The 57,671-nt window shown below is 68.7% G+C and carries 49 protein-coding genes and 9 pseudogenes (1 of these 58 running past the window's edge); 32 read left to right on the forward strand and 26 right to left on the reverse strand.

Translation table 11 applies throughout. From position 1 onward, the window contains the following. Positions 1-916: 916 nt before the first annotated feature. The 5 genes and pseudogenes from AB0412_RS24195 to AB0412_RS24215 form a co-directional block, all read right to left on the reverse strand. The gene (locus tag AB0412_RS24195) at positions 917-1,351 is read right to left on the reverse strand and encodes a lamin tail domain-containing protein (RefSeq protein WP_366404668.1); all 435 of its coding nucleotides are present in this window, start codon (positions 1,349-1,351) and stop codon (positions 917-919) included. A 637-nt stretch (positions 1,352-1,988) separates the two neighbouring features. Next, positions 1,989-2,615: a restriction endonuclease gene (locus AB0412_RS24200; protein WP_366404669.1), complete on the reverse strand. Its 627-nt coding sequence runs from the start codon at positions 2,613-2,615 to the stop codon at positions 1,989-1,991. A gap of 994 nt (positions 2,616-3,609) precedes the next feature. Beyond that, complete coding sequence (locus AB0412_RS24205) at positions 3,610-4,116, reverse strand: DUF6415 family natural product biosynthesis protein (protein ID WP_366404670.1); 507 nt, start codon at positions 4,114-4,116, stop codon at positions 3,610-3,612. Then, positions 4,113-4,310: a hypothetical protein gene (locus AB0412_RS24210; protein ID WP_366404671.1), complete on the reverse strand. Its 198-nt coding sequence runs from the start codon at positions 4,308-4,310 to the stop codon at positions 4,113-4,115. The genes AB0412_RS24205 and AB0412_RS24210 overlap by 4 nt, the downstream gene beginning before the upstream one ends. Positions 4,311-4,488: 178 nt before the next feature. Next, positions 4,489-5,672, reverse strand: a pseudogene (locus AB0412_RS24215) (helix-turn-helix transcriptional regulator). A 116-nt stretch (positions 5,673-5,788) separates the two neighbouring features. Between AB0412_RS24215 and AB0412_RS24220 the strand changes: the two are divergent. The 3 genes and pseudogenes from AB0412_RS24220 (at position 5,789) to AB0412_RS24230 (ending at position 6,991) form a co-directional block, all read left to right on the forward strand. Next, positions 5,789-6,337 (forward strand): flavoprotein, encoded by a 549-nt coding sequence (locus AB0412_RS24220; RefSeq protein WP_366404672.1) that lies wholly within the window; start codon positions 5,789-5,791, stop codon positions 6,335-6,337. A gap of 317 nt (positions 6,338-6,654) precedes the next feature. Continuing rightward, positions 6,655-6,828 (forward strand): hypothetical protein, encoded by a 174-nt coding sequence (locus AB0412_RS24225; RefSeq protein ID WP_366404794.1) that lies wholly within the window; start codon positions 6,655-6,657, stop codon positions 6,826-6,828. A 23-nt stretch (positions 6,829-6,851) separates the two neighbouring features. Then, positions 6,852-6,991: pseudogene (locus AB0412_RS24230) on the forward strand (DUF6233 domain-containing protein). 1,052 nt (positions 6,992-8,043) lie between these two features. Here the strand turns inward: AB0412_RS24230 and AB0412_RS24235 are convergent. Further along, on the reverse strand, positions 8,044-9,381 hold the full coding sequence (locus AB0412_RS24235) for a PLP-dependent aminotransferase family protein (protein ID WP_366404673.1): 1,338 nt from the start codon (positions 9,379-9,381) through the stop codon (positions 8,044-8,046). A gap of 89 nt (positions 9,382-9,470) precedes the next feature. Here AB0412_RS24235 and AB0412_RS24240 point away from each other — a divergent pair, with 89 nt between their 5' ends. Next, entirely contained in the window at positions 9,471-10,094 is a 624-nt protein-coding gene (locus AB0412_RS24240) for a DJ-1/PfpI family protein (protein ID WP_366404674.1), read from the forward strand. 60 nt (positions 10,095-10,154) lie between these two features. On the opposite strand, the pseudogene AB0412_RS24245 reads toward AB0412_RS24240, so the two are convergent. Both AB0412_RS24245 and AB0412_RS24250 read right to left on the reverse strand, forming a co-directional pair. Next, positions 10,155-10,846 (reverse strand): annotated as a pseudogene (locus AB0412_RS24245) (transposase family protein). 509 nt (positions 10,847-11,355) lie between these two features. Further along, a complete protein-coding gene (locus AB0412_RS24250; protein ID WP_366404675.1) occupies positions 11,356-12,015 on the reverse strand; it encodes an HNH endonuclease family protein in 660 nt (219 codons plus the stop codon). A gap of 189 nt (positions 12,016-12,204) precedes the next feature. Here AB0412_RS24250 and AB0412_RS24255 point away from each other — a divergent pair, with 189 nt between their 5' ends. Continuing rightward, complete coding sequence (locus tag AB0412_RS24255; protein WP_366404676.1) at positions 12,205-12,336, forward strand: hypothetical protein; 132 nt, start codon at positions 12,205-12,207, stop codon at positions 12,334-12,336. A gap of 4 nt (positions 12,337-12,340) precedes the next feature. Here AB0412_RS24255 and AB0412_RS24260 read toward each other — a convergent pair whose 3' ends face one another. Beyond that, on the reverse strand, positions 12,341-13,192 hold the full coding sequence (locus tag AB0412_RS24260) for an LLM class flavin-dependent oxidoreductase (protein WP_366404677.1): 852 nt from the start codon (positions 13,190-13,192) through the stop codon (positions 12,341-12,343). 71 nt (positions 13,193-13,263) lie between these two features. Here AB0412_RS24260 and AB0412_RS24265 point away from each other — a divergent pair, with 71 nt between their 5' ends. Continuing rightward, positions 13,264-14,043, forward strand: a complete 780-nt coding sequence (locus AB0412_RS24265) for a helix-turn-helix transcriptional regulator (RefSeq protein WP_366404678.1) — start codon at positions 13,264-13,266, stop codon at positions 14,041-14,043. Here AB0412_RS24265 and AB0412_RS24270 read toward each other — a convergent pair. Further along, entirely contained in the window at positions 14,022-14,444 is a 423-nt protein-coding gene (locus tag AB0412_RS24270) for a hypothetical protein (protein ID WP_366404679.1), read from the reverse strand. The two genes, AB0412_RS24265 and AB0412_RS24270, sit on opposite strands and share 22 nt — an antisense overlap. A gap of 140 nt (positions 14,445-14,584) precedes the next feature. Between AB0412_RS24270 and AB0412_RS24275 the strand changes: the two are divergent. Next, positions 14,585-14,752: pseudogene (locus AB0412_RS24275) on the forward strand (IS5/IS1182 family transposase); the annotation flags it as partial. 297 nt (positions 14,753-15,049) lie between these two features. On the opposite strand, the gene AB0412_RS24280 reads toward AB0412_RS24275, so the two are convergent. Next, positions 15,050-16,444, reverse strand: coding sequence for a DUF2637 domain-containing protein (locus AB0412_RS24280; protein ID WP_366404680.1), 1,395 nt, complete (start codon positions 16,442-16,444; stop codon positions 15,050-15,052). Positions 16,445-16,718: 274 nt separating this feature from the next. Between AB0412_RS24280 and AB0412_RS24285 the strand changes: the two are divergent. Continuing rightward, positions 16,719-17,538, forward strand: a pseudogene (locus AB0412_RS24285) (IS5 family transposase). A 13-nt stretch (positions 17,539-17,551) separates the two neighbouring features. Here the strand turns inward: AB0412_RS24285 and AB0412_RS24290 are convergent. Both AB0412_RS24290 and AB0412_RS24295 read right to left on the reverse strand, forming a co-directional pair. Continuing rightward, a complete protein-coding gene (locus AB0412_RS24290) occupies positions 17,552-17,842 on the reverse strand; it encodes a hypothetical protein (RefSeq protein ID WP_366404681.1) in 291 nt (96 codons plus the stop codon). A gap of 225 nt (positions 17,843-18,067) precedes the next feature. Further along, on the reverse strand, positions 18,068-18,520 hold the full coding sequence (locus AB0412_RS24295) for an excalibur calcium-binding domain-containing protein (protein WP_366404682.1): 453 nt from the start codon (positions 18,518-18,520) through the stop codon (positions 18,068-18,070). Positions 18,521-18,993: 473 nt separating this feature from the next. Here AB0412_RS24295 and AB0412_RS24300 point away from each other — a divergent pair, with 473 nt between their 5' ends. Further along, complete coding sequence (locus AB0412_RS24300; protein ID WP_366404683.1) at positions 18,994-19,314, forward strand: NAD(P)H-binding protein; 321 nt, start codon at positions 18,994-18,996, stop codon at positions 19,312-19,314. A gap of 431 nt (positions 19,315-19,745) precedes the next feature. Here AB0412_RS24300 and AB0412_RS24305 read toward each other — a convergent pair whose 3' ends face one another. After that, positions 19,746-20,231: a MerR family transcriptional regulator gene (locus AB0412_RS24305; RefSeq protein WP_366404788.1), complete on the reverse strand. Its 486-nt coding sequence runs from the start codon at positions 20,229-20,231 to the stop codon at positions 19,746-19,748. A gap of 7 nt (positions 20,232-20,238) precedes the next feature. On the opposite strand from AB0412_RS24305, the gene AB0412_RS24310 reads away from it, so the two are divergent. Then, the gene (locus AB0412_RS24310; RefSeq protein ID WP_366404789.1) at positions 20,239-21,024 is read left to right on the forward strand and encodes a methyltransferase domain-containing protein; all 786 of its coding nucleotides are present in this window, start codon (positions 20,239-20,241) and stop codon (positions 21,022-21,024) included. A 190-nt stretch (positions 21,025-21,214) separates the two neighbouring features. Then, positions 21,215-21,982, forward strand: a complete 768-nt coding sequence (locus AB0412_RS24315) for a hypothetical protein (RefSeq protein WP_366404790.1) — start codon at positions 21,215-21,217, stop codon at positions 21,980-21,982. Positions 21,983-22,319: 337 nt separating this feature from the next. Here the strand turns inward: AB0412_RS24315 and AB0412_RS24320 are convergent, their stop codons facing one another. Then, complete coding sequence (locus tag AB0412_RS24320; protein WP_366404684.1) at positions 22,320-23,648, reverse strand: APC family permease; 1,329 nt, start codon at positions 23,646-23,648, stop codon at positions 22,320-22,322. Continuing rightward, the gene (locus AB0412_RS24325; RefSeq protein WP_366404685.1) at positions 23,641-23,898 is read right to left on the reverse strand and encodes a hypothetical protein; all 258 of its coding nucleotides are present in this window, start codon (positions 23,896-23,898) and stop codon (positions 23,641-23,643) included. Before AB0412_RS24325 ends, AB0412_RS24320 begins: the two co-directional genes overlap by 8 nt. A gap of 215 nt (positions 23,899-24,113) precedes the next feature. On the opposite strand from AB0412_RS24325, the gene AB0412_RS24330 reads away from it, so the two are divergent. Beyond that, on the forward strand, positions 24,114-24,776 hold the full coding sequence (locus AB0412_RS24330; protein WP_366404686.1) for a class I SAM-dependent methyltransferase: 663 nt from the start codon (positions 24,114-24,116) through the stop codon (positions 24,774-24,776). Here the strand turns inward: AB0412_RS24330 and AB0412_RS24335 are convergent. Beyond that, the gene (locus AB0412_RS24335; RefSeq protein WP_366404687.1) at positions 24,754-25,101 is read right to left on the reverse strand and encodes a hypothetical protein; all 348 of its coding nucleotides are present in this window, start codon (positions 25,099-25,101) and stop codon (positions 24,754-24,756) included. The two genes, AB0412_RS24330 and AB0412_RS24335, sit on opposite strands and share 23 nt — an antisense overlap. A 65-nt stretch (positions 25,102-25,166) precedes the next feature. Between AB0412_RS24335 and AB0412_RS24340 the strand changes: the two genes are divergently transcribed. The 3 genes from AB0412_RS24340 (at position 25,167) to AB0412_RS24350 (ending at position 26,954) form a co-directional block, all read left to right on the forward strand. After that, entirely contained in the window at positions 25,167-25,841 is a 675-nt protein-coding gene (locus AB0412_RS24340) for a hypothetical protein (RefSeq protein ID WP_366404688.1), read from the forward strand. 669 nt (positions 25,842-26,510) lie between these two features. Continuing rightward, the gene (locus AB0412_RS24345; protein ID WP_366404689.1) at positions 26,511-26,642 is read left to right on the forward strand and encodes a hypothetical protein; all 132 of its coding nucleotides are present in this window, start codon (positions 26,511-26,513) and stop codon (positions 26,640-26,642) included. 117 nt (positions 26,643-26,759) lie between these two features. Continuing rightward, entirely contained in the window at positions 26,760-26,954 is a 195-nt protein-coding gene (locus tag AB0412_RS24350) for a hypothetical protein (protein ID WP_366404690.1), read from the forward strand. An 87-nt stretch (positions 26,955-27,041) separates the two neighbouring features. On the opposite strand, the pseudogene AB0412_RS24355 reads toward AB0412_RS24350, so the two are convergent. Then, positions 27,042-27,322, reverse strand: a pseudogene (locus AB0412_RS24355) (transposase family protein). 688 nt (positions 27,323-28,010) lie between these two features. Between AB0412_RS24355 and AB0412_RS24360 the strand changes: the two are divergent. The 3 genes from AB0412_RS24360 to AB0412_RS24370 all read left to right on the forward strand — a co-directional run bounded on the left by AB0412_RS24360 (position 28,011) and on the right by AB0412_RS24370 (position 30,275). Continuing rightward, entirely contained in the window at positions 28,011-28,634 is a 624-nt protein-coding gene (locus tag AB0412_RS24360; RefSeq protein ID WP_366404691.1) for a hypothetical protein, read from the forward strand. Positions 28,635-28,784: 150 nt separating this feature from the next. Further along, positions 28,785-29,240, forward strand: a complete 456-nt coding sequence (locus AB0412_RS24365; protein ID WP_366404692.1) for a carboxypeptidase regulatory-like domain-containing protein — start codon at positions 28,785-28,787, stop codon at positions 29,238-29,240. A 174-nt stretch (positions 29,241-29,414) separates the two neighbouring features. Then, positions 29,415-30,275, forward strand: a complete 861-nt coding sequence (locus AB0412_RS24370; protein WP_366404693.1) for a thermonuclease family protein — start codon at positions 29,415-29,417, stop codon at positions 30,273-30,275. Between the two features lie 4 nt (positions 30,276-30,279). On the opposite strand, the gene AB0412_RS24375 is transcribed toward AB0412_RS24370, so the two are convergent. Both AB0412_RS24375 and AB0412_RS24380 read right to left on the reverse strand, forming a co-directional pair. Beyond that, a complete protein-coding gene (locus tag AB0412_RS24375; RefSeq protein WP_366404694.1) occupies positions 30,280-31,032 on the reverse strand; it encodes a hypothetical protein in 753 nt (250 codons plus the stop codon). A 523-nt stretch (positions 31,033-31,555) separates the two neighbouring features. Then, complete coding sequence (locus AB0412_RS24380) at positions 31,556-33,286, reverse strand: S8 family serine peptidase (RefSeq protein ID WP_366404695.1); 1,731 nt, start codon at positions 33,284-33,286, stop codon at positions 31,556-31,558. A 458-nt stretch (positions 33,287-33,744) separates the two neighbouring features. On the opposite strand from AB0412_RS24380, the gene AB0412_RS24385 reads away from it, so the two are divergent. From AB0412_RS24385 to AB0412_RS24410, 6 genes are all read left to right on the forward strand, one after another. Continuing rightward, entirely contained in the window at positions 33,745-33,924 is a 180-nt protein-coding gene (locus AB0412_RS24385) for a hypothetical protein (protein ID WP_366404696.1), read from the forward strand. Between the two features lie 943 nt (positions 33,925-34,867). Continuing rightward, the gene (locus tag AB0412_RS24390; protein ID WP_366404697.1) at positions 34,868-35,317 is read left to right on the forward strand and encodes a hypothetical protein; all 450 of its coding nucleotides are present in this window, start codon (positions 34,868-34,870) and stop codon (positions 35,315-35,317) included. Next, on the forward strand, positions 35,314-35,745 hold the full coding sequence (locus AB0412_RS24395; RefSeq protein ID WP_366404698.1) for a hypothetical protein: 432 nt from the start codon (positions 35,314-35,316) through the stop codon (positions 35,743-35,745). Before AB0412_RS24390 ends, AB0412_RS24395 begins: the two co-directional genes overlap by 4 nt. A 1,344-nt stretch (positions 35,746-37,089) precedes the next feature. After that, positions 37,090-39,114 carry a LodA/GoxA family CTQ-dependent oxidase gene (locus tag AB0412_RS24400; RefSeq protein ID WP_366404699.1) on the forward strand — a complete coding sequence of 675 codons (2,025 nt, stop codon included), beginning with the start codon at positions 37,090-37,092 and terminating at the stop codon, positions 39,112-39,114. Further along, positions 39,111-40,259, forward strand: coding sequence for an FAD-dependent monooxygenase (locus AB0412_RS24405; RefSeq protein WP_366404700.1), 1,149 nt, complete (start codon positions 39,111-39,113; stop codon positions 40,257-40,259). Before AB0412_RS24400 ends, AB0412_RS24405 begins: the two co-directional genes overlap by 4 nt. Positions 40,260-40,564: 305 nt before the next feature. Beyond that, positions 40,565-40,855, forward strand: a complete 291-nt coding sequence (locus tag AB0412_RS24410; RefSeq protein WP_366404701.1) for a transposase — start codon at positions 40,565-40,567, stop codon at positions 40,853-40,855. Between the two features lie 249 nt (positions 40,856-41,104). On the opposite strand, the gene AB0412_RS24415 is transcribed toward AB0412_RS24410, so the two are convergent. Beyond that, positions 41,105-43,690: an AMP-binding protein gene (locus AB0412_RS24415; RefSeq protein ID WP_366404702.1), complete on the reverse strand. Its 2,586-nt coding sequence runs from the start codon at positions 43,688-43,690 to the stop codon at positions 41,105-41,107. Between the two features lie 257 nt (positions 43,691-43,947). On the opposite strand from AB0412_RS24415, the gene AB0412_RS24420 reads away from it, so the two are divergent. Genes AB0412_RS24420 through AB0412_RS24430 form a run of 3 tightly spaced genes read left to right on the forward strand, consistent with a single transcriptional unit; the run spans position 43,948 to position 47,599 of the window. Continuing rightward, positions 43,948-44,967, forward strand: a complete 1,020-nt coding sequence (locus AB0412_RS24420; RefSeq protein ID WP_366404703.1) for an iron ABC transporter substrate-binding protein — start codon at positions 43,948-43,950, stop codon at positions 44,965-44,967. 14 nt (positions 44,968-44,981) lie between these two features. After that, the gene (locus AB0412_RS24425) at positions 44,982-46,550 is read left to right on the forward strand and encodes an iron ABC transporter permease (RefSeq protein WP_366404704.1); all 1,569 of its coding nucleotides are present in this window, start codon (positions 44,982-44,984) and stop codon (positions 46,548-46,550) included. After that, on the forward strand, positions 46,547-47,599 hold the full coding sequence (locus AB0412_RS24430; protein ID WP_366404705.1) for an ABC transporter ATP-binding protein: 1,053 nt from the start codon (positions 46,547-46,549) through the stop codon (positions 47,597-47,599). Before AB0412_RS24425 ends, AB0412_RS24430 begins: the two co-directional genes overlap by 4 nt. 256 nt (positions 47,600-47,855) lie before the next feature. Here AB0412_RS24430 and AB0412_RS24435 read toward each other — a convergent pair. Together AB0412_RS24435 and AB0412_RS24440 are read right to left on the reverse strand one after the other, a co-directional pair. Next, a pseudogene (locus AB0412_RS24435) lies at positions 47,856-49,073 on the reverse strand (MFS transporter); the annotation flags it as partial. Positions 49,074-49,100: 27 nt separating this feature from the next. Then, positions 49,101-50,168, reverse strand: a pseudogene (locus AB0412_RS24440) (PLP-dependent cysteine synthase family protein); the annotation flags it as partial. A 205-nt stretch (positions 50,169-50,373) separates the two neighbouring features. Here AB0412_RS24440 and AB0412_RS24445 point away from each other — a divergent pair. The 3 genes from AB0412_RS24445 to AB0412_RS24455 all read left to right on the forward strand — a co-directional run bounded on the left by AB0412_RS24445 (position 50,374) and on the right by AB0412_RS24455 (position 54,430). Next, positions 50,374-50,577, forward strand: coding sequence for a hypothetical protein (locus tag AB0412_RS24445; RefSeq protein WP_366404706.1), 204 nt, complete (start codon positions 50,374-50,376; stop codon positions 50,575-50,577). A 343-nt stretch (positions 50,578-50,920) separates the two neighbouring features. Further along, complete coding sequence (locus AB0412_RS24450) at positions 50,921-51,226, forward strand: hypothetical protein (RefSeq protein ID WP_366404707.1); 306 nt, start codon at positions 50,921-50,923, stop codon at positions 51,224-51,226. Positions 51,227-51,682: 456 nt separating this feature from the next. Further along, on the forward strand, positions 51,683-54,430 hold the full coding sequence (locus AB0412_RS24455; protein WP_366404708.1) for a tetratricopeptide repeat protein: 2,748 nt from the start codon (positions 51,683-51,685) through the stop codon (positions 54,428-54,430). Between the two features lie 54 nt (positions 54,431-54,484). Here AB0412_RS24455 and AB0412_RS24460 read toward each other — a convergent pair whose 3' ends face one another. Together AB0412_RS24460 and AB0412_RS24465 are read right to left on the reverse strand one after the other, a co-directional pair. Further along, a complete protein-coding gene (locus tag AB0412_RS24460; RefSeq protein ID WP_366404709.1) occupies positions 54,485-54,970 on the reverse strand; it encodes a hypothetical protein in 486 nt (161 codons plus the stop codon). Between the two features lie 75 nt (positions 54,971-55,045). After that, on the reverse strand, positions 55,046-55,447 hold the full coding sequence (locus AB0412_RS24465; RefSeq protein ID WP_366404710.1) for a hypothetical protein: 402 nt from the start codon (positions 55,445-55,447) through the stop codon (positions 55,046-55,048). 666 nt (positions 55,448-56,113) lie between these two features. Here AB0412_RS24465 and AB0412_RS24470 point away from each other — a divergent pair. Further along, positions 56,114-56,641, forward strand: a complete 528-nt coding sequence (locus AB0412_RS24470; RefSeq protein WP_366404711.1) for a hypothetical protein — start codon at positions 56,114-56,116, stop codon at positions 56,639-56,641. A 769-nt stretch (positions 56,642-57,410) separates the two neighbouring features. Next, positions 57,411-57,515 (forward strand): annotated as a pseudogene (locus AB0412_RS24475) (IS5/IS1182 family transposase); the annotation flags it as partial. Positions 57,516-57,536: 21 nt separating this feature from the next. Here the strand turns inward: AB0412_RS24475 and AB0412_RS24480 are convergent. Continuing rightward, a protein-coding gene (locus tag AB0412_RS24480; protein ID WP_366404712.1) for a hypothetical protein crosses the window boundary here: on the reverse strand, positions 57,537-57,671 show its end. It continues 3,210 nt past the right edge of the window; the window shows 135 of its 3,345 coding nt (coding positions 3,211-3,345); its start codon lies beyond the right edge, outside the window; the stop codon is at positions 57,537-57,539.

The raw sequence follows: 57,671 nt of genomic DNA on the forward strand, positions 1-57,671 counted from the left end.
CTGCACCATGTCCTCACAGAGCGATCCGCTCTCCAAAGTGAGCAAGGCCCAGCTCAGAGAACCTTGCCCTGCTCACCTTCAAGCGAGCCGCAACATGATCACCCGCGTCCAACAGGTCAACCAGGCGTTGGACTGCTCACTCGAATCCGAAACCGAGCACCTCATCAACGAACTCCTCAACAGGCCAAACACAGCCGTGCCAAGGTCCCAGTAACGGCACCGGGTTCAAGGGGCGCTTTTTCAACCGTCGCGCCACGGCGCCAAACGCAGCTCACCGGTCCAGCCAGCTGACCAAAGGCGACGCTCATCCACCGCTGATGCACGGGGAGCAGACCGGTGCCGGTGTCCCTGGCCTTGGAGAGACGCCGCTGGCAGCCCGAAGTCATGGCCCGGCCGCACCGCGAGCGCAAGTACCGCGTCCGGGTCTGCTTCTTCGCGCGCAATGCACTCCACCCGGTTCTTCCCTTTGCTTTCCACCAACATGCCCGGTGACCGCCTTCGATGGCCGGCCCCAGCCCCGCTCTGTAGCACGGCCGGCCTTCGGACAGTCGTGGCAAGGCGCTGCGCCCGCCCTTCTCTTCGCAGGTCACCGCGTCGCGAAGCCGGACGTTGATCCGGTTGGATGTCGAGGAAGGGGCAGCGAGTGAGCCTTTTCCAATCTCAATCCCGGTGACGATGTAGGGCGGTGATGGACTCGATGCGTTCTTGGCAGAGCTGGCGAAAGCTCTTCGTGGGTGAACCGTGCCCGAACCATATTCTTTTGCCATTGCTCCTTATGAAGAGCGGATATTCGGCGGCCGGCTCGCACGGCAGCGGAAGCACGGGCCCCACAGGCGTGCCCGCCCCTGGAGGCGGGCACGCCGTGCTTCAACTGTGTGGGTGGCCGGTCAGGTGCCGCCCATACGGGTGGCGCGTATCAGTGGTGGTCGCCCCAGGAGACCTCGTCGACAAAGCGGCCTCGGTGATTGTGCAGGGTGGCGGTGTCGGAGTGGTTGTCCCACATGTAGCGGCGGCGGTCCTGGTAGAGGTCGGTGCGGGCGTCACGGCCGACGCCGGTGTGGATACGGACCGTGGAACGGCCGTTGAGGTGGAAGCGGTCGAAGGTGTAGGTGCGGCCGTCTTCGTCCTGAAGAGTCCAGCCGTCCAGGTTGATGCGCTGCCGACTGGTGTTGGTGATCTCCACCCATTCCCGGTTCAGGGAGCGGTTGGAGTAGTCGTCGCGGCCGGGGGAGTTGTACTGCACGTCGGAGATCTCCACGCGGGTGCGGTCGGGACGCCCATGGTCGCCCGCGGACGCCGGCAGCGCGGTGGCGGTGAGCACGGCACCGGCCGTGAGCACGGCGGCGGCCACGCGACGGACAGTGATACAAGCGGACACAGAGTCCTCCTTGGAGATGCGGGCACCCTCCTTCGGCCGGGCCGGGGGAAGGTGCGGGTTGATGGGCGGCGGCCTCACTGGCCGCGCACCCGCACTATGTCCGCCGTGTGAACCGTGCAGGCAGAAATCGGTGCCTGTGTTACTGATTGCCCATATTTCTGTGACTCTTGGATGCAACCTCCATGTATGTCGAATGGTGTGCAATGTGGACGCCTGTGCCGAGGCATCGCTGCTGCTTCGGCTGCATCACAGCCTCTGTCCGCCACCCCAACGCCACCCCGATGCGCTTGGCCTGTCACCCGAAAGTGAGCAACAGCCTGCACTGCCCGCCAGCCCGGCCTGACCCATCCCTGCCACCGCCCGGCCTTGACCCCGTGCTCTGGGTGCCGCACAGCAGCCGACCCCTCAGCCCCCGACAGACGTCAACGGGCCTTGCCAGCGTTCCCGGGCCACCGGGCCACCCACCGGCCCGGGCAGCACCGCTCGCGCTACTGGCGGGGAGACCGGCATCGCGCCCACGCGGTGCGCCGGCACCACCGTCTAGCCACCGCGCTCGGGGGCTGTCTCTGGCACAGCGAGCGGGGCCCGGCCCGCGGGCAGCAGACCCCGATCACGAGGAGGGCATCGGGTTTCGCGTCCGGCGAGCCGGGATGCGCAGCAAGTAATGCAGGGGCAGGCCCTCGCCGGCCCACTGGTGCAGCCGGTCGCGGTCGATCCAGTGGATGTCGTGCCGTTCACCCCACGTTCTGGCGTCGCGGGTGAGGTGGCCGTTGGTGACGACGACGGCCGTGCGTGCGTGGTGGACGGGGCCGGCGGTTCCCTTGACCTGGTACATCACCGCTGAGCCGACTTTGGCGCGAACGGTGGTGTGCTTTGCCTGCACCACCAGTCGGCCGAGTCGGGCGTGGTCGGCGATGATGTCGGCGCCCTGGTCGCCCGCCTGACCGACTCGGCGTGCCCGCCAGCCGTCCCGGATCAGCAATTGGGTCAGGGCGTTCTCGAATTGCCGGTCGTCCATGGCATCGAACTCGGACAAGGTGATCCTCAGCCGGGCTGCCATCTGCGCCGCCAGGCGGCGGGTACGCACCGCGCGCCGTATCCTCCACACGCCGTGGAAGCCGGCTGCTGCCAGCCCTGCGAGCACAAGCGGCCACCAGCGCAGCGTCGCCCGTCCCACCGCGTTGGCCGCGATGACGAACATCCAGCCGGCCGCGGCCAGCACCGCGACGGCGGCCAACTGCTCGCTGCGGCCCCGCGGAGCAGGCAGCCCCCACCAAGTCCGGTGCGGGCGGCCGGGCATCAACGCCCCGCAGATGCCGACACCGACGGCTGCGGCGCTGGCGGATGCTGATCCGACGTGGAGGATGCGGAGTCGAACCCGAAAAGCTGGCCCCATAACCACACCCCCGCCACCAGCCCGGCGATCGTCCAGCCGCTGAGTTTTTTCGCCCCCGGCCGCGGATTGCGCCTCAGATGCGCTCGCACTATGTGATATCCCTCAGGAGCCTTCGCCATCTCATCCCTCCACCGGTCAATGGCAGGCCGCCGATGCGTTGCCTGCCTCTGGGGAGTTGGTCTAGCAGCGGCCACTGACATCGCCCGGTCGATCGACCGGCCGGGGCGCCTCGGTGGGTGCCAATTACGCCGCCGCCGCGCCAGCAGCCGATGTCTCGTTTGCACAATCCCGGGAACGACCGGTGTGAGCTGCGGCGATGTCCCGCACGAAGCGTCTCGGCTAGGTCCTCTCCCGAGGTAGGGGCAGCAGCACTCGCCTCCCTGCAGGCTGGGCGCGCCCCGTCCTCCCCGTGTGAATTGGCCAAAAATACAACAGTGCTCGATGCTCCCGGGCGGGATCTCGATCATCCAGGGCTTGTTGGCCGGAGCGCGCTAGCTGCGCATCCCGCCATGAACGGCTCCTTGCCCCACGGGAGGGCGGGTTTGTCCCAGTGCCCGTGGTTGGTGGTCCTGGGACACGCCGTCTGTGGTGACACGGAGGCAGGGGTCGAGCAACTGCGCGCTTGCGGGCCAGGTCTCCCTCAAGGAGAGCCGACTCTGCTGGCCTGCCCCTGTGCCTGATTCTCGCAAGCATCTGACCAGCATTCTCTCGAAGTTGGCCGTCGACCCGTCCCGCTGCTGGCTTGCGGTCCGGCAACGGGACAGGCGTTATGGGGGTTGCGACCCTGACCCTGCGGTCGCCATGGGGCCCCTTGCACCGGGGCAGGGCGCGGCCGTCAGCGGCCGGTGTGACGCACCTCGTTGCGGCACGTGGCGTGCACGCGGCCGGTGCGCAGCCCGCCGCCGGAGGGGCGAATCTGGTCGTACGGCGTCCACTTTTCGCCCGGCTCGATCCCGTGGCCGCAGGCGAGGCACTTGCTGGCGCCAGTGAGTGCGTCGTGGTGGTCACACAGGGTGACGACCGAGCGGGCGAGCCGCTTCACGCGGGCCACCTCCCCGGCCAGGCCCGCGGCCTCCGGCTCGCACAGCCGCCTACGGGCCTCTTCGACCGCGGCGAGCGCCGTCTTCGCGGGCACGTCGTCGGCGTCCCGCCGCGCGGCCAGCTGCTCGATGAGCGGCATCAGCAGCGCCAGGTGGTCGCGGAAGCCCTTCGCGAACAGCATGGCCTCGCCGTGGCGGGGCAGGGTGGACCGGTCGATGAACCAGGTGGCGGCCGACCGGATCGAGCCAACGCCCTCCGGTGGGGCCTGAACCGTCTCGGGGTTCGGCTGGGTGGTATTCACGCCCTCACCACCCGGGCGGCCCGGTGGCGCGGACAGGCACAGGGCGGCCAGGCGCAGGTGGCCGGCACCTTCTCCTTGCCGCTGCGGACGGCGACCACGGTGCCCCAGTCCTCGATCACGTGGCCGTGCCGGTGCACGGTGAACACCTCGATGGTCATCTTGACGCTGCGCCTTCTGCGGGCTGTAGCGTTCATGGTGTTGGCGCTCCTCAGTAGCGTTGGCCGGCCCCGGAGTCGTTCGCGCGGCTGCCGGCGCGCACCGCGCCAAACAGTCGCTGGGGCTGCCCCCTGCGTCACTCTGACCCGATGTGAGTACAGCGTGACCCTCTGAGAAGGGCGGAACGCTCACAGTTTTGTGAGCGTTGTGAGCCTGCTACAGGCCGATCCAGGCGGCCATGTGACTGAGTGTGTCCGGCGTGCGGCGCGCCATGTGTACGAGCCCGGTGATCGTCTCCCGGGCCGTCGGGTGGTACCGAGTCTGCTCCGGCGCCACGCGGCGCGCCTCCATCAGCGTTTTCAACGCGGCTTTGGTGTGCCCCGTCTCCATCTCGGTGCGCGCCTTGTCGATCAGGAAGTGCGCGCGTCGGGAAACCGCCAGCTGGTGCGGCACCTTGATCTTCCGGGCCTGCTTGAGCGCGTCGTCGTACTGGCGCATCTCCACTGCGGCGGACATCTTGTGCAGCACCACGTTCGTCGGCCCGAAGGACAGCCAGTGAACGTCGGAGGCATCACCGATCCGCTTGGCGATCTTTCGCGCCTCCTCGATGTGGACGGCCACCCCGCAGGGTCTTCCGCCCGCGCCGCGATAACCGACGCTCCGAGATGGAGCTGGCCCGCAACAGCCAGTGCCTCCCGGTTTGGCTCGGCTTGGTCGACCTCGCTGCGTCCGGCTGCGATCAGGCGCTGCCCGATCCGGTACTCGCCCTCCCGGAAGTACACCAGGGCTCGCATGTACTGACGGACGGCGGCCAGGCACGGGTCGGAGGCCCGCTGCGCCGCCCAATCCATGCGGTCCAACGCGACCGCCGACAGGTCGTAGTAGCCGAGCTTCACGCTGATGTCGTGCGCGGTGCGGTACGCCGACGCGAGGGCTTGCCACACCTCGGTCGACGGCTCCGACCACGCGGTGTGCGTCAGCTCGGCAATCACGCCCGGCAGCGCGCGGGCCGCGTTACGCAGGTGCGTGGCACGCACCTCGGCACACAGGTGGTCGGCCGCGGCAATGAGCTGATCCGCTGGCCTCACGCTGATGTCCGGGCTGGGGCCAAGGTCGTACAGGTCCAAGGACTCCCGGATCGGCCTGACGAGTTCAGCGAGCCGGTCCCGCTGCAATTCGGTCACATACGGCTGACCGGTCAGCACTGTCACGTCGACGTTCAGGGCTTTCGCGCAGGCGGCCACGAAGGCGGCTGTGGCCGGGCGGGCCCCGCACTCCACCTGGTTGAGGTAGCTGTACGAGTACGGCAACAGGGCGGCCATCTGGCGCTGCGTCAGCCTGGCCAGTCTGCGTTGTTCCTTGATGCGCGCGCCCGTGTGGTCGTCGTCCAGCGTTGGCATACTGGTCTCCGTTCTAAGCACCCACTTGGAACGGTACCCGCGGCCGACGGCCTGGGTGCACCCTTCCGCCCCCGACTCCGCCGTGAGCGGGGGCGGTTGTGTGATCGACTAGCCGCATGACCACAACTGACCGTGTGCTGTACCTGTTCGGGTCGGCTGCGCCGCCCGTGTTCGACCTCGCTCAGGTGATCCGAGACGCTCAGGCCCGCGGATTCGACGTGTGCCTGGGGCTGACCCCGACCGCCGCCCGATGGCTCGCCCCGCAGCAGACCGAGCTCGAACTGCTCACCGGTCACCCAGTCCGCTCCGACTACAAGATGCCGGGCGAGCCCGACGTCTGGCCGAAGGCGGACGTCATCGCCGTCGCACCCGCCACCTTCAACACAATCAACGCCTGGGCTCTGGGCATCACCCGCGACTTCATCGTCGGGGTGGTGGCCGAGGGCATCGGCAAGGGCATCCCGCTCGTGACGATGCCGTGCGTCAATGCGGCCTACGCGCAGCACCGGCAGTTCGAGCGGAGCGTGACAGAGTTGCGCGACATGGGCGTGCGCGTCCTGTACGGCGCGACCGGATTCGTGCCGAACCAACCGGGCCAGGGCCGACCGAACGAGTACCCGTGGCACGTGGTGCTCGATGCCGTGGAGGATGCCGTCGCCAGGTAGTCAGGCGGGCACCCAGACGGAGCGCCGCGAGTCTGACTAACCGTGCTCGTCTTCACGTGGTGCGCCGTGTGTCACCAAGCCGTCTGCTCTCTCGTGTCGACAGCCGGTACTCGCCGACGGGTCCCCGCGCCGAGGCCGGGGCAGGGGCGGCCGGGAGCTCGTTGTGATGCCGGCGCATGATCTGCCGCAGCGCGCGGGCACGGGACGGGAACGGGCGGACGCTCATGCGCCCACCCTGCCAGACGATCACCCGCCCTACGGGGTCGCTGTTACCCCCGAGGGTGACGTTCGATTCCGCCCGGCCTAGAATCGAACGTGTGAACGACTTGCCGCCTGACCTGCCCCGACTCCGCATTCTGGAGACGTGGCTGGCCTACACCCTCGCCAGGGTGCGGCGACAGATCGAGGAAGCCGAACAGCGCGAGGGGAACGGCAGCGCGGCATCGCCGCCCGGCCAGCCCCACCGGACTGGCTGCTGGAGCGCGGCCTGAACCGAGACGTCCCGCCGGTCGCGGTGCACGTCGGCGGCTGCTGGGACGCGGGGAACGATCGAGGGGGATCACGCGAGGCGAGGCGCTGCGGGCCCTGGCCGACGGCGTGAAGCCGTGTACCCAGTGCCGCCCGGACACGGAGCTCGGGATCCTCGATGGGTGAGCCCGCCGTGCGGACAGCGGCGGCCACGCGCACGCTGGGGGCATGGCCAGCAACCGCCCCGTCGTCGCGCACCCGCCCACCGAGCCGGGCGGCCGACTGGTGCGTCGACGGGACGATCCTGGGCTGGGCGTACGACGTGCATGATGCGGCTCGGTTCAGCGCTGGATGCGGGGCTCTCCATAGCTGGACGAGATGGACATCATCCGAACTCTGCTGATCGACTGGCGAGGCGGAGGGCCAGAGGTGTGGGCGCCCTGACGCTTCTCTCGCCTTTCCGCACCGTTACTGTCCCACCCATGGATTGGGGAGATGTGCCCGCATGGGCAGCCTTTGCACTGTCCGCCGGAGCCCTTTGGATCGCCTTCAAGGCGCGCGGTGACGGCAAGAAGTCGGCTGATGCGTCGGCGCAGCGTTGGGAATGATGGTCCTGAGGGTGCCATTCCCGCCGCAGGTGCAAATCCTGGGTATGCCAGTTGCCGCCCTGATCGGCGCGGCCATGCTGGGCATATTCCATGAGCCAGTGAATCGCACCACTGCACGCATCAGGTGCTGGCTCCTGGGCTCGCCTCTGCGGGAGCTCTCGGATGGGCTCCTGACCATCGCAGTCCTGCTCGCAGGGCGACCTCGTGCACACCTCGCCGACGATTGGCGTGCGGTCGTCGCCGGCCCTCCAGAAGAAGGCATGACGGTCTCTACTTGGGAAAGTCTGCACCATTCTTGCGGCTTCATCGTCGCGAGCCTACGAATGCGCATCCAAGATGTCGGTGCGCCGCTGTGGCGCCCCATCGACTGGCTCCTGAAGACTGAGCTCTTTCAGCGTTGCCGCTCCAGAGTGAGGACGGCTGCAGCAATTGACGGCATTCGATTTTTGACTGCATCCGGTCTTGCGGAAGATCCGCCAGGACTTCGGACGGGCCACACCCCGCTCCGTCGCGCGTACGAGGCCGCCCAGGAAGTCTCGGGTCCCAGGCCGACCGGCCCCCACACTCCAGAGCCGACGGCTTCTCGTCCGCAGAGGCCGGCGCGGCGGGAATCAGCTGGTTGAGTGGAGTTCAGGCGTAGCCGTCCTCGATAGCGACTCGTCGCACTGTGCGCAGCGTCGACTGGAGACTGTCCAGATCGGTCGAGCCGAGTGCGAGGCGGAGCGCCTGTGGTGTGCGCTTCGAGGTGGTGAAAGGCTCCGCCGTGCTTACCGAGATGTGCTGACGCGCGAGGGTAGCGGTCAGGCGATCGGCGCGTGCGTCGTCGGGCAGCGGCAGCCAGGTGAAGTAGGACGAGGGGTGGCTGATGAGTGGTAGGCCCGCCAGTTCTTGTCTGGCAAGTGCTTGGCGGGCCTTGGCGTCGTCTCGTTTCTGCGCTTCCAAGTGGTCCACCGTGCCGTCCTCGAGCCAGCGGCAGGCGATCGCGGTGGTGAGGGCCGGGGTGTTCCAGGTGGTCGCCCGAATCGCGCGTTCGAGCGACGGCACCCTAGACGGCGGGGCGACGACGAAGCCGACCCGGAGGCCGGTGGCGACGCTCTTGGACAGTCCCGAGACGTAGACGGTGATGTCCGGTGCATTTGCAGCCAGAGGCGGTGGAGGGTCCTCGGCCAGGTAGGCGTATGCGGCGTCTTCGATGATGAGCGGACCGTGCTGCCGAGCGATCTCGATCAGACGGGTGCGGTCAGTTGCCGGCATGACCCACCCCAGAGGGTTTTGCAAGGTTGGCATGGTGTAGATCGCGCGCACAGGGCGGGTCGCGCACAGCTTCTCGAGGGCATCGAGATCCGGCCCGTCGGTGGTTGTGGGTATGGGCTCCAGGTCAAGATGAAAGGCATGCGCGAGCACCTTGAAACCCGGGTAGGTGAGTGCGTCAACCGCGACGACGTCGCCGGCGTTGAGCGCGGCCATGACGGTGATGGCAAGGCCCTGCTGCGCACCGTTGACGATGAGGATCTGATCCGCGTCAGGAGTGATTCCTCGACGCCTCAGGTGCCGTGCGATCGAGGCTCTGTCCTGGGGACGCCCTCGATGTGGTTGGTAGCGCAGCAGCGAGTCGAGTTCACCAGAGGTGGCCACCTCTCGCAGAGCCTGCCGTAGGAGATCGGCTTGACCGGGCAGCGACGGATAGTTGAAGTTGAGGTCGACCGCATCCGTGGCGACGACTTGCTGATCGATGCCGTGACCGGCGGGAACCGCGATGTCGCGCACGAATGTGCCGCGGCCCTGTTCCCGGCTCACCAGGCCCATCGCTTCCAGCTCGGCGTACACCCGGGTCGCGGTCACCACGGCGATGCCCTCGCGGGCGGCGAGCCCGCGGTGTGTCGGCAGCCGCACGCCTGCGGCGAGTCGGCCTGTCCGTATGTCGGATGCGAGCGCGTCGACCAGGATTTTGTACCGCGAGGCTGCCATGCATCGAATTGTACCCATGACAATTCTTTGACTGTCCTGTTCGCGGCTCCTTACCGTCAAGACCCCACTCATCCGGAAGGGCAGCCGCCGTGCACATCGCCATCCTCACCTTCGAGGGCTACAACGAGCTCGACTCCTTGATCGCGCTCGGTGTGCTCAACCGCATCAAGACCGATGACTGGCGTGTCACCATCGCCACCCCCAGCCCCAAGGTCACGTCGATGAACGGCGTGACCATCGAACAGATGTCCCCTCTTGAGGAGGCGTGTGCCGCTGACGCCGTCATCGTCGGCAGTGGCATCGCTACCCGCGAGGTCATCGAAGACCAGGCGATCATGAGAGTTCTGCGCGGCCTGGACCCCTCGCGTCAACTCATCGCCGCGCAGTGCTCCGGCGCGCTCGTGCTGGCCAAGCTCGGCCTGCTCAACGACATCCCCGCCTGCACCGACCTGACCACAAAGCCCTGGGTCATCGCCGCCGGCGTCGAGGTGCTCAACCAGCCCTTCTACGCCAAGGACAACATCGCCACCGCCGGCGGCTGCCTCGCCTCGCACTACCTCGCTGCCTGGATCATCGCCCGCCTCGAGGGCAACGACGCCGCCGAAGGCGCACTGCACTATGTCGCCCCGGTCGGCGAGAAGGAGGAATACATCGAGCGGGCGTGGCACAACATCACCCCCTACCTGCCCGCTCCCACACCGGCGCTCGTCTGAACAACCAGTCGCAAGCAGTGACCGGCCAGGAAGTTTCTGCCCTATGGCCCAGTGAGCTTTTCAGCGTTGCCTCTCCAGCGTGAGGATCGCGGCTGCGATTGACGTCATCCGGTTGGGGCTGCAGCGTGACCTGCGGAAGATCCGCCAGGACTTCAGCCGTGCCATCGCCCGCTCGACGGGTGCCCGGGCCTGGGCAAGTGCTCGGTTGACCGTTCGCCGGGTCGGGCTGAGTTCACCGCCGGGCGGGCGTTTGAGTCCGGTGGTCCCCCAGGCTCCGGCGCCTTGGTAGGCACGGTCGGCGAGTACGGGAACGCCCTGGCGTTCGCAGATCCGGATGATGCGGTGGGTGCGGGCTGCGGCCAAATCGTGGGTCCGGCCCGGGAGGGCTGGCGAGATCCACAGCACACACCCGGCCGGGTCGGTGACGACCTGGATGTTCACGCCGTGCCGGCGGTACTTGTGGGAGTAGTCGGCACGTCCGTCGCCTAGTCGGTCGCACTCGGCGAGGGTGCCGTCCAGAAACACATAGTCCGGAGTGCTCTCGCGCAGGACTTTGAGCAGGCCCGGTGCTCGGGCTGCGAGCAGGTGGATCACCGTCGCGGTGTAGGCATGGGCGGTGCCGACCGAGATCCCGAAACCCTCCGCGACCTGGGCTAGGGTGTCGTGCTTGGGCAGGTACACCAGGGCGACCAGGGCACGCTGGTGCGGTGGAGCTTGCAGCGGCGGTCACCCTCGCGGGTGACGATGAGCATGGTGACCTACTCGACCAGGGCGTGAGGCAGGTCGAGTGCGGCAGATTACGGGACCAACGCGGCTCCTGTGCCTGTGGGTGAGACGTCGAACCCCAACGGCGCGGGAGCCTCGTGCGTTGCGGGCGTCGAACCGTCACCCGATCAGTGGCCACGCTGAAGGAGCTCATTGATCGACGCACTAACAACTGGATCGTCGTCGTGGTCGCGGGGCAGGCTGGCTACATCGTCAGTAATGGCGGCTTGAGCACACTGGCTAGGAGATCTGGGAACCGTGCGGGATCGCGGGCACAGCGTTGTACACCCTGTCGAGGTGGCTGCGTCGTTTGCGCGGGATCGAACTCACCGCAGCAGAGCGCGAGTCCACTGACGAGTTGCGCCAAGCCGCCCGCTTCCCCCGATGCGGGCGGCTCGTGCCTGAATGCACAGAGATCGAAGCGGCGACGACATTGGTGTCCTTGACCGCTAGACGACACCGGCCGTCCCCGCCAGGAGCCATGCGGGTTCGCCACCTACGCGGCGAGCTCGTAGGTGACCGTCTGGTCCGGGCATTCGCCAGCGATGTCATGCAGCGCTGCCAACTCGGGGCCATCGGCGCTCAGGGCCCAGCGGAGTTTCGTGCCCACCCACTCGGCTGCGTACCGGCAGTGCACCTCAGCGGCGGGCGGCAGCCACTCCGAAGGGTCCTGGTCCGCCTTGCTCCTGTTCGAGCGGGCCGTGACCGCCACGAGCGAGGCTTCGGCCCCCTGGTCGTTGGCGTACTGCTCGCGGCGCTGCGCCGTCCACGCTGACGCGCCGCTGTCCCAACTCTCCGCCAGCGGGACCATGTGGTCGATGTCGAGGGCGCGGGCTGACGTCACGGTGGTCGCGTCGTAGTACGACCACCAGGTCCCACCGGTGAGGCGGCAGCCGGGCCCGATCGTGGGTGGCTCCACCGCTTCGTGGATCAACACCTCGTTCCGGGTGTTGCAGCCGTCAGCGGGGTCGTCGCCAGTGTTCCAGTGCCGGAACTTGTCACGGTCGTAGCCGTCGCGGGATTCGGTGGCCAGGGGCAGGGCAGCGACGGCTTCTGTGAGGGTGAGGGTTTCTGCGGCAAGGGCGGGAGACGGTGCGGCGAGGGGCAGGACAGCGAGGGTGGCGGCAGCCAGGCCGCGCAACACAGCGTTCAGCATGTGCCGTTGATAGCCGCTGGTCAGGGGCGCACTGTACGCGAATGGCTCGTGCGCCCCCTGGGTGGGTGGATAGGTCGTACCGGAGAAACGAAACTGCCTCCACGGCCAGTCGCCGCAGCCTAAGAGCTGTCCCGTAATTGTCGCTTCGTGTCGACTGGGCCAGGCTCAGGAGCTTTGCGAGGTGGAAGCGTGATCCGCTGCCGCTTGGACGGCGGGGATCAGGTCTGCGATCCGTTCGAGCTGGTCGTGCTGGGAGTGCAGGTCCAGGGCACCGAGGCGGGCGACGATGTGCCGAGCACCGGCGGCGACGTACCGTCCTAGGTGCTCAAGCACCTCGTCCTAGGTGCTCAAGCACCTGGTCCGCGGAGCCGGTGACAGCTGCCTGGATCTTTTCCAGCTCCTCAAGTGGCATGCCGTATGTGGCCCGCGCGTAGTCGTCCAGTGCCCGACGGCCGCTCTCGATGTCGTTGTCGATCCGTACCGAGGCGAATAGTGCGGGGGTGATGTCCTCGGTCTCGCGTCCCGCTTCGGTCGCCGCTTTATGGACGTTGCGGAGGCCGGACGCGTAGTCGGCGGGGTCAGGCGGGTAGGGCAGCCATCCGTCGTACTGTCGGCCAGTGCGGGCCAGTGCTGCGGGGGTCGCGCCGCCGAGCCAGATGGGCGGGCCACCGTCTCGGGGCGGCCTGGTCGTGGGCGGGATGTCATCGAACCGAAGGATCTCGCCGTGGAAGGCGTCGGCGCCGTCCCACAGGGCCCGCCACAGCGCGACAGTCTCGTCCAGGCGGGCCAAGCGCCTTTCCCACGGCAGCTCGGACAGTGTGTAGAGGGGCCGCCCGAAGCGGCCAGGGAAGCCGACGCCGACGGTCACGGTGAGCCGGCCACCGGACAGCAGGTCGATCGACGCAAGTGCCTGCGCGGCCTGGATCGGCCGACGGAGGAACGGCATCAGTGCAGCTGTGCCCAGTGTCACGGTCTCGGTCACCGGGGCGAGTGCGGCCAGCATCGTCAGCGCCTCGATGCGCGGGCTGATCAGAGAATCGTTGACGAAGAGCGAGGAGAACGTCAAGCGTTCGGCGTAGCGGCCGAAGGCAACCAGCTCGCGAGGGTCGTCGGCAGGTCCCCACTCGGCGGTTCCGGTCGGAAGCAGTACACCGATGTCCGTGTCGGCAATGTTCACGACCGGTACGAGTGGCGACAATTCCCTGCGGGGAATGGCCTGGGACCCTCCGCCGCCGTTACAACAGGCCCGTGGACTTCCCTCGTAGGCTTCGTGAACATCGTACCCGCCGTCATGTCAGCCAGCTCGACCTGGCGCTGCGAGCGGGCACCACCCAGCGCCACCTCAGCTTCATTGAATCTGGCAGGTCAGTCCCGGGCCGGAACATGGTCGTACGCCTGGCCGAGTCGCTGGAGCTGCCGCTGCGTGAGCGCAACGAGCTGCTGCTGGCCGCCGGGTACGCGCCCGCCTACCCGGAGAGTTCACTGGACGATCCGGTGTTGGCCCCCGTGCGCACGGCGATCGACCACATCCTCCGCGGGCATCTGCCGTATCCGGCGCTGGTTGTGGACCGAGGCGGTGACCTGATCGCCGCGAACACCGCATTCGACCTGATCACCGAGGGCGCGGCTGACGAGCTGGTGGGTCCGGGCACGAATATTTACCGCCTGGCGCTGCATCCCGACGGACTGGCTCCCCGCATCCTCAACCTCGCCGAGTGGGCGCGCCACATCCTGGTGCGCCTTGGCCATCTGGAGGAGTTGCGCGCCGAGCTCACCGGGTACGTTCCCGAACTGGAGCCGTCCGCCGGGCAACTCGGTTTCGCGGTGCCACTCCGCCTGCGGTCCTCATACGGTGAGCTCCGCCTGATGACGACTGTGACGACCTTCGCGACCGCCGTCGACGTGACGCTTGCCGAGCTGAAGCTGGAGGCCTTCCTGCCAGCCGACCCGACGACGGCCGAGGCTCTCTCAGCAGCCGCCGGGGCAATGGCTTGTGCTGCCGCCGCTCAGGAGCCCGGGAACATGTAATCGGCCTCGATGCGGCCGTTGTCGTCAAGTACGAGGATGTCCGAACCACCACCCACCACGTCACCGGTTGCGGTGTACACCACCTCCCAGCCGATCCTGACCACGCCATTGAGACGTATCGCCCCGGGGCGCGCCCGGAACGCGAATCCCTGTTTCTCGACGAACCGCTCGTAGCTTCGCGCCACTCGGGTCTCGATGGCGTCGTATCCCTGTGCCTCCAGAGTCGGGTGGTCGAAGCCGAGTTCCGCGGCGGTCTCCCGTATCTCCGCAGGCGGGTGAAGGATGTGGGTGCCGTCCTCGGCCCAGAGTCGCTCGATGGCCGCGCGGCGCTCTGCCGCATCGGGCACATTCCATTGAGCCACGTAGCAGTCGGCCAGCTGCTGCGGATCGATCTCGATCATCTTCGTCCCCTTGCCCGGGCAGGTCCATTCGGACCAGATCCTGCGGGGCGCGGTGAAGACCGACAATTCCCTGTAGGGAATGGGACTTTCAAGTCAGAGACGACAGCGGTCATGCGTAGTCTCAGTGGAGTGATCACTACGTGAGTGGTGTGATGACGACGTCGGAACCGTCCTGGATAGCTCCGTTCACTGGGCTGAGCCCGTCGGCTTTCGGCAAGCTGGTGGCGCAGCTGCGAGGCGAGGGCGCCGACGCGTCCAGCCGGGGACGACCGTGGAAACTGTCGCTGGAGGACCGAGTGCTGCTCGTGACGATGTCGGACAGTCCGGTGTTGATCTCCCCTCGGAGGTTCGCCAGCTCCACCGCCAAGTTCGTCGTCGGGTCCGGGCCAGCAGGGGTGCGGTCATGCCCCGTCCTTCGGCTCCCGGTTCGGACTGCCAAGGTGACGCCCATGGTGCCGAGGACGGCCAGGGCGACGGTGACACCTCAGCCGACGTGACGGTGCCGTCCTGGTCGGCTGTGCCAGCGCCGCCGACCTGGCTGCCGCAGCAGCGAACACGGCCTTCCACATCGTCGAGGTCCTGTACGTGCGTGCGCCGAGGCCGGGCTATGGCCGCCGCTGGGCGTGGCAGGTCAGGGCCTGCCAGCGGCGCTCGAACTCTTCGCTGGCGTCGGCGACGTAGGTGGGAGTGATGGGCCGGTTGTACTGGGCAGTTATCCCCCGGGCCGCGCACACCCGGGCCACCTCCACGGGCGATGGCGCGTCCCCGTGCTCACGCTGCTCGGCCCAGACGTCGTACACCCGCCACCGCACGAAATGCCGACGCACATTGGAGGGGCTGACCGGCCTTCCGCCGCGGCCGTGCAGGCCCTTGCGCGCAAGGTAGGCCGAGAACTCCTCGCCATTAGGTTCTTCGCCGTGCTCCCTGTGGTACCCCGTCCAGGCGAGGTAGTAGCGGTCAACGGTGGTGAGCGCTACAACCTTTTCGGGCGCCGTGTCCTCCCGGGGCGGGTGGTCGATGGCGGCTCTAACCCGAGCAGGCCCCTTCCTCCCGGCGGGGTGCGCGCCCGAGCCGACCGGCATCTGGTCGAACTGCCCACCGCCCCCCGCATGTTCCATAGCAGCAGACGGGCTGGGATCAGGGGCGTCTTGCTCGGTTGCGGATTCGCCTGCGTCGACGCCGCGTCGCCGGACTGTCGCAGCGACGTCCTCCAGACCCTGGTCGGTGGAGCCCCGCTCGGGGCTGTGCGCTCCTGCGGCATCCCTGGTTCGCTCGCAGGTGAACGGGATCGGCGGCTGCTCAATACCGGCGGCGGCCAGCCCCGCCGCGGCCGTCTCGGCCAGCGGGACTCCGTAGCGGGCCAGACGCAGCGGAATCAACGCCTCCACCGGCGCCTTACGACGCCAGGCCCGCCCGAAACGGGAACGCAGACTGGCCCGATAGACCAGGCGCTCCCGCTCCAGCCGGATAACCTGCTCGTAAGAGCGCAGCTCCCACAGCTTCATCCGCCGCCACAGCAGGAAGGTGGAGACCGGTGCGAGCAGCCAGCGCGCCCGCCGGACGGCCTCCATGTGCCGGCCCGCGGTGACCGCGGCGATCCGGCCAATCGCATGCCGGGCCGCCTCAACCGCCACCACGAACAGCACCGGGATCACCGCGTGCATGCTCACACCCAGCAGATCCGGCCACGCAGCAGCGCCGTTGAAGGCGATGGTGGCCAATGTCAGCAACCACGCAGTCTGCCGCAGCAACGACAACGGCATCCGCAACCAGGTCAGCAGCAGATCCAGCGCCAGCAGGACGCAAATGCCCGCATCGATACCGACCGGGAAGAGATACGAGAAGCCGCCGAAGCCCTTGTCGTGTGCCAGTTCGCGGACCGCCACATACGAACCGACAAACCCGACACCAGCAATCACCGCGACACCGAAAGTGACCACAGCGAGGAGAACCCGGTGGGCCCGCACAAGCCGCGGTAAACCCTCCTCCCCCGCAACCACTCCCCTGGCCTCCCCTCCCTAGCTCACCCCGACACCCAGGAATCACCTTTCCACACCGCTGCTTGCCATCGCAACGAACTCACGCTCAACACGGTCAGCCACGTGCACAAAACCAGTCACCCCAGCAAACACCCCACCCGGGCCGCACCCACAAGCCCTTCTCCTCCTCGCCACGCTCGACGGCGGGAGTCCAGCGGGAAACTGGCGCGTCGACGGGAGGACACATCCGTGGACGGTAACCGGCACGTCTAGAGCGTTTCTTTCCGATCACCGGATCGTTGGTCTGCCCGTGCCGTTGGCTGACGCGCAGTGGGCGCGGATAGAGCCGCTGTCGCCTGATCGGACGCCGAGGCGGGGCGGGGCGGGCGGCAGCGTGATCATGGACAGGTGATCGATGCGGTCGCCTGGAAGTTCCAGACCGGGTCCCAATGGGTGAACCTGCCCGCCGCGTGCCTCTCACGGAGGGGCGTCTATACGCAGCTGAGGAACTGGGCCATCGATGGCCCTTGGGAACGTGTGCACCGCGCTTCTCGCCCAGGCCGATGCCGACAGCGACCTGGACTGGGTGGTTGCGGCTGACTCCACCATCGTGCGCGTTCACCAGCACACTGCCGGCGCTCGCAAAAAAGGCCCCGACCTGGGAGCCAGGCGACCATGCCATGGGTCGCTCCCGCGGCGGGCTGACCACGAACCTCGCCGCCGATAGCAGCTGTCGGCCGCTGGCCTTCGTGCGTCGCCGCCGGCCAGGCCGGTGACGCACCCCCTTTCGTAGAGGTGATGGGCCGCCCGGGTGTCCCGCGTCGGCGCGGACGACCTCGCACAGTCCGGATGTGGTCCTGGCCGACAAGGCGTACTCCTCAGCGCCTTTCGTAACCACATGAGCAAGCGCAGCATCCGCGCGGTGATTCCGGTTCCGGCAGACCAGCGGGGCCACCGCCTTCGACCGTGACGCGTACAAGCACCGCAATACGGTTGAGCGGCGCATCAACCGGCTGAAGCAGCGGCACGGCATCGCCACCCGTTACGAGAAGACCGCCACGGTCTACCGCGCAGACCTCCTCATCGCGTGCATTTCCCTCTGGTCTACCCGCTGAACGAACAAGCAGATCAGGTCCGGATGCATTCTCCCTGCAGAGGGAAGCAGACGAGTCCGTCCTCACGAGCCAGCGTGGCGGCGTACTCGGACGCCTCCTGCGCCTTGCCATGGGACATGAGCAAGTACACGATCGGGCCCGATGCCTCCTCGATGATCGGCGAGGACGCCCATACGACACTGCGATCGACCTCGTCCGGATATCGCGCGACGAGAGCTTCCACATACGCCACGATGCGTGGCGCAGGAGGCACGACGACATCGTCCGACTCCAGGTAGCGCTCATAGAGCTCGTCGTAGGTCAAGCCCGCTGGGCGGTCGTCGAGTGGACGGTCACCGTCCCACACCGCAAGGTCATAACTCACAAGCGCATCGCCGCATGCAACGGCCCCGCCAGTGCCAGCGAGCCGGAGATCGAACCCCCGGCCAACTGATCCGTATGAGAGCTCCCAGGGCTGTAGCGCTCCGCCTCGTGCCACACTGGCCGCGGGCCCGCCACGCATCCCCCGTCGTGGAGGGCTCACTTGTTGTCAGCCCCAGTCGCAGCCGGTGCCGTCGCCGTCCCGGTCGAGATGGCGGCCGTAGCCGGGTTCGCCGGCGTGGACGGGTGCAGCACCGGCGGCGCGGGCTGCGGCGCAGTTCTCGTAGTAGATGCTGCCCCCGCCGCTGCTGTCGTCGTCGCCACCGGTGTCCACGGCGGGCTCGGCGGTGACGGTCTTCGTGACCTCCGCCTTGACCGTCTCCGTCACGGTCGGCGCCGGCTCAGGCCTCGCGGTCGGCGTGGCGGTTACGGTTTCGGTGACCGTGGTCGTCGGCCTAGCGGACAGCGGCTTCGTATCGTCCTTCGGCTGGCTGTCGCTGGCGCCGGCGCCGATGCCGAGGAAGAAGGCGAGACCGAGCGCGGGCAGGACGTAGCGTTTTCGGGCCCACTTCGGTGCGGGCCGTCCTGGTATCGGCGGCGGTGGCATGTACGAGCTGGTCATGGTTCGCCCCCCTTGGCGCTGATCACTGCCCCCAACGGTAGTGGGTACGTGAAGCTCTCGTGTGCATTTGGTGAACGGGTCATCAGATCGTGACGGAAGGCTCGGCCCGTTTTGTGCGCGATGCCAGGTCACCAAGGTGACGTAGTGGCACTACGGCCCTTCAACTGCGCAGCTCCGCTGCCATGCGCAACTCCACCGCTCCACGGACCGCAGCCTGCTCTGCCTGCCTCGTGCTGACTTCTCGGAGGTGTCGAATGGCGGTCTGGTGGCGTCCTGCTTGTCGGGGTGCTGGCACAGTCCGGCGGCTGCTTCGTCCACCTCGGCGTGGGGGAAGACGGCTTCCGGGGTCCTCCACAACCCCACTGACGCACGTCGGCGCCATGCTCATCGCGGCGGCACTCATCGCTCTTTCGGCCGGTCTCGTCCGCGCCGCATGCCAGCCATGATGTCGTGGAGAGGAACGACATGATTTGGTGACCGGCGCGACCGGCAACATGGGATCGGAACTGGTCAGCGCGCTGGCCGAGGCCGGCGAGCCAGTACGCGCGCTCACGAGTGACCCCTCGGCCGTCACCTTGCCGCCCGGCGCCGAGACAGTGGGAGGTGACCTGAACCGGCCACAGCCCCTGACCGACGCACTGGAAGGTGTCAGCGGCATCTTTCTGCTGCCCGGCTACCAGGACATGCCGGGTCTGCTTGCGCAAGCGCGGACGGCCGGAGTGGAGCGGGTCGTGCTGCTGTCCGGTGCTCGGCCGCGCTCGCCGACCTCGACAACGCCGTATCCCGGTACATGACCCTCGCCGAACGCGCCGTACGCGAGTCAGGGCTGGCGTGGACCTTCCTGCGGCCCAGGGCGTTCATCTCCTCGGCCGCCGGGCGCTGGCAGGTTCACACCGAGCGGCCAGCCGATGGGATGACCGATTCACCTCCTGATCGCCACCGAGTCGCGGCGTGCGTGCGCTCACCGCGCGCCGGACTTCGTAGGGACCCGCCGCGAGGCGGTCAAGGCGGGTTCCATGGGCTGGCCGAGGGGCGGTCCGCGTTTCGCCGGGGGTGGCCTCCGCCGCACGGCACGTCACCTTTCCGTGAGCACCAACGAGCATGCTGAGCGGTTCACGAGCGTCTCCCGGAGTTCGAACGGTGGAGTCGCGGGCTGGAGGGCACGTCTCCAGTCTCCAGCTCGACGTATCCGGTACGGCGAGCCGGCATCCGTGCGTGTGTCGTCTCATGATGTTGGTGCCACGGCTTCGCTCCATGGCTGCTCGACCGGATTCCGCGGGCCAGCCCGCTCAGCGATGAGCCGCCGGTAGTTGGGGCACTGGGTGACGTTCTCGTACTCGCAGTTCAGGCCGCCCTCGATGAGGTCCAGTGCCGCTTGGGCCGCTGCGATGGTCGACCGGAGCTCCTCGGCGACAGGATGCAGAATCTCGCGCCGGGTGGCGCGGTCGACGGTTGTGGACAGACTCCTGATGCTGCTCAGACTGAGGCCGGCTTCCTTCATGATGAGAATCGTCGCCACGTGGGTCAGGTCGTTTGCGCCGTAGCGGCGGCGTCCGCCGCCGTCCCGATCGGGGTGCAGCAGGCCCATCGCCTCCCAATGTCGCAGCACGTGCGTGGCCAGGCCAAACCGTCCCGCCAGCTCACCGATGCTCAACGTGCCGACGCCGCCGTCGTCTTCGCTTGACTTCATGTCGACATTAAGTCGCAGCATGACGTCCATGTCCAAGAATCAGGAAGCGGCGGAAGAGCACCGCGATACCGAAGCCTTGCTGGCCGTCCTCGACGCTGCGGACCAGATGCCGAGCGCCACCCGGCTGCGGGCCCGTTCCTACGAACTGCTGTCTCTCGTCCCTGGCGCGACCGTCGTGGATGTCGGCTGCGGCACCGGACGAGCGGTCGCCGAACTGGCCGAACGCGGCGCCGACGCGGTGGGTGTAGACCCCAACCCGTGGATGCTCGCGGTGGCCCGGGAGCGGTGGCCCAAGGCCGACTTCCGGGAGGCCGGGGCGGAAAATCTGCCGTTCACCGACGCGAGCGTGCGCGGCTACCGTGCCGACAAGGTCTTCCACATGCTTCAGGAGCCGGCGCGTGCAGTGGCAGAAGCACGGCGAGTCCTCTGCCCGAGCGGCAGGATCGTCCTAGTTGGTCAGGACTGGGACGCCATCATGATCGACTCGGATGATGCGGCACTCACCCGCACGATCGTGCACTCCCGCGCCGACCTTCTGGGCACGCCCCGCGCCGGCCGCCAATACCGCAGCATGCTCCTGGACGGCGGCTTCGACGACGTCACGGTCGAAGTGCACACCATGGCGTTCACCGACCCCGAGACGCTGCCGCTGCTCGCGAGGCTCGCCGAGCCGGCCTGCACCAGCGGCGCCGTCGGCCGTGACCAGGCGGACGGGTGGCTCGCCGAACAGCGCCGACGCGCCGAGGACGGCCGCCTCCTCGTCGCCATTCCGTTCTTTGTGGCCTCCGCCTCCGCCTCCGCCTCCGCCAACTAACGTGCGCAGACGCCGCGTGAACCTAGTCAGGGTGGTGCCGTGGTGATCAAATTGTTGCCGAACGGGGTACAACCGCGTACCGCCCTCCTCTGTCCCACAGGCAGCTGCTGAGAACGATCACTCTGGCCGGTGCGCCCGTGCGCTCGGTCCAGGCTGCTGGGAGAGGACGGGCTTGTCCGTGGGGAAGACGATGTGGAGCGCGGTGGTAGCCGGTGGAGCGGCCCTGGTGGTCACAGGTGTGACGGCGGTGCCGGCCGGTGCGGCGGAGGGTGGGGTCTCCTTCTCCCGGGTCGCGGTGAACGGCGGGAAGCCGATCGTGATCGGGGTCAAGGAGGAGGTCGAGGTGCCCGCGGTCTTCCGGATGACGACCACGCTCAAGTACGACTTCGGACCGACGGTGTTCCCCTACCGGGGCAAGCCCGACGCGGGAGACACGTTGCACAGTTCCGTGATCACCAGCGACTGCAAGGTCGTGGACAGGGCGAAGGGGATCTGCGACTTCAAGGAATGGCTCTACATCGACCCCCGGGACTATGACTTCGGGAACGAGGACGCCGGCACCTGGCAGACCGCCGCGCGGGTCTTTCTCGCCGGTGACGCCCACGACACTGACGATCTGAACCTCCCGTTGCAGGTCAAGCGGGCCACTCGCGTGACCGCCAACGCGTCGCCCGAGCCGGTCACGGCAGGGAAGACGATCACCGTGACCGGGCGGGTCACACGGGCGAACTGGGACACCCACACGTACCAGGGGTACACGGGCCGCACGGTGAGTCTGCAGTTCAAGGCGGCGGGTGCCTCCTCGTACACGACGGTCAAGAAGGTGACGTCGAGCAGTACGGGGGCGCTCAGGACCACGGTGAAGGCCACCGGGTCAGGGACTTGGCGGTGGGCGTACTACGGGAACTCCACCTCCGGGGCGAAGTCGTCGAGCGGGGACTACGTCGCCGTCAGGTAAGCGACGCCGTGGGGGTCGGAACTCTTGTAGTTCAAGCAAAGTCCGATCCCCGCACCTGTTCGGAGCGGCAGCAATGGTCCAGAAGGCGGTTCTGCAGGACGAGCGAGGTATTTGGGGCGGGTGAGGTGCGGGTGTGTAGGTCATCGTCAGCGCGCTGACGGGAGTTGGTGCGTGACCCAGTACTCGACGGCGATGATCACGGGCGATCCAGGCACGAACGTCGATGATGTGCTGGGCCAGATCACGAAGGCCCCCCAATCCCCGTCGGCGTCCAAGGTGAGGTGCCGGACATGGTGACTGCGATGCGGTGGTGTGGTGTCGCTGGGTGGCTGAAGCATCACCGGTTCTCGAGCGCCAGCTCAGGGGTGGGGCGCTGGAATCCGCGGGTGAGCCAGAGCAGGTAGGTGACTCCGGCCGCGAGCCAGGTGAGTCCGATGGTGAGGGCGTCCGAACTCAGCTGGGTGATCAGGTAGACGGTGACGCAGGAACCGAGCGCCGGCGCGATGACGTAGCCGAGGACGCTGCCGCCACTGATGTCGCGGTTGCGGAGGTAGAAGACCAGGACGCAGACGTTGACCACGGTGAACGCGGAGAACGCGCCGAAGTTGATGAAGGATGTCGCGGTCTGGAGACCGATGTCCAGACCGGTCAGGCACATGGCCCCCGTGAGGAGGAGGCTGAGGACCGGCGTCTGCGTCCGGGGGTGCAGCGCCCCGAAGAATCGGCGTGGCAGGACGCCGTCCCGGCCCATGCTGTACAGCAGTCGGCTGGAGCTGAGCTGCACGGCGAGGCCCGACGCGAAGCCGCCGACGATGGCGGCCAGGTTCGTCCAGTCGGCGAAGGTCTGGCCACCGACCTGTACGGACATCGTGTACCCGGCGATGTCCGGGTCGGCGAACTGGCCGCCCGGGTGCAGGAGTTGCATGATGTAGGCGACTGCGGCGAACAGCAGACCGCCGATCGCGACGACGAGGACGACGGCGCGGGGGATGGTCCGTTGTGCGTTCCGGGTTTCCTCGGAGAGCGTGGTGACGGCATCGAACCCGAGGTATGAGTAGGCGGCGACGGCAGCCGCGGCCGAGATGCCGGTCAGTCCGCTGTCCGCGTTCCACAGTGGTGCCGTGTACGACTGCGGTGCCCGGTCCGCGAGGTGGATCAGGCAGTAGGCGACGAAGAGCAGTACGAGGAACACCGCGAGCGCGGTGAGGAGTTTGTTGACGCGGTCGGCCAGCGAGATGCCGATGATGTTGACCAGCGTGGTCAGGCCGGCGTTGAGGAGCATCCACGCCCAGACCGGGATGCCTGGGAACTGTGCGTTGAGGTAGATGGACTGGACGAGCCAGGCGACCATCGGCAGGAACAGGTAGTCCAGCAGGACGAGCCAGCCGACGAGGAACCCGGCTCGCCCGCCCAGCACCTTGCGGGCATAGCCGTACGCCGATCCGGACACCGGGAAGTGACGGGCCATCATGGCGTAACTGAGAGCGGTGAGGCACATCGCCGCGGTGGCGATGAGGAACGCCGTCGGCGCGGTCCCCGCGCTGGCCGCGGCGATCACACCGAACAGCACCATCACGAGGCTGGGCGCCATGTAGGCGAGCCCGAAGGTCACCACGGACGGCAGTGACAGCTTGGGGGCGAGCCCCACGGAGGTCGTCTCATTCATCGCCGGCGCCGCCCTCCAGGACAGTCCCAGCGCCGCTGCGGGCGGCAGGGCGCAGTGGGGCGGGCGTTTCCGGAGGAACGACCGGACGCCAGGTGGCGGGGTCGATGTGGCCGTTGTACAGCGGGAGCTCCAGGCGACTGTCGCCTTCCCGGAAGTGCTCCCAGGGCCAGGAGTCACCGCTCGTACCGAAGGCGCGGGCGGCTGCGACCCGGTCGAAGTCGACGATGCCGACAAGGGTGGCGTCCTCCATTCCCGCGGCCGGGATCTGGAAGTGTCCCTCGGGGTCGACGAGCAGGCTTCTGCCGTGGACGGTGGGGGACGCGCCGTTGACGCTGGCCGCCCGCTTCCATCGGCGCCCTGGTCTGCCTCGCCGGAATGGCCGTGATCATGTACGTCCCCCGCAGCCACTGACCGTGCCCCGGCACGTCTAGGCTGCCCCCGGACACAGCCGAAGGGGAAGACATCGTGGCGGACGAGCAGGAGCTGGCCGAGATCCAGCGGCGGCACTGGCAGGACACCTACGCCGCCCATCCGGGCATGTACGGCGAGGAGCCGTCGGATCCCGCGGTCCATGCCGCCGCCGTGTTCCGTGCTGCGGGGGCCCGCAATGTTCTGGAGCTGGGGGCCGGGCACGGCCGCGACGCGCTGTTCTTCGCCCGTGAGGGCTTCACCGTGCAGGCGACCGACTTCAGCCCCGTCGGGCTGGAGCAATTGCGTGACGTGGCTCGCTCCCAGGGAGTCGAGGAGCGAGTGGCCACCGCGGTGCACGACGTGCGCGAACCGCTGGCCCTGCCGGACGACTCGGTGGACGCGGTCTTCGCGCACATGCTGCTGTGCATGGCGCTGTCGACGAAGGAACTCCACGCCCTGGTCGGCGAGGTCCGCCGTGTCCTGCGGCCTAGCGGGGTGTTCGTCTACACCGTGCGGCACACCGGCGACGCCCACTACGGTGCCGGGACCGAGCACGGCGACGACATCTTCGAGCACGGCGGCTTCGCGGTCCACTTCTTCGGCCGCGACCTGGTCGACACCCTCGCCGAGGGCTGGACCCTGAACGAGGTCCACGCCTTCGAGGAAGGCGACCTGCCCCGCCGCCTGTGGCGGGTCACCCAGACCCTGCCCCGATGACTGAGACCCCGCGCCGCCGGCAGACACCACCGTCGACGGCACCGTCGATGTCCTGGCCAGCGGCTCCGAGCGCAATCTGCGCGTCTGATGCCCTTTTAGCTTCGCCCGTCCCATCGAAGTCTGGGGTGACGATGTCGCCGCGTTCGGCCATCACGTCGAGCTGAGCCTCGAGTTTCTCCGGCGCGGCCCCGACGGCGGCGATCTGTGCGAAGAGGGCGGAGGCAGCGAAGGCGACGTGCCGGGGGGCCCGGCCCGGGACGCCGAGCTGGCCCGCGCCCGACGCCTGAAAGACTCCCTGCCCGCACCGTTCGACAGCGCGGTCCACCGGTGGATCGACGTCCTCCGCGGCCAGGGCTCCCGCCCCCAAGTCCCGCCCTGGCCAACGCGACCATGTACGTCTACGTCTTCAACACCGCCCCGGTCCTGAACATCTGGGCAGCCGAGGGGGTCACCGACCTCTGGGAGATCACCAGCAGCCACATTGCTGCTGTCCTCGAAGAGAGCGAAGCCGCGCGCCGGCATTCGATCCACCCCCCACTCCGGTCGCTCTTCCGCGCACTGCGCGGCGAACGCAAGATCTTCCGCGACCCCGCCCGCCACATCACCCTGACCACCGCTCCACGGCTGCCGGCCCCGCTGCCGAGCGACACGCTCAAGGACCTCCTGAACCGCGTCGGGGACGCCCGGAGCCAGCTGATCATCGCTCTCGTGGCCATCCACGCCCTCAGGCACGAAGACCTGCCGCGTCTGCTCTTGGACGACCTCGATCGGGCGCGGGGACGGCTGCGCGTCCGCCGCCGCGGATGCGCCGACCACTACGTGTACCTCGAGGAGATCACCGCCGTCCTGGCCACTGCCTGGCTGCGGCAGCGCCACCGCAGCTGGCCACGGACCACGAACCCTCACCTCCTCGTGAGCCGGATCTCCGCCACCGACCCCACCGGCCCGATGCTCAGCACCGAGGTCACCAAGACCGTGTTCGAACGGGCTGGACTCCCTGCGCGCCGACTGCGGAGGACCGCATCTACGACGAAGCCCGCCACACGGCGGACCCGGTCCAGCTGATACGGCTGTTCGGCCTGGGCAAGGCCACGGCCATGAAGTACGTCACGGCCGCCCACCCACTTCCTTGCTCTGTCCAGCGAAACGGAATCCACTGCTCAATGGAAACATGTGTTTGATTTAAATGCGGCAAGGGCGCCCCTACCTGCACCAAGTGTCTTGTGTGCCAGAGCGCGATAGCTGTCACCTGGGCTCGGTATCTGTCACCGACGCGGCCGCCAGCGAACGGCGGTGGGGCGCTGTGCTCTCTGGGGGGCCTCGATGCTCTGGCGGGCTGACGAACCCTGGCCGTGTGCACCGCCGTCCACTCCAAGGCGACGGGCATCTGCTCGCCGACGTCCGCCGCGCGCGCCGCATCCGCGCCGCCTCGGAGGGACGGAACAAGACCGACGAGGAGATCGCGCTCCTCGCCACCTTCGAGGCCCGCCCCCAGGGCGTCCCGATCGGCGATGCGGACCCCGTCCCCATGCTGGCCGTCGTCCAACTGTGGGCACGTGGCATCCCCGACCTCACCGGACCCGAAGGCCATGGCCTCCTCCAGGTCTTCTGGTGCCCCTTCGAAGCCCACGGTCCCGAGCAGAGTGTCGACGCCGTCCTCAAGTGGCGCCGCAGCGACGAAATCGGCACCGTTTTCGGTGACCAGCCCGAGCCGATCGTGGTCGACTCACCCGAGTGCGTGCCCCAGCCTTCGAGGTCCACCCCGAGCAGATCACCGAGCGCGAATACCTGGGTCTGCTCCCGGAAGACCTCCAGGAAGCCATCGAGACCTGGGAGGAAGAGCTCCTCGACGAGGACGAGGAATAGGCGGAGGCGGACTTCCCCACCGACCTGTCCCGCGCACCCGGCTGGAAGGTCGGCGGCTTCGCCTCCTAGCACCTCACCGACCCCCGCCCCGTCGACTGCACCGTCTGCGGTACCTCCATGCCCCCGCTGCTGACCGCGCACTACGTCGAATGGGACCCCGCGTCGGCGAGCTGGGCTCCTAGGGAAGACGCCCGTCCCGACCTGTTCAGGCACGTCATCACTCCCACCGGCGTGTACCTGGGGCGCGGCTACATACGCATCCACACCTGCCCCGCAGACCCCTTCCACCTCCACCGGCTCAGCCTCCAGTAACGGCCTCTCGGGGGAAGAACGGGAAGAGGACGGCATTGATCCGCTCCTGGCACACGGCGCAGAACGGCTCGCCTACACGGAGCCTTTTCAGCGTTGCTTCTCCAGGGTGAGGACGGCTTGGCGATGACGGTCATGCGGTTGGGGCTTACGCGGGACCGGCGGAAGATGCGCCAGGACTTCAGTCGTGCCATCCCGCGCTCGACGGGTGCCCGGAATTGGGCCAGTGCTCGGTTGATCGTGCGCTGGGTCGGGGACAGTTCGCCGCCGATAGGCCGTTTACGGCGGTCACCCTCGCGGGTGACGATGAGCATCGTGACCCACTCGACCAGGGCATGCGGAAGGTCGAGTGCGACAGGATAGGGAACCAACGAGGCTCCTGTGCCGGTGGGTTGAGACTTCGAATACCTCCCTCAATGGCACGGGAGCCTCGTGCATTGTGGTGCCCGCCCACCCCGCCGCAGTCACCCGATCGGTGCCCACGCTGCAAACCTCACTGGAACAGCTGGGCAGACTACTGCAGGCGGCAGGATTTCTCCCTACAGTCCGATCCCAGGCAGCGGGTGGTGCAGGACGTATAGCCGCCGATGCTTCTGTCGGCTACGCCGAACATTCGCCTGCCGACTGGATTGAGCTAGGCGGCTCACGCTTTGCCATGTTCGTCAAGATGCCTGTTGAGTGCAGGCGTTGTATGGTGAAGGAGAGGGACGTCGCAGCCCTCTCAGTAGGTGAAGGGCGTGACGCCAACGGTTGCCACTTCGGGTCCTTTCATCGGCGTGGAACGAGAGTTCCGTCCAGGAGCATGGTCGGTGAACCGGGATTCATGAGTCAGTAATGCGGCCTGGCCCCGACCACGGTCGACCGCTACGACCGTCTGCTGCGCCTGCACATCCTGCTAGGTGTCACCTACGGGGCGCTTGGCTGACTGCAACCCACGAGATATTCAAGGGCAGCACTGCACCAAGTGACCACGGCTGCGCCCAGTCCCGTGCCCGCCGACTCTCCCTGGCATAACGACAGTCAGTGGTTCTACGACGGATGCACGAATCGGAGAACAATATGGCTGCGGAATTCGATAAGATCGCAATATGGTTCGTTGCATTCATCCCGATGCCCGTTGTCCAGGTGCTGGATGACTGCTTTCACGGCGACGACCGGGACTTCAGTTCGGATCCCAACGAGCAGCGTTTCCGTGTGCCGTCAGACATTGTCGTGTCCGGATTCGTGGCGGATGACCCACAGGAGACGGACTTCCATCAGTGCGGAGAAACGCTGAAACTGGACTGTGCGACAGCTGAGGTCCTGGCCACGGCGACTGCCGGCACCGACGGGATGTCGTTGAATCACTTCAACATCGGAAACACCTTCCCCGACCCCGAGGGCGGAGTGGTCGACAACCCGAACGAGTTCTGTGTCAACTTCCTCTACGACCGTGCTGCCTCCAATCCCCTGGCCGGGGCGGTATCACCCGACTTGGACATGAATGCCTTCGTCACGATCGATCCGATCAGCCGTACAGTGTCTCTTAGAGGGGCGACCAACGCATTCCCCGACTACGAGGCGTACGCGAGCGTCGACGACGGCGCACCTGTAGTGCTCTTTCGGCAGAAGCACACGCTCGACCCAGTTTTCGGGCTCCCCGGTGGCGCCGACCAAGCCGTCAGCGCCATGGTTACCGTCTAAAGACTCGCCGACGAGATAGGCGCATTCCCGTGTCCCAATTTTGCACTTCAATCGAGGTTGCGTTCATTTCCCTCAGGCGTGCATCCGTCGCATTCGGCCGCGCCCGCACATCGTTGACGAGAATCCAGCCCCGTCCGAGAGGAGGCTGAGATGCGCGGGCATGTGCGCTCCGTCACCGGGGACGAGCCGATCTTCATGATCAAGGTTAGCGTTCACCGCTCCGACCTCACCCTCATCGACCGCGCCTACACCGACGAAGACGGCGCGTACAGCGTCGACGTACCCGCCGGTGAGACGGTCACCGTACGATTCGACACCCATTACTCGCTCACCAACGCAGACGAATGGCAGCCCTCGCTGGTCACGAATGTGGTCTCCGACGGCAGCGTCCCGCTCGACCGCCGCCTGGTCCCGGTGGGCCACTTCGCGGACACGGCGCGCGGCATCGACATCCTCGCCGCCTTCCTCGTGGCTTCGGCCGTGGAAGAACCCGAGTACGCCGCCCACGCCGCTACCCGGCTGACCCAGCTCAAGCAGAACAACCTGTTCCTCCAGCACATCCAGCAGGCCCTCCTCCAGCACTTCACGGAGCAGGACAACGCCTGACGGTGCCGCACCCGACCCGGCCGGTGGCCATCGTGTCGCATCCCCACCTCGCCCGATCCACGGCACTTTCGTTCAGCAGTACCGGACAGATCCTCGCAACGTCGTGCAGCGCGGATCATCGCACCCTTGTCGAGGGTGCCCCCGAGGGAACGTAAGCACTGCTGAGGAGTCACCATGCCCATGCTGCTCATCAAAGGCTTCTACGACATCAAGGGGTCCCAGCCGGACGGGGACACGGTTCATTTCACGGCCGCCGACCCGGCCGAGTGGAGCCTCGTCGGTGGAGGCGGCGGTCGTGCCGTCGAGCACAGCGCGGTGGGGCGCGCGAAGCTGCGCCTCGACGCGGTCGACGCGCTCGAGACCCATTACGGCCCGTCCCGTGACCACCAGCCCCTCCAGTTCGCCCACGCCGCACGCGACGAACTGCTGAAGTCGCTCGGCTTCGTCGACGTTCAGCGGCAACCGGACGAGACCGTGACCGCCACCACCCCGGAAACGGTTCCCGGCTTCGTCCTCACACGCGGTGCCGACGTCCACGGCCGCTGCATCGCCCTGGCTGGCGCCGGTAGCCCGCCCGGCACCAGCGGTCTGGAGATCGACGTGGACGTCGCCGTGCTGCGGACGACGGTCAATCACCATCTGCTCGTCGAGGGGCTGGCCTACCCGACGTTCTACCGGAGCCTGTTCACCAGTCTTCGTGTGGAAATGGCCGCCGTGGCCGTGCAGGCACGCGAGGCCCGCCGAGGCCTGTGGGCCAGCGATGTGACCACCACCGGAGCGAAGATCACGGGGCTGGCCTCACTGACCGACGACCTGGTGATCCTCCCCAAGCTGTTCCGCCGCACCGTCGACTACCTGCGCTTGGCCATGCCGCTGTCGTGCTACCCCGGCTTCCTGGCCGGTGTCCAGGACCGGTACTCCGTCCTGTCCACGGGCGAACGCCGCGCTGGCCTGCACCACATCGTCGAGGTGACGAACGGCCACACGGTGAGGATGACGCACCAGCCCGAGGACTTGGTCTTCGAGGACGCCTGACGCTTCAACCCTGGGCGGCGGCCACGAGAGCGGTGAGCACCCGGTGGGTCTTGCTGTCGGGGAGCCCGGACAGCATCACCCCTCGTTCGAGCACCGCCTCTTCGAGCTTGCGCAGCTGGCGCTCGGCCCGTTCCTTGAACTTCTCCTCGTCGTCGCCGGCCTTGGGCTTCACACGGATCGAAGCCTCCAGGAAGTTCAGGCCGGCGGCCGACCACGCGTCCAGGTCGACCTTCAGGTCCTCGAGCGGAACATCGTCCGCCTTCGTCGCGGAGATCGGCCCCAGAGCGACAAGCCCGTCGAACTGGACGTCGTGAGCGCAGGCATCCAGGAACTGGTCCTGCACCTCGTCGAACAGCGTGGCGGGATCGGACCCCTGGGTCACCGCGGCCGGCAATGCCCCCGGTGGGTGACTGCGCACCAGGGAGGCCGCCAGAACGCGGCCGTTCCTCGACCAGTCCTCCTCGATCCTGTACGTGAGCGGATCCACCGTGAACGGGGCGGAGAACCGGCCGACCAGCTGTTCCCGGGTACAGGGACGCAACTTGACGACCGAGTCATCCTGACCGCCACCGATCCTGAGGCGTACGATCACTCCACCGTCCAGGAGCAGTAGCTTCCCCTGCGCGACACCGACCCGGTCCTCGGCAAACCAGATCCGACGCGTCATCAGCGCGCCCTGCGAAGCGCCGAGAGCCGACATCGCTCCCGCCACGTCGCCCTCGACATTGAGCTTGATTTCCACCGGCAGTAGGTCCATGACATCGCTCCTGCACGCGTATGGAGAGCTCATGAAACCTAAGCGGTCGCCTGCCCTTCACGGACTTTCCGAAATCATCAGTCTCGAGCCGCACGTGCCTGTTCCGCTCGTCCACGGCCGCCTGACGGCGCTCGCGCAACTCCTCCTCTGCCTCGCGCGTGGACAGCCGCGAGGGAAGACGTAGGGCGTCAGGCAGGCGCAGCGAACGACGTCGCCACCGGCGCAGCGCGTCCGCGCTGGAGGGGAAGGTGTCGTCGGCCGCGACCCGGGCGATGAGGCCGCGCGTGCAGCTCCTGGAGGACCTTGATCGCTATGACGCTGTCATGTAGCCGGGCGAGCGTTATCTGGAGCGTCGTCGGCAACTATCGCCTCCGGCGGCGTTTCGAACGCCGACCGGACGGCCTCGGCCACCGCGTCCCGGGTAACTATGACGCCGGTTTCTGAGACACCCGCCTCCGTGTCCCGTGATACCGACGAGCGACTCAGACCGTTGTCGTGTCGCGTGTCCGTGCTTCGTCGCCAGCTAGGAAAAGTCGATCAGGCCACGCCCCCAGGTGTCCGCGTTGGGCTTCTGCTTGTAGGCGAAGGTCGACAGCGCTTTTGCCGGGTCGAGGGTCTTGTTGCGGGACAGCAGGAGCGCGACCGCACCGGCCACGAAGGGCGCTGCCATGCTCGTGCCCTGCATCGCCACATGGTTCTGGTCGATCATCCAGCGGCGGCTGTTCCTAGAGTCGCGGGACTGCGCGGAGACGATCACGGCGCCGGGCGCGGCGAGATCAGGCTTGGCTTTGCCGTCACGTCGCGGCCCCACGCTACTGAAAGGCGCGATGTCGTCCGGCTTCAGCCAGCTCGCCTCGCGGCTCGTGCCATCGATGTCTGCCCAGCGAGTCCTGGTCGTGTAAGCAGCCACCGTGATCGCGCTGGTCGCGGTACCCGGAGATCCGATCGTCATGGAATTCCTGGCATGCGGACCGGAAAATCTGCCATCGCCGAGAGCCCAGACGTCCACCCGCGCCGTTTGCTGGGCCGCCTTCTTCCCTCGGACCAGTAGGGTCCAGGTGCGCGAGCCCGCGGCGTTGATAGGGGGCATCAGGCGCACGGTGAACTGGTGGTCCTGGTTCCTGCTGTCGAGCCCAGGGGTGCCGATCTGCACCGTCCAGTGACCCAGCCGGTATACCTTGTTCGGGTTGCCCTGCGGGCCGTTCGGCAGAACGCCCTGGAACGGTGTGGTCAGGCCTTCCGGCGCGGCTACCGCCACCTCGACGTCGTCGCCGCCCGCGTACCAGCCGTTGAACCACAGATCCTGGACGACACCGTCGGGGTCGGGACTGTGCAGACAGGGCACCCTCAGCGTCTCCCCTGGTTTCGGGTTGAGTTGGGCATGGATGTTGTCTTCTCCCTCGTTCCCCGCCGCACAGCAGACGATCCTGCCGGGACCGGACTCATCGTCGATCGCCTTGGCCAGGGCGTCCGTTCCGTCATGGGGGTCACTGTGGCCGCCGAGGCTCAGGTTGACCACGGCTGCTTTGCCGAGCTCCCGGGCGAGGCGGAACACGTACTGGATGCCGTCGATGATGCCCACGTCCGTCATGTTCGTCTTGACCACGACGACGTCCGCTTCCGGCGCCACACCCTGGAACTTTCTGTCCGAGCCGGCGGCGATTCCGGCGACGTGTGTGCCGTGCCCGTGGTCGTCCTTGGACTTGACCAGGTCGGCCGCGTTGGCGTACTCGATGCCGTACCCACCTTCGGGCACACCTGTTCCGCCACGCGCCTCCTGGTCCCATATCCGCAGGATGCGGCCGGCGAATGCCGAGTGCCGCGCGTCGATCCCACTATCGACGACACCGATGATGACGCCCTTGCCGGTGAGCTGGTTTTCCGTCCGGAAGGCGGGGAGCCCCACCTTGCCCTGGGCTACGTCCATCAGAGGATGGACCCTCTGTGCCGGGGCGACGCGCTCGACTCCCGGATACTGGGTCAGGGCCGGCAGGTCGTCGAGCGGGACGATGGCCGTGCGTACCCTCTCTCCACCGGCGTTGATCTCGATTCCGGTAGTGCCCTCCAGGTCTCTGAAGTCAGCGCCCGGAGAACACTCCAGTGTGACCACGACCCGAGCGGGCTTGGCGAAGTCCCGTGGGGCCACAAAACCCGGCATCTGGTCTTCCTGCACGTGGTCAGCGAGTGCTTGGCGCCCCTCGACGTACTCGTCGTAGGCCATCGCGAGAGACGGAGCGAGTTTGCTGTAGTCCATGAGCGTTCTCCCTGCATCAAGGCGATCGGGGCCACTGCATCACTCGTGACGCCGTTACGCGGCCAGTGGGCAGACGAGTTGTCGCGGAACGTGGCAGAGTCTGCGCCGAAATCGAGCGCCCTGCCAGCGACCGATGTCGCAGGGGAGAGTTGGTCCAGCGCACAGGGCCCTCGCCGCCGGCTATTCCCTGGCATGCAAAGAACACAACCAGGTTCCCTCCAGCCCAAGACCGCGGCAACTCGATCAGTTGTGTGTTGATCTCCCTGAGGGCGCTACGGCGCCAGGAGCCCGGTGTCCGGCTTGGCGGAGGGCATCCATTGTTTCCCGTCGCGGACCGTACGGGAGAACACCCGACACACCGGTGTCGGCGGACCGCTGCGGCACGCCGTGCCCACGGTCGAGCTGATCTCCGGCCGGTCCCGCAAGCACCCCGCCGACCGCGGTCCCGGAGTACGCCGATGCCGCGCACGATGGTGCAGGTCAGGAACGCGGTGCCTTGTGGGGCGTGCGACGGCGGCCGCCTGTCGCGGGACTGGTACATGGAGATGAGCGGGGTCCTCGTCGTGGGCTCCGAGTGCTGGCGGCACGTGATCGTCCTGAAGCTGCCGCCGTTCCTGCGGGCAGGGGCCGAGTCATGAGCGCCCTGGCTGTCGAGGCCCTGGCCGCCCCACCCGAGTGGGACGGCCGCCTGGTGGTGCGCGCCGCGGGTCGCCCCCTCCTGCACATCGGCGCCCAGGGCGTCACGCGCCCGCGGTGCCGGTGTTCACCGTGGCGCTGGAGTGCGCACTGGACGCCGAACAGGCGCCAGGCGTCCGGCCGTGGGATGGCCCGGTCACCGAGGCACGCATCTGAGGCCCCGGCGCCCGGCCTGCCTGCGCTCCCTTCGCGGAGAGAGCCGGAGCCCGAGGGGCCCGCCTTGTTCCCGCCGGCGTCGCCAAGGTCCTTCCCGAGCCGGAGCCTGAGCCGGACCGCCGAGGCGGCCACCTTCGGGCCGTCCCGGACCTCCCGACATACGTCGAGGCGCCCCTGCCCGCCGAGCACGCCGGGCGCCCGATCACCTGGTCCCGCTGGACGAAGTCCCCGCTCCTCTCCCACTACGACCCGTCATGCGAGTGGTGCGGGGACCAGGGCCCCGGCGAGGAGGGCTGGCGGCCGCCAGGGCAACCCGATGTCGCGGACCGATCCCCTGCGCCGCTACGTCGCCTACCGCTGCACGGCCTGCCAGTTGATGACCGCGTAGGAGCGGGTCGGCAGCGAACTGAAGACCATCGCACACCACAAGTCTCGCGCTCCAAAGGACTGCAACCGATGACCGCGGTTGCCGAAGCTCCCAGCCTCGCCGAACTCGAGGAGCGCCTGGCCCTGACCGCGGGCGGGGAGAACCCCCGGCCCGACAAGACGCAGGGCTGCGACTCCTGCCGTAAGAAGGGCTCCACCCTGTCCGTTCTTAATCGCCTCTACCGGGGCAGCCGACGCCCTCGCCGCGGCGATATGCGGCACCGGGGATCGCCGCGTCAGCACGTGCGATCCGTGTAGGGAGAAGGCCGTCGGGATGATCCGCATCTACAACTGGGAGAGCGTGTGACCATCGCAATCGCCCCGCCGGCCGTCGCCTTCGACCTCGAGGGCGGTCTTATCAACGTCTCGATGATTCACCACCTGGCGAAAGACTTCTCCGTGTTCCATGCCGCGATGCTCGAATGCCCGGCCAACCGCAACGTCGTGGCCGAGGTCCGGCGCGCGCATGAGAGCGGGAAGACCGTCCTCGTCATGACTGGCGAGCAGCGCCGCCTGGAACAACACGTCATCGCGTGGCTCGCCCGGAACCGCGTACCGGCGACCCTGGTCCTGATGCGCGGCCGCGGAGACTACCGGCCCAGCGCCGTGGTGAAGCGGGAGCGGCTTCGCGCCGCCCACCGTCAGTTCGGCGGCTTCACCTTGTGGAGCACCGACCCGAGCGTGAACCGCCTGTCGGAGCAGGAGGGCATCGACGTCATACCGCAGCCCGGTTACTGGGGAGATGTCTCGTGAACGGCTCGTTCAACGTCGGAGAGTCCCGCAGCCTCGTCGGTGTGCCGGTGACCGGCCTCACCATGCCCACCGCGGCGAAGCCGATCACCTCATACACGATCCGAATCCCCGGCGCCAACAACCGGCCCTTGGTGACGATCCACCCCGACGGGCGCCTCGAGTTCGGAGAGAACTACGAACCGGATGTGGCTGCCCGAGCGTTCCGGGACGCCGTGAAGCGCTTTGCCCCATCCCCCCAAGTACGGCTGTTCGGGGCGCCGCTCGCGGCCCGGATCAACGAGGCGTTGGCCCGCAGGCAGGAGGCGGAGTCCCTTCTGCACTCCGCGCTGGTGCAGTACGAGGCCGTGACCTGCGGACAGGTCGACGGGACCACTATCGGGGAGCTGGCCGCGAAGACCCGCGCCTTCCTGAACACGGGGCGGTCGTGACACGCCCCGGGAACCAGGAGTTCGCCGCCGACGAGCTGACCGAGCTCATGGGGGCGAACTGCCTCCTACGCCGCCGCTCGAGGGCTGGCGCACGGTGACCCTGCACTGCCAGGTCGACGCGATCGGCCCGTCCGACCGGCACCCGGAATTGGTCAGGCTGGAAGTGTCGTTCCCTCCGGGGGGCGGCGTCTGCCCCGCCGGGGTCCTGGCCCGCGTCGTTGACGGTGCGGAGCAACTCCTGCAGGCGTCGGCGGTCGTCGGCCAGATGCCGCAGCCGGTAGGAGTTCTTCGCGAAGAAGATGCCTTGCATCGGCTCAAAGAGGGCCTGCACACGGCGAGCCGTTCCACCAGCGGCAGTCCGGCCAACCACACCCCCCGCGCAGCCACTACCGCTCCGGTCAGCAACTGCTGCAGGTCCAACGTTTAGCCATCAGCCGTTTCACACTCAGCCGGTCCCGCTGCTGGACCTCCTCGGCTGACCTCGGTTCCAGTCACCCGGGCTGGTCACATCCGCTGGAGGTCGTCTGCCGGCGCAAGGGCATCGTGGCCGAGGCCGAATTTCTACGCAGGCGTCTCGCAGTCGATCGAGAGCGGCGAGATTCCACATGCCCTCACGATGTGCTCGACACCTTCGAGCAGAGCCTGCATGCGGTGCGGGACGTATCCGGAACTCGAGGCGTCCTGGAACAGTTGCCCGAGTACGTCGGCAGGGTGGGGCCCTCATGGGAAACCGCGACCGCCTCGAGTGCGGCGAGTCATCTCGCAGACCGTCCGGTCGCGGCTTCCCGAGGGGTCGGCACTCGTCGAGTCCCTGTGCGTTCCGGCGCTTGACGCGTCGGCCGTCGTGGCCGAAGGCGGGTCTCGTGGGGCCCGACCGGCACTACGCCTCCGTCGCCACGCCCGATCGCGACGACAACGTCCGCGGTGATCGACCTGGATAGGGCGACAGCGTCGACGCGACGATCGTCCTGCTGCGCCGCGACGTCACCCGCGGCGGCCCGGGCGCGCGGCATCGACCCGCAGAAGGCGCGTGCGGACGACGTAGCGCGGGCGACCCGGCTGTCGAACGCATGACTCTCCGGTCTGCTGGCGCCGCCCGTCTCCCCGCTCCACCCCACCAGCCGCCGAACGTCCAACGCGAACCGGGCCTGGCACCAGTCGCAGCGGCCCACCGGCCCGGCTCGCGCTGCCGGGTGAGGGGACATGGCCCGCAGGGAGCCGGTCGGGGCCGGGTCGCCGTCCCTACGCTGTTCGGCCGTCCCTCCAACGGCCCCCCGCGACCTGCGTGGACACCCGCACCCATGCCTAAGTTCGGATTCGGTGTGTCTGACCGAAAGGCTCCTCATGGACCAGCAGATCGTGCAGGTGAAGATCCATCCGGCGATCGGCATCGCCCGGGTCGGCAACAGTTCCGCGGACCCGTTCATAGGCCCCGAGTCACCGCACCAGAAGCCGCTCCCGCCCGGTTCCTACAAGGACGCGTCCGGGGCGATCATCAAGCAGGCGGCCCGCTTTCGAGTCTACGGATACAACCGGGCGGGCGAGGTCGTCAGGGAGCTGAAGCTGGGCCAGGACGGCGTGAGTGAGATTCGCTGGTCGGTGCACCTGGCCAACAAGAAGGCCGCCTGGTACCAATTTCACATTCCGCTCGACATCCCCGAAGCGGCCTCCCTGGCGCCGGATCGGCGAGGCAGACGCAACGCCGCCGTGATCGGCGCGGAGCGACGGAAACTCGTCATCGACCCCGGAATCCGCACCGTCCGCGCCTCCCTGCACGAGGTGGGCACTTTCGACACCGGCACCATCATGGGCCGCAAGGTCTCGCTGGGCGGGATCTCCACCGAGCCCACCGGACGCCTGCTCGTCGTCGGGGGCGACGGGAAGTCGGCCTCCTACGCCACCCCGGAGAAGCCGATCAGCGGTGTCACCAACAACGACACCTGGTACGACGACGTCTCCGACGGCCCCGTGACCGCCGAGGTCACGATCGGCGGGCAGACCCGGACGGCGACACCGTCCTGGGTCGTGGTGGCCCCTCCGCACTACGCACCCGGTGTGAAGACCGTCCGCACCCTCTACGACGTGCTCCAGGACGTCTTCATCACCGAGGGAACCCTGCCGCGCGAGGACGTCGTCTCCTATGCCGATCACATCGAACCGATCCTCAGCAGGTTCTGCGGACTCCAGTGGACCAACCACGGCTTCGCCACCCAGTTCGGCTGGAAGGGCCCGCACCACTTCCTCGACCCCGCACTACGGGCCCGCCTCGCCGACCCGGGCGCCGGCAGCCAGGAACTGCGTCGCCAGATATACGTCCAGATGCGGGACTGGGACCGTGACGGAGTCTCACCGCTGCCGTGGCCCTGGTTGTACGGCGACGCGATGGCCGGCGGCCGGGGCACGTCGGTACGGCAGCACATCACGCTCTCCCCCACGCAGGACCGGCTGCTCGCCCAGTGGGCCGTGGGCCGCTTCCAGCCCGGCCCGCTCCACGAGCACCACGAGGACGTCGACCAGGCACCCGTCGGCGAGCAACCGGCCCTGCTCGATCGGGCCGCGCTGGAGAACTGCGCTGCGGACGCCTTCCACCCCGGCTGCGAGCTCACTTGGCCTGTACGGCACAAGACCATGTACGCCGAGCCCTTCCGCATCCTGCACCGCGCCACGGGCCATCCGGAACGCGACTATGGCGACGTCCTCAGCGACCAGGAGGTCAAGTCCAAGGACGGCCCGCTGTACGCGCAGGGCCCGGGAGACCTCACCCGCTGGATGGCCGCCCCGTGGCAGTGCGACGCCGCCAGCTGCCGCTCCGGTTACCAGGTGCTCAACGGTCTGGGCCCGCGCTACAGCCCCTACCTGCCCACCTTCTGGCCTGCCCAGGTCCCCAACCATGTGCTTAAACGCGCAGACTTCGACGTCGTCAACAACCCCGGCGCCGATCTGGCGACCAGAGAGCGCGCCTTCGAACGACGCGCCGTGTGGTTGCGCGGCCTGACGGGCTCCGACTTCAACAAGCAGCGCCGCCAGATGATCGACGACTGGCCGGACTTCGGCATCGTGGAGACCCATCGGTACACGGTCGGGGACAGCAGGTTCCCGGAGTTCATCCAGGTCGAGTCCGTCCCCGGCGAACGGCTGCGCGCGGCTCCCGACCAGGCGAATCTGGTGAACGTGCAGGTCCCGCAGGCGGCCAGCCCCCAATTGGCCGCGGAGGCCGGCACCTGGAGCGGGGAACTCCCGGCCGAAGAGGTGGAGGCCGCTCTGGTGACGCAGGCCATCGGCGAGGTCATGCGTGTCACCGGCCACGACGAGGCGGTCGTCGCCGCCGGCTACCTGGAGAAGCTCGATCCGCTCCGAGAATCCCTGTGATCCGCGAGACCGTGACGTACCGCCCGTCATGCGACCACTACGACGTCGTTGTCGCGGGCGGCGGCCCGGCCGGCTGCGCCGCGGCCCTCACCTTGACCCGGGCAGGCCGTACGGTGCTCCTCGTTGACTCGACGACCGGCCCGCCCAAGACCGGCGAGGCCCTCGTGCCGGTCGCGCGCCTGCTCCTGCACGACCTCCAGGTCGCCGACACCGTCCTCGCTGCCGGACATCTGCCCAGCCACGGCAACCACTCCGCCTGGGGTTCCCCCGTCCTCCACACCGTCGACTTCATCCGCGATCCCTACGGCCACGGCTGGCATCTGGACCGACCGCTGTTCGACCGCACCCTGCGTACCGCGGCCGGCGCCGCGGGAGCGGAGGTGGTCGAACACACCACCGTACGACGACCCGTGCGCTGCCGCGACGGGACCTGGCACCTCACCCTGCGTGCCGCTCACGCCGCACCGCGCCCCGTCACGTGCCGCTGGATCGTGGACGCCACCGGCAGACGCGCCGCGATCGCCGTCACCTCCGGCGCCCGCAGACGCGTCGAGGACCGGCTGACAGCTCATCACCTCACCCTCGACGCCCTGCCCGGTGCCACCGACGGCCACTCCCTGGTCGAGTCCGCTCCGGACGGCTGGTGGTACACGACCTTGCTGCCTTCCCGCCGCCGTCTCCTCTCCTACTTCACCGACCCCGACCTGTTCACCCCCACGGACTTCCGCCGCCGCCTTCTCGCCACCCGGTATGTGGCACCAACCGCCCACCCCCACGGACTCGGCGACCTGGGCCCCCTGCGCCGCGCCCCGGCTCAAAGCAGTCACCTGGACCGGGTCCATGGCGACGGCTGGATCGCGGCGGGGGACGCCGCCGTGGCATTCGACCCCCTGTCCTCCCAGGGCATTCTCACCGCTCTCTACACTGGGCTCGGTGCGGCCCAGGCCATCGACGCCCACCTGCGGGGCACCTCAGACGCCCTCGACGCTTACACAGCCCAGATCACCGCCGCGCTGGCCGCATACCGACAAGGCCACCGGATGGTCCACGCCCAGGAAACCCGCTGGCTAGACCACCCCTTCTGGTCGCGAAGACAAGGAAGGGCAGATACACGAGGGGCACATCAGCAGCGCTTGCGGGCATAGCCTGCAGCAGATGGGATCACCGGCCGTTGGTACGGAGCCCACTGAGGCCGTGCACTCCCCGCCGCGCTGGTGCCGGGGGGGACCAGATCTCCTGGTCGGGCGTGTTGGTCCCAGAACGCGCTCCTTCCATCGTCCCCTCCTCGAACGTTGTGTCGACCTAAGGCCATGTCAGCCGGCCCGGCTGACGCCCACCCGATGCCAACGCCCACACACTCTCGTCCGCCAGCTCCAGGCCCTCGGCCACCAGGTCGCCCTCACGCCGAAAGCGGCACCTGCTCACCGACACCTTCGGACTGCTGCTGTCCGTGCAGGTCACGCCGGCGTCCACGACCGGTCGGGACGCCGCCCGGACCCTGCTGCCGGCGGGGACGGGCTGCTTCCGGCGGCTGTCACGGGTCTGGGCCGACGGCGGCTACAGCGGCCACCTCGTCGACTGGGCCACCGCGCACCCCGGACTCGTCCTGGGCGTCGTCCGCCGCAGTGACGACGTCCAAGGCTTCCAGGTGCTGCCCCGCCGCTGGGTGGTGAAGAGACCTTTCGCCTGGTGCCTGCGCAGCCGTCGTCTGGTCCGTGACTACGAACGGCGCACCGATTGAACCCCGCCCTGCTCCCACAGACGTCTCCACCGGCGCACACTTCGGGATGCATCCCCACTGCCCGGGCAACCTCGGATGAAGGACGTCTCTGCTCGAACAACGCGGCCGCGCGCATGCGACGGGCCTCGGCCAACTGCGGCCCCGTCAACGGCAGAACGGAGACATCAGCAACAGCATCCTGCGGCTCGGAAGACACCCCATCATGCTCACGCTGCTGAAGCCCTTGCACCCACAGAACTAACGAAAAACTCAGTAGTCGGTCGCCTCGCTGGATGCCGCCGCTGGGCGTTGGCGCTGTGCTCGCAGGCCGGACAGCTTTCGCATCACCCGGTTGGCCACGGCGGCGTAGCCGATGCCGAAGAGGAGCGAGGCGAGCAGTGCCAGCCATCCGGAGACGTCGTCGATCAGTGGGTAGATCTGCCAGTGGGTCAGGTAGATGTAGAGCGAGCTGCTCGCCAGGACGCCGGCCGCGGTGTTGACCCGGCCCAGGCTAGGCAGGCTGCGGACCCACACCAGGAGGACGAAGCCGGCCGCGAGGACAGCGTCCCGGAAGGGTTCACCTGGGAAGAAGCCCGGGATGGTGGCCACGGCCGCGGCGGTCACCAGCACGCGCTGGCGGGTCTTGTCCGCCTTCGCCGCGGCCCATCCCAGCGCGAACAGCCAGAAGACCACGGCCGCCGACGGGAGGTGAATGCGGTCGCGCAGTGCGAAGAGGTCGTAGCGGGTGACCAGCCCCAGGGCCGCGATCGTGATGGGGAGGGCGAACGGGAAGCGTCGCTCGGTGCGGTCCACGATCCGCAGGCTCAGCAGGGCCATGGCGGCCACCAGGATGTAGGTGAGCGCCTCGATGAACCAGAAATGCATGGCCGTTTCGCTGTCATGCGGCCCGAGAACGCTGTGCAGCAGGACGAGGTTGGTCAGGCTGTAGTCGTCCGTGAGCAGCAGGGCGATGGCGATCCAGGCGATGCTGGGCAGGACGATGCGGGTGATGCTGCGCAGTCCGTGCCGGACGCGTTCGCGGCGTTGGGCGGGAGGGGCGAGGTGGAAGCGGGCGAGGTTGTAGCCCGCGACCGCCAGTAGCAGGTGGGCGCCGCCCTTGACGTAGAAGACGTGGATGTGCGAGCCGACGATGAGCACGATGGCCAGGGCACGCAGGGCGATGCCGGTCTCCAGGGTGCGCCTGCGTGCGTTCTTCGGCGATTGCGGCGGCGCGGGTTCCGGTCGGCGGAGATCGCGGATCGGTCTGGTGTGCCAGTCCGGTGGCAGGTGGCCGAGCGCCCGTTCCAGGTTGAGCGACATCTCGACGTACGACAGTGAGTCGCCGCCCAGCGACACGAAGCTGCTGTCCTCGGTGACGTCCGTGCGGTCGAGTATCTCGGCGTACAACCTGCACAGATCGGCCGGTTGTTCACCCGGCAGGGGTTCGCGGCCGAGCTTCCGTACGGCCTCGTAGTCAGGCTTGCCCGTGGCCAGCCGGGGCAGTTCGGGCAGAACGTGGACGGCGACGGCCCGGGGCGGAAGCCCGTACTCGCCGGTGACGAGGCGCCGCACCTGGCCCGCGTCGGTGTCGCTCCCACCTGCCACGGCCACCACCAGTTCGTCGTCGGCGCCGGCGCAGAGGGCGGTGAGGCCGTGGCGGTGCAGCAGCGCCTCGACGCGCCCCGGGTCGATGCGCAGGCCGAGGATCTTCGCGAACCGGCTGCTGCGGCCCACGATTTCGTACAGCCCGTCGGGTGTGCGTCGTGCGATGTCGCCGGTGTGCAGTTCGTCAGTGGTGCGGCCGAGGGCGAGATCCGATGCGCTTTCGGCGTATCCGAGCATGACGTTCGGGCCCGAGTAGACGAGCTCGCCGGTGTCCTGACCGAGCCAGTCGGGGTGAGGTTCGAGGCGGAAGGAGCCGCCGGGTATGGGGAGGCCGATCGTCTCGGGGTGGGTGGCGGCGTGGTGCGGTGGCAGGTAGGCCATGCGGGCGGTCGCCTCGGTCTGGCCGTACATGACGTACAGGTCCCAGCCCTCACGGTGCCCCAACTCCGCGTAGTGGCGGACGCGGTCGGGGGCGAGCCGGCCACCCGCCTGGGTGACGTAGCGCAGGTGGGGCAGGCGCAGTTCGGCGAAGCCGATCCGGTCGAGGAGGTCGAAGGTGTAGGGGACGGCGGCGAAGGCGGTGGCGCGCGCGGCGGCGAAGAGGTCCCAGAAGCCGTCGTCAGCGACCGAGAGGTCGGTGAGGATCAGGCCTGCGCCACGCAGCAGATGGCTGTTGATGACCGACAGGCCGTAGCAGTAGTGCATGGGCAGGGTGGTGGCGGCGCGGTCGTCTTCGCGGATGCCCAGGTAGGTGGCGATGGACTCGGCGTTGGCCTGCAGGTTCTCGTACGACAGCCGTACCAGCTTCGGCGATCCGGTCGAGCCGGAGGTGCTCAGCAGCAGGGCGAGGTCCGGATGGAGTTCGTGGGCGGAGACGGCCCGCCGCTCGTTGAGTTGCCACCGCCCCGAGCGGTCGGCGGCCACCACGACATCGGGATCGTAGGCGGCGGTCAGGGACCGCACGGCCTCCTCGTTGTCGCCGGGGACCAGCAGGACCGGATGGCCCGCCGCCAATGCGGCGAGGTAAGTGACGACGGCATCGGCCGTGTTGGCGCCAGCCAGGAGCACCAGTCGCCTCCGGCTGCCCAGGCGTGCGGCGATCCGGGCGACCTTTTCGGCCAGTTCGCGGTAGGACAGTTCGCTGTCGCCGGTCAGCAGAGCGGTTCGGTCGCCGTGTGCGGCGAGACGCCTGGCGAACAGCGGCGACATGGCGCCGGGAACGCCTGAGAGCAGGTCGGAGGGGGTGAGCACAGGCGCAGTATTAGGTGTACCTAACCTCAAAGGAAAGACACAGAAATGTCACAAGCGGCGCACGACAGACGCACAGGGTGTGATGAGAACAGCGAGCAACGCCCGTTATCAAGCTGTTCTTGACGGTGAGGTTAGCTTTACCTTATTCATAGGGCGTTCACAGGTTCCTTCGGCACCGCTCCCCCGCTCGCTCCCCTCGCCGTCCCCACGGCGCGTTGTCCGGCACCGGAAGTGAGCCATGTCAGGAAGGCTTCACCATGCGACGCCCCCCGGCCAGACGCCTCTACGTACCGCTCCTGGCTCTCGGCCTGCTCGCCCCGGCACTCGCGGCCTGCAGCGACGAGCCAGCCGACCTGGTCATCTACTCCGGCCGCAACGAGGACCTGGTCGCACCGCTGCTGGAGAAGCTGGAGAAGGAACTCGACGCCAACATCGTGGTCCGTTACGGCGACAGCGCCGAACTGGCCGCCCAGATCCTGGAGGAGGGCGACAAGACCGAGGCCGGTCTGTTCTTCTCGCAGGACGCGGGTGCGCTCGGTGCCCTGTCGAAGGAAGGCGCACTCACGGCACTACCGCAGCCGACGCTGGACAGGGTCGACGCGGCCTACCGGGGCAGCGCGGGCGACTGGGTCGGTGTGTCCGGGCGCGTCCGCGTCCTCGCGTACCACCCGGGCAAGGTCTCCACACCGCCGGACAGCGTGCACGACCTGACCGAGCCGGAGTGGAAGGGCAGGATCGGGTTCGCGCCGAACAACGCCTCCTTCCAGGCGTTCGTCACCGGCATGCGCGTCCTGGAAGGCGACGACGCCACCCGCGACTGGCTCAAGGGCTTCAAGGCCAACTCCCCCAAGGTGTACGAGAAGAACACCGAGATCCTTGAGGCAGTGGACTCCGGCGAGGTCTCCATCGGCCTGATCAACCACTACTACTGGTACGAGAAGGCCGCGGAGGAGGGCGACGACAAGCTCACCGCCAAGCTCCACTTCCTGCCCAATGGCGACCCGGGCGGTCTGGTCAACGTCGCCGGCGTCGGCCTGCTGAAGGGCGCCGGCAAGAAGGAGGCTGACTACGCGCAGAAGGCAGCGGATTTCCTGCTCGGCGAGGGGGCCCAGAGCTACTTCGCCGAGGAGACCAAGGAGTACCCGCTGTCGGCGGGCGTCGCTCCGGCGGAGGGCCTGCCCGCGCTCGGTTCCCTCCAGGCGCCCAAGATCAACCTGGGTGAGCTCGACTCGCTCAAGGAGACCTTGGCCATGCTCCAGGAAACCGGACTGGTCTGAGGACCAGGTCAGCCATGAAGACGGATACCTCCGTCGGCGCCAACCCCCGTACCCGGCCGGTGCTTCGGCTCCGGCCGGCCCGGCGGCTCCCGTGGGTGCTGGGCCTTCCGGCGGCAGTGGCCGCCGTCTTCGCGGTGCTTCCGCTCGTCTACCTCTGCGTGCGCGCCCTCGAACGCGGGCCAGGCTACGCCTGGGGCATCGTCACCACCGAGCGCGCGGCGCTGCTGCTCGGCCGCAGTCTCGCCCTGGCGGCCGTCGTCGTGGCCGCCTGTCTGGTGCTCGGCGTCTCGCTGGCCTGGCTCACCACCCGCACGGCTCTTCCATGGGCGCGCGGCTGGGCGGTGCTGGTGACCCTGCCGCTCGCCGTGCCGAGCTACGTCGCCGCCTTCGCCTGGCTGTCTGCCGCCCCACAGCTGGCCGGGTTCACCGGGTCGGCCCTTTCGCTGACCCTGGTGAGCTTCCCGTACGTCCATCTGCCCGTCGCCGCCGCGCTGCGCCGCACCGACCCCGCGCAGGAGGAGGCGGCCCGCTCCCTCGGACTCGGGCCGATGCGCACCTTCTGGCGCGTCACCCTTCCCCAACTGCGCCCGGCCGCCGCCGGCGGTGCGGTCCTAGTGGCGCTGTACGTGTTCTCCGACTTCGGCGCGGTCTCGCTGATGCGCTACGACACCTTCACCCGCGGCATCCACACCTCGTACCGGGCGTCCTTCGACCGGACCCCGGCCGCCGCGCTCAGCGTGGTCCTGGTGCTGCTCACCGTGGCCCTGGTCGCCGCCGAGGCGCGCACCCGGGGGCGGGCCGGGTACGCGCGCACCGGCACCGGAGCCGCGCGCCCTGCGGATCCCGCTCCCTTGGGGAAGTGGCTTGTGCCGTCGCTGAGTTGGTGCGGTGCCGTCACGGCCGCCGCCGTCGCGTTCCCGCTCGCCACTCTCAGCTACTGGCTGGCCGTCGGCAACTCCGCGACCTGGGACCCGGCGCGTCTCGCCGAGACCGCCACGACCACCCTCGGCCTCGCGGCAGCGGGCGCCGCGCTGACCACCGTGCTCGCCCTGCCGATCGGCGTGATCGCGGCCCGCCATCGGGGCCGGGTCGCCCACCTGCTCGAACAGGCCGCCTACGCCGGCCACGCCCTGCCCGGCATCACCATCGCCCTGTCGCTCGTCTTCTTCGCGGTGCGCTACGCCCACCCCGTGTACCAGGAACTCCCGCTGCTGGTCGGCGCGTACGCCGTGCTGTTCCTGCCCGTCGCGGTCGCCGCCACGCGCACTGCCGTACTCCAGGCCCCGCCCGGACTGGAAGACGTAGCAAGGTCTTTGGGCCGTGGGCCCTGGCGGGTCCTGCGCGAGATCACCGTGCCGCTGGCCGCGCCCGGCGTGGCGGCGGGCGCCGCGCTGACCTTCGTGGTGTGCATGAAGGAACTCCCCGCCACCCTGCTGTTGCGCCCCACCGACATGGACACGCTTGCCACCCGCCTGTGGACGGAAACCGGGACCGCCTCCTACGCCGCCGCGGCCCCGTACGCCGCCGCACTGATCCTGCTCGCCGCGATCCCCTCCTACCTCCTCGGGAGGCACCGCACATGACCGAACTGCGCATCGAAGGACTGACCAAGTCCTACAGTCCGCGCGCGCCGCGCGTCCTCGACGGACTCGACCTGACCGTCCCTGGTGGCGCCCTGGCAGCGGTGCTCGGCCCCTCGGGCTGCGGCAAGACCACCCTGCTGCGGATCATCGCAGGGTTCCTGCGCGCCGACGCGGGCAGCGTTTCCCTCGGCGGACGCGTCCTGACCGGCCCCGGAGTCCACCTGCCGCCCGAGCGCCGCCGCATCGGCATCGTCCCCCAAGAGGGCGCCCTCTTTCCGCACTTGAGCGTAGCGCGGAACGTCGCCTTCGGCCTCACCGGCCTCGACCGGACCGCGCGCTTGCGCCGCACGGAGGAAATGCTGGAACTGGTCGGACTGGCCGACTACGGCGAACGCATGCCCCACGAGTTGTCCGGCGGCCAGCAGCAACGCATCGCCCTGGCCCGCGCCCTGGCCCCGCGCCCGGCACTGGTCTTGCTCGACGAGCCGTTCAACGCCCTCGACAGCGCCCTGCGCGCAGGCGTCCGCGCCGATGTCCGCACGGCCCTGCATCTGAGCGGCGCCACCGCCGTCCTGGTCACCCACGACCAGCAGGAGGCCCTGTCCACCGCGGACCTCGTCGCCGTCGTACGCGACGGCCGCGTGGCCCAGCGCGATACCCCGCAACAGGTCTACCGGCGCCCGGCCGATCCCTGGGTCGCCGGCTTCGTCGGCGACGCCGTCCTACTGCCGGCGACCGCGCGCAGCGGCGGCACGGCGAACACCGCACTGGGCGCGATCCCGCTCGTCACGAATGCCGGCCCAGGAACGGGCACCGGCACCGGCACGGTCATGCTGCGCCCCGAGCAACTGCAGCTCACCGAACCCGCGTCCGCAGCCACCGTCGGCACCGTCACCGACGTGCGCTTCTACGGCCACGACGCCATGGTCACCGTGGCTGTCGACGGCCTTGACACCCCGGTGGACATCCGCGCGAGCGGCCCGGTAGCCGTACAGCCCGGCGACCGCACCGGCATCCTCGTCAAGGGGGAGGCAGTCTTGCACCCGTGAGACGGCGAGAGAGACCGACGCGGTCGTGGACCTTTGTGCGGCGAGGCGGTGCTCCTGCGCTTCACGCCCACTGGATCGTCCTGGCTCAACCTGGTCGAGCGGTGATTCGCCGAGCTGACCGACGAGCAGATACGGCGCGGCGTCCACAAAAGTGTCCAGTCCCTTGAGAACCTGACTCAGAAGACTAGGCCGAAGGCGCCTCTCCAGGGGCGGGGGATCGTGCGGTGCCCCGCCCCCGGTTCGGAGGGCCGATGGATCAGGCAGTCGCTGGCAGCGGCTGAGAAGCGGACGGCGCCGCCAGTCGGCCGGTGCGGTGCAGGCTGTAGAGGGCGGCCGCGCATGCCAGCCCGAGCGCGCACAGCGTGATCCACGGCAGCGCGGGCATCCCGGCCGCACGTGCGGCGTCGAGCGCGGCGCCGGTGCCCAGGTTCCCGACGGTGATGCAGATGCCGCAGATCGTGTTGTACAGCCCGTAGTGAGTGGCGACGAGGCGGTCACCGGAGAGGCGGACGATGGTGTCCATCTCGAACGGGTAGGCGATCATCATGCCGACGGTCAGCAGTTGCGCGGCAAGCGTCGGCGGCACCGCCGCGAGCAGCCACAATCCGATCCCGGACTCCGGGACGGGCACGGCGGTGGCCAACAGCAGGGGCACGAAGGCCAGGCCCATGGCCGCCAGTCCCCGTACCAGCGCCTGCCCAGGTTCGTACCGCTCTTTGCACCACGCCGTCACCCGCGTCTGACCGACGATCGTGCTCAGCCCGGAGACGGCGAAGAGCACCGCCACCGCCGCCGTGCCGAACTCCCCGTCGCCGCCGAGCCGGCGCACCTCCAGCGGCAGCGCCAGATAGACCTGGAAGGACAGGACGTCCGAACCGATCATGGCCACGGAGAACAGCAGGAACGGCCGGTTGGCGAGGATGCTTCGCCACTGGGCCAGTACACCGTCCCGGTCTTCCTTCTTGCTCTGACTGTCGTCGGCCCGGACGGCGGGCAGTGCCTGGATCTGGACCACGGACAGCAGGGCGAAGATCTCGGCCGACACCAGGCAGGTGATGCGGAAGTCCACCCCGGTCAGGACCATGCCCACCAGGGGGCCCAGCAGGATGCCGGCCTGGTAGAACACGTTGAACAGGGCGAACGCCTCAACCCTGCGCTCCCCCGCGTCGGCCGCGAGGTACGCCCGTACGGCCGGGTTGAACAGCGGCCCCGGCCAGTCCGGTGGCCGCCGAGGCGGCGAGCAGGGCGGGCAGGGAGTCCACCAGCCCGAGCGTCGCGAAGCCGAGAGTACGCAGCACGCACCCGGCGACGATCATCGGCTTGTAGCCGATCCGGTCGGCGAGTGTGCCGCCGACCAGGAATATGCCCTGCTGGCTGAAGTTCCGTACGCGAGGACCAGCCCGACGATCCAGCCGGCCAGGCCGAGTGTGCCGGAGAGGTGGGCGGCCAGGTAGGGCATCAGCATGTAGAAGCCCTCGGCATCCTCTTGTTCCGCGCCTTGCAGGGTGAGGGGATCGACCACGGTGGTGCACCGGGTCCAGCGGGTGACCTCCTTCTCATCGAGGCGGCCGATCAACTCCGGTTCGGGCGTCGGCGGGGAGTCCAGCAGGCCGTGGGCGGCGCAGTAGTCGTCGTAGACCGTCCCCAGGTAGCGCTGCGGGCCGTCGGGAAAGATCGCGACGATCCGTGCGTCCGCGTGCATCGTCCGGGCCAGCCAGCCGGCCACCAGCGCGACCGCGCCGACACTCCACCCGCCGGTGGCGTAGTGGGAGGCGGCCAGCTGCCGGCAAGTCCACACCGACTCTGCCGGGGCCACCCAGTGCACTTCGGAGAAGTTCTCGTAGGCGACGTTGCGGGGGTAGATGCTGGAGCCGAGCCCGCGCATCGGGCGGGGGCGCGCGGGCTGGCCGAAGATCGTCGAGCCGGTCGTGTCCGCGCCGACGACGGTCAGCTCCGGGTAGAGCTGCGGCAGGACCCCGGGAGACGCCGGCCGAGTGGCCGCCGGTGCCGACGCTGCACACCAGCACGTCGATGTGGCCCAGCTCAGAGGCGAGTTCGAGCGCCAGCGGGGTGTAGGCGGCGGCGTTGTCAGGGTTGTTGTACTGGTCCGGGCACCAGGAGTCCGGGGCTGCTCCAGCAGCCGCTGCACACGCTCACGGCGGGCCTGTTGCCAGCCGCCCGTCGGATGCGGCTCGGAGACGACGTTGACCTGGGCGCCGTACGCCGTCAGCAACCGGATCATGGACAACTCCAGCCCCGGATCGGTGACCAGAGTGACCGGGTGGCCGTACACCATCCCGGCCAGCGCCAGCCCCAGCCCCAGGGTCCCGCTGATGGACTCGATGATCCGTCCGCCGGGCCGCAGGTCGCCACGGGCCCGGGCCCGCTCCACCATGTGCAGTGCCGGACGGTCCTTGATACCGCCGGGGTTGAACCCTTCAAGCTTCGCCCAGACGCCGCGCCCGGCCGGGGCCAGCGGCTCCGACACCCGTAGCAGAGGGGTGTTGCCCACCAGTCCGGACAGGGCGGAATGGCCCGCGTCGACCGCGGTCTTGGTCAATGACTGCATGTCTGTCTTGTCACTCTCGCTCGATGAATGCACGCTGCGGGTTCATCTCGCGCCCCATGGCGACAGGGCGGACCGAACGGGTCCGCCGTACGGGCCATGAGCACGCGGCAGCCGACGCCTGTGGGTGCCGTTCGGGCCTTTTATCATGGGCACCCTGGGGGTGTGGTGCGCCCGAAGTCCCGGCTGGCGGCCCCGGTTGTGTTCGGTGCTGGCGCCGCTGGAGCCGGTGGGGTTTCCGGTCACCCGCACGATGCTGCCGCTGGAGGACTTGGACAATGCGATCCAAAGGGGCGACTTTCTGGGCGTGCTCTACGTATTGGTCCTGGGCGTAACCGTGCTGCCCTGGCTGCTCGGCTGCGGCATCACACGCGTGACGCGCATCCTGCGCGCCCGCCGGGGTCGGGCCTGATGGCGACGCAGGACGGTGAGTGCGCCGCCACCACCGACCGACCCTCTCTGGCGTTTCGCGGCATCTCCGCCCATCTTGCCGTGTCGCTGGCCGTCGCTGGGCTGTACGTGGCGTGGCTGTTCGGCGCGAAGGTCCTCGCCGGTGCCGGATGGGTCGGCACCCCGGGCCGGCTCACCGTCGAGCGCTGCGTGGACCACGAGTCGACCTCGTCCGACGGTGGTGTCGTCCGGACGTACCGGTGCTCCGGCACCTTCCGCCCGGACGACGGTGGACCGGAGATCGAGCACGTCACGCTCAAGGGCGGCCGCGGCGACGCGTACGTGCAGCCACGGCCGGGAAGCTGGTGCTACGGCAACTCGCCGGACCGCCCCTGGTGGTGCAAGGTGACCAGCCGACCTCGGTTGCGGTGGGCTATCTCGGCGGCGAGGCGTGGATGTTCGGCAACGGGCTGTTCGTGCCGGGTCCCGTGTCGCTCCTGGGCCTGTGCGGCTTCGGGCTGGGGGTACTGCTGACCCTCCGGCTCATGGTGTGGCCCAACTCCGAACGGCGCCCGCTGTGGCTGCGGCGCCGCATCTGCGACATCTGCGGGATCGGAACGCTCAGTTGGCTTGTACTCCTGGCCGCGCTGGCGTTCGACGTCAACGGCTGACAACTCACAACGGGTCCGCGCCCGGCCGCGCCGTTGCGTCATGCCGTGGTCGCGCTCAAAGGGTCGGGAAGACCACTGCGAAGAAGAGCCACAGCAGTACGGCCCAGAAGACCGCCGCCTGCCAGCGACACAAGCAGGGAGCTGCGCCACCTCAGGAGCAGCAACGGGAAGAGCTCCACGACCGCCCGCCCGCAGGGCACACCCCCGGTGCAGCGCAACGCATGGGAATCCTCAGCCTTCAGGTCGCCCAACTTGCCCATGTACTGCGCGTATTGCCGCCACGCTCGTACCATACGTGCGGACCGCAGGTGTGGGAGATGCCCAGCCATGGCGTCAGGCCCACCTGTCGGGCAGCGGCATGCTGCTGCCAGGCCGGTCGCGCTCGGTCGGCCCCCTCGCAACGCAAGGGGGGTCGGAGGCGAGTACTGGCGGAGTCGGCTGAAAGGAGCGCCGAAGGTGGGCGAGCACACGAACGGTGATCCACGGCTCGTCTTCGCGGCGGAACTCACCCGACTGCGCCGCACGCTGCGGGACGTGCCGGACGAGGCCTTGGCTCGGCGGGCCAGCGCGGTGGTGCTGCCGTCCGGGCGCCGCGTGGCCGTCAACGCACGTCGGCTCGGCGAATGGACCAGCGGGCAGTCGGTGCCGCGCCAGTTCGAGGCCGTCATGGCCTTGGTGCGCGCCATCGAGCAGGCGAGCGGTGGCATGGCGACCGGCCGGACCGCGGTGGCGCACTGGCAGGGTCTGTGGCGCGCAGCGCGGGACTACCGTGGCAGCCGCACCGCCACGGGATCGCCGGAGCGCGTCACCGAACGGCCGCAGGGTATGCGGGCGCCGATCGTCATCGGGCGTCCGCCGAGTGACGCCGCCGCGCTACGCCGGCGTGACGAGTTCGCCGAGCGCATCGACGAGGGCCTGGCGGACGATTCCGTACGGCGGATCCTGCTCACCGGTGCGGGCGGCGTCGGCAAGTCGCAGCTGGCCGCGGCGGCGTTCCACCGTGCCAAGCGGCGTTCCGAGCTCCTGCTGTGGGTGCCCGCCGACAACCGTGCTTCCGTCCTGGACGGCTATGCCCGCGCCTGGCGTGCGCTGTCGCGGGCGAGTGTCGCCGGTGGCGGCGCCACGCCGGGCACGGACCTCGGCAGCGACGACGAGACGCAGGCCGACCTTTTCCTCGCCTGGCTGCGGTCGACCGGGACGTCCTGGCTCGTGGTGCTCGACGACGTCGACGACCTCGGCGAAGTGGCCGGTCTGTGGCCGGAGGGCGACGCGGGCCGGACCGTCGTCACCACACGTCGGCGGGACGCCGCGCTGCTCCGTCCGGGCGTGCGGGTGATCCCCGTCGGTGTGTTCACCCTTGAGGAAGCCACCGGGTACCTGGTTGACCGGTTCTCTTTGGATGTGGACCCCGCCGCCGGGCCTGCGGGGCTCCCGGCGCACCAGCCGGAGGACGTGGCCGCCCTCACCTCGGTGCTCGGGCACTTTCCGCTCGCCCTCTCCCAGGCGGCGGCCTTCCTCATCGACACCGGCATGGACCTGCCCTCGTACCTGAGCCTTCTGACCGACGAGCGGGAGAGCCTCGCCGGGCTGTTCCCGTCGTCCTCCCCCGCCGACGAGCACGGCGGTACGGTGACAAGCACGCTCCAACTCGCCCTCGCACGAGCGGAGTCACTGGCTCCGCCCGGAGCCGCCCGTGCCATGCTCGAGCTGATCTCGGTGCTGGCGCCCGACGGCATTCCGGAGGCGGTCCTGCTCGGCCCGGCGGCCCGCACCTGGCTCGACGGTGACCACCGATGCGAGCGAGGTGAACTCACCGAGCGGGACACACCCGCTCGTCCGGGCAGCCTTCCCGCGCGCAGCAACCTCCTCGCGCTGCGCGCCCTGCACCGGTTGAGTCTCGTCACCCACCAGAAACCGTCCGGTCTGTCCGTCGTCGAGGTGCACTCCCTCGTCCAGCGGGCGGTCCGCGACGGCGTACAGGCGGACCGGCGCGCGGCGATCGCCGCGGCGGCAGCCGACGCTCTGGAAGAGGTGTGGTCCGCGCCCGACTGCGCTCCCGACACGACGGCCGTGCTGTACCGCTGCGCCGACGCACTGCTGACACACGTCGGCGACCACCTGTGGCACGACGCCGGCATGCACCAGTTGCTCCGCAGGCTGGGGCCGCACCTGGCTGGCCTGGGCCGGCACGAGGCGGCGCGGGCCGTGGCGAAGCAGCTCGCCGACCAGGCCCGGCGGCGACTCCCCGCCGGCCATCGCGATCTGCTGACGGTGTGCGCGCAGGTGGCCCAGGCCGAAGGAGACCTGGGAAACACAGCGGAGGCTGTACGGCAGCTGACGGACCTGCGGCGCAAGGCGGAGGATGGTCTGGGCCCGGCCGATCCCGACACGCTGTCCATACGGCTGCACGATGCCCGCTGGCGGATGGAGACGGGCCAGATCGTCGCCGCGCTGGACGACTTCGTCGCCCTGACAGCCGAGGCACGGGCGGTGCTCGCCGCGGACGCCCCCCTGGTGACGGCCGCCGAGGAGCATGTCGCCCTGTGCCGCGGCCTGTCCGGGGACGCCGACGGTGCCCGCAACGCCTATGCCGCGCTCGCCCGGGACCTGGAGCGGAGTCTGGGGCCACGGCACCCGTCGACGCTGCGCGTCCTGTCCGATCTCAGCCGGTGGATCGGAGAGACGGGTGACGTGCACACGGCCGTCGCCACCTACCAAAGGGCGGTGGACGGACTGGTCTGCGTCCTCGGCCGGCTGCACCACGACACCCTCATCGCCCGGCACAACCTTGCCTACTGGCACGGCATCGCCGGAGACCACGACCTGGCGGTCGAGCAGTTCGCCACGGCGGCCGACGACGCGGAACTCGGGCTCGGCGCCCAGCACCCCACCACCCTGACCTGCCAGACCAACCTGGCCTTCTGGCGCGGTGTCGCCGGTGACACCCACGCGGCGGTGCAACGACTCGAGCGGCTTCACGGGACGGTCGAGCGGGTCTTCGGCTCCGACCACCCACGTTCCCTGCGCATCCGCCAGCAACGGGCCGAACTGCTGTACCGCGATGGGGATCACGCCACTGCGGTCACCCAACTCACCGCCGTGCTGGCAGACATGGTCCGCGTGCAAGGCACCCACCACCCACGTACCCGCGAGACCGAGCAGCTGCTGGCCGACTGGTCCCAGGAACCAACCGCCGCACCCTGAACCTCACCCCTGACCGACGTTCACGGGCGCCACCATGGTCACGCGGTCCATCTGTCACCGTGCCCTGGCGGCACCGCCACGGACACCCGGCCCCGCACGGACCAGAGCGACGAGTACTCCCAGGCGCAGCAGGAACTCCAGGACCAAGACCGCCGCCCCCGTCTGCAGACCGGTCGTCGGATGCAGGGAAGCACCCCGCACACCTCCGAGGCCAACCGCACCCACCAGGAGGGTCACCGCGGCGAACGGCCACATCAGGCCCCGGACCACCACCGCGGCTCTGGTCGCCCCGGTCACCAGCAGCACCATCGTCAGCGCGATGTCCGCCAGGAAGATATACAGCTTGGGGTCGTCGCCCGCATACACCTCCACCCAGCGGTCGTAGGGGACGTCGAACTCCACGGTGAGCGGGAGACGCAGCCCCGCGACCGCCAGCAGGACCACGCACCCCAGGGCGGCCCCGAGGCGTGGCGGGGTGGGCCGCCACGCCACCCACAGAGCACCGGCCAGCCCCAGCAGCAGGGCGATGGGCACGGCCACCCCCGGCGGAAGTCCTTCGGGTCCCGTCGGCATACCGTTCACAGGCTCCCCCTTTCCCGTTCGCCGGAGGCCACGTCAGAGGGCCGGAAAGAGCAGCACGAAGAAGAGCCACAGCAGCACGGCCCAGAAGACCGCCGCCGCCAGCGACACGAGCAGGGAGCTGCGCCACTTCAGCACCACGAACGGGAAGAGCACCAGGGCTGCCCAGTGACCGGCCACGTCGATCGACATGCGGGCGGCCTCGCCGAGGGTTGCCGCGCGTCCCGTGGCGATACGACGAAGCAGCCGCTGGGAAACGAGGCCGTACAGGCCGAAGACGAGAGGGAAGAACCACAGCGGTGTGATCGTGACCAGCTCGGACTCCGAGAAGTCGTCGAACATGACCAGGTAGATGAGCCCGGCCCCTGTCAGGCCGCCGGTCAGCCCTGTCAGGTAGAGGGCGGTCAGTGCGACCGGCTCGACCGCACCGATCGGCACGGCGACCGGAGAAGCGTAGGGAACGTCGGGCGGCGGGACCCGGACCACCTGGTGGCAATGGGGGCAGCGGACGTCCTGCCTGACACGGCCGGCCGAAGCCGCTATCAAGTGCCCGCACGAGGCTTGGAACTCGATCTGCTGACCTGGGTTCATGCGCTGCCCCTCCTTGTGCCGCGCCGGTGCCACCGTATGCTCCCTGCCGGCGGGCACCTGGAGGTGCCTCGCCGGTTCCCGGACGCGGGAGAACGTACCGTGCAGGGCAGGGCCGCCGTCTCCCGCAGAACCCGGCGGCACGCGCGTCGGCCCAGGTGGGACGCCGGAGCGCGGATCGCCGCTCCGGCCCGGTCCGGGAATCCGGGAGGCGCTGGTAGGACGGTGAGACGCCGACGATCGGCGGGCTCCCGTCGGCGCGGTGTCGGGCATCCTGCCCTTGGCTCGGTCACGGAGTTGCGGAGGGAGATGTCGGTGCCACGGCCCCCAAAGGGGCCGTCAGGATAGGTCGGTTGCGTCGTCCGGGCCGGCCGGGTTGAGTCAACGCCGAACGAGCGGATCAGTATGGTGACGAAAAGCAGGGCATGGGAGCTGCGACACGGGAGGCCTCCGCGACCAGGGGTCGGTATGCGTGACGCAGCCGCAGGATCATGGCTGGGGCCACGTCGTTGGACCGTGCTCGTCCTCGCGGGAGTCTTCGCCGTAGCGGGGTGCTCGGCGGCGTCCGGCGGCTCCGCGAGTGAGGAGGGGGCGGCGAAGACCATGCCCGCTCAGAAGGCGAGCGCCTGTTCGCTGCTGGATGTCGATGAGCTTCCAGTGATCTTCGGTAAATACGGTGGTTACGAGGCTTTCGTGGGTACGCGCCCCGATCCCGTCGACGGCAAGCGCCCGTGGGGGTGCACGTGGGGCAGCCCCACCTCCTACGCGAGCGTCCAGGAGGTCAGTCGAGAGGACTACCGGACCCACCTCGAGGCGCCCGGGGCGCGGTTGATCCCACAGGGCATGGCAAAGGGCGAGTCCTTCGCGGTCTGGCCCGCTGACGACGACGAACCCATGGCGTTCGCTTTCACAGTGGGTAGCCGGCACTACCACTTCGAGGTGGTCCCTTCCCGCGACGGCGACTACCCGGGGTTCATGCAGAACGAGATCGGCCAGAACGTGCTTCGGCTCCTCATCCCGGCCATGGAAGAGGCCCTTGCCTGACCTGCGACCAGGTACTCGGCGGCGGGTACGGCGGCCGGCGGAGCTGGGATCGAGCGACTCAGGCCGCGCTGCCTTCCTCGCGCTCTGTCCTGCTCCGAGCGCGGGTGGGCCTGATCCGAAACCCGCAAGGCGCGGATGCCGACAGCGCTTCACCTGAATCGGCGATACCACAACACCTGTTGTACCCGTCAGCGTCAAGGAAACTGCCGCTGAGCTGCATGGAGCCCCATGGGCTAGCCTCGCGCCACAGTCACTCCCCCAGGGAATCGACGCGACGCCCAGGCCCTGACCGAAGTGCTCAAATTGCGTGCGCTCGCCCACTTCGCCCTGCACAGTTCTGCGGAGTGCGCTGGCAACCGGATGCTCGCCGCCACGGCCCGCGCCCTCACCCCGCGAGGCCGGCGCACCGTCGAGCTGTTGTTGAGCCACCACAGCGCCGTAGTACGTGGCGACGGCAGTGAAGACCAGACTGCCGATGGCCGCCACGGCACCAACCACGGTCCCAATGTGGGCCCAAGGAATGGGCCTGCCTGATGCCGGGGTCGCATCGACACCCACCCGTTGCGGAGCGGCTCTGCCGCGAACCCGGACGCGGGCGGCTACCGTGCTTCGGCGTGCTCTGCCCAGCCGAGCCCGCTGCTGTTGTTCTCGACGTTCAGCGGCTGCACCACCACTGCCGGACTGCAGTGGCGGCCGCCGGTTCCAGTGCCCGCGCGTCATGCTTCAGGCGGCGGTCCCCAGCCAACCGACCAGGAACTCCGTTACCTCCAAGTACCGGCGGCTCCTTCGGACACGCAGGACCCGCACCGCGATCGCCGAACGGGGACAGTCTCACGGCGCCGGCCAGGGCACCTTCCGCTGGGTCGTCGAGCGAACGACCTTCTGGCTTCCCGGGTCACAGTGCCCCGGCCTTCCAGCTGAGGATGAGCCAGAGATCGGTGACCTTGTCGGCGTCGAAATGGAGGACTGTCTCCCCGACGGCCGAAGGCATGGGGACGTTCTCGAGGCGGCCGACGAACAGGCCGCCGAG

This window comes from Streptomyces sp. NPDC052012 (assembly GCF_040689265.1).
GTDB lineage: Bacteria > Actinomycetota > Actinomycetes > Streptomycetales > Streptomycetaceae > Streptomyces.

Bases quoted from the DNA above. Each gene is read 5' to 3' on its own strand.
- AB0412_RS24210 (WP_366404671.1), bottom strand. From the start codon at position 4,310: ATGAACGCTACAGCCCGCAGAAGGCGCAGCGTCAAGATGACCATCGAG.
- AB0412_RS24220 (WP_366404672.1), top strand. From the start codon at position 5,789: ATGACCACAACTGACCGTGTGCTGTACCTGTTCGGGTCGGCTGCGCCG.
- AB0412_RS24235 (WP_366404673.1), bottom strand. From the start codon at position 9,381: ATGGCAGCCTCGCGGTACAAAATCCTGGTCGACGCGCTCGCATCCGAC.
- AB0412_RS24250 (WP_366404675.1), bottom strand. From the start codon at position 12,015: ATGCTGAACGCTGTGTTGCGCGGCCTGGCTGCCGCCACCCTCGCTGTC.
- AB0412_RS24270 (WP_366404679.1), bottom strand. From the start codon at position 14,444: ATGATCGAGATCGATCCGCAGCAGCTGGCCGACTGCTACGTGGCTCAA.
- AB0412_RS24295 (WP_366404682.1), bottom strand. From the start codon at position 18,520: ATGACCAGCTCGTACATGCCACCGCCGCCGATACCAGGACGGCCCGCA.
- AB0412_RS24305 (WP_366404788.1), bottom strand. From the start codon at position 20,231: ATGCTGCGACTTAATGTCGACATGAAGTCAAGCGAAGACGACGGCGGC.
- AB0412_RS24310 (WP_366404789.1), top strand. From the start codon at position 20,239: ATGTCCAAGAATCAGGAAGCGGCGGAAGAGCACCGCGATACCGAAGCC.
- AB0412_RS24315 (WP_366404790.1), top strand. From the start codon at position 21,215: ATGTGGAGCGCGGTGGTAGCCGGTGGAGCGGCCCTGGTGGTCACAGGT.
- AB0412_RS24320 (WP_366404684.1), bottom strand. From the start codon at position 23,648: ATGAATGAGACGACCTCCGTGGGGCTCGCCCCCAAGCTGTCACTGCCG.
- AB0412_RS24325 (WP_366404685.1), bottom strand. From the start codon at position 23,898: ATGGAGGACGCCACCCTTGTCGGCATCGTCGACTTCGACCGGGTCGCA.
- AB0412_RS24340 (WP_366404688.1), top strand. From the start codon at position 25,167: ATGTACGTCTACGTCTTCAACACCGCCCCGGTCCTGAACATCTGGGCA.
- AB0412_RS24350 (WP_366404690.1), top strand. From the start codon at position 26,760: ATGCCCCCGCTGCTGACCGCGCACTACGTCGAATGGGACCCCGCGTCG.
- AB0412_RS24360 (WP_366404691.1), top strand. From the start codon at position 28,011: ATGGCTGCGGAATTCGATAAGATCGCAATATGGTTCGTTGCATTCATC.
- AB0412_RS24365 (WP_366404692.1), top strand. From the start codon at position 28,785: ATGCGCGGGCATGTGCGCTCCGTCACCGGGGACGAGCCGATCTTCATG.
- AB0412_RS24370 (WP_366404693.1), top strand. From the start codon at position 29,415: ATGCCCATGCTGCTCATCAAAGGCTTCTACGACATCAAGGGGTCCCAG.
- AB0412_RS24375 (WP_366404694.1), bottom strand. From the start codon at position 31,032: ATGGACCTACTGCCGGTGGAAATCAAGCTCAATGTCGAGGGCGACGTG.
- AB0412_RS24380 (WP_366404695.1), bottom strand. From the start codon at position 33,286: ATGGACTACAGCAAACTCGCTCCGTCTCTCGCGATGGCCTACGACGAG.
- AB0412_RS24385 (WP_366404696.1), top strand. From the start codon at position 33,745: ATGCCGCGCACGATGGTGCAGGTCAGGAACGCGGTGCCTTGTGGGGCG.
- AB0412_RS24400 (WP_366404699.1), top strand. From the start codon at position 37,090: ATGGACCAGCAGATCGTGCAGGTGAAGATCCATCCGGCGATCGGCATC.
- AB0412_RS24420 (WP_366404703.1), top strand. From the start codon at position 43,948: ATGCGACGCCCCCCGGCCAGACGCCTCTACGTACCGCTCCTGGCTCTC.
- AB0412_RS24425 (WP_366404704.1), top strand. From the start codon at position 44,982: ATGAAGACGGATACCTCCGTCGGCGCCAACCCCCGTACCCGGCCGGTG.
- AB0412_RS24430 (WP_366404705.1), top strand. From the start codon at position 46,547: ATGACCGAACTGCGCATCGAAGGACTGACCAAGTCCTACAGTCCGCGC.